Raw genomic sequence first — 57,671 nt, forward strand, 5'->3', positions numbered from 1 at the left:
CATACCTAACTAATCCTTGTCTTGACGAACTATTCAGGTGTCTGGATACTTCAGACGGGGTCAGGTCTAAAACCTTAGCGATTTCTCCGGTTGTCTGGGGTCCTTCTCGCAAGAGGGAAATAATTTGGCTGTCTACCAATTTCTCGATCACTGTTTCCTTAAACAATTTAGTAAACTCGTCACTGCTGAAAAAATTATAATACACTTCCTCTGATTGGACGGGTATTCTCATTCTTTCTCTTTCCACCAGTCTAATGTAGGGGACGATATCGGCAACTGCTTGGATTCTGGACTTTAGGACCAAGTCGTCGATTCCTTCCCCTTTGCCGAGAGATCCTAACTCCTTCACCTGTTTGCCAAAATCAGTCATAATTTCAGCAAACAAGTTCCCATCAGCTGAAGACATCGTTTCGATCCTTAATCTGTCCGGGTTCAGGCCGATGTGCTCCATTATTTTCTTACATAGGAGTACCATGTTCAGCGCATGATAATTTCCTTGGGTACCATAATTACAATCATTGTACTTACAACCGCCCAGAAACACTCCATCCATTCCATTTGAAAAAGCCCTTAAGACAAATGACAGGTCAACTCTGCCAGTACACATAACACGAATAACCCTGCTCTCAGGTGTATATTGTAGTCTGGACACGCCAGCTAGGTCTGCAGCCCCGTATGCTCACGATTGGCAGACAAACCCTAATATTTTTGGTTTAAATTTAAGTCTGGTACTCATGCTTTTCTCACCGCCTTACTTCGTAATCCTGTCTTTGTGCATAGCGAACATCTACAAGCCTGCAACCGCTGCATCGATTTGGCTCAATATCTGCTCATCGGTAAAGTTCTTAAGTTGAATAGCCCCTGTCGGACATACTGTGTTACAAAGACCATCCCCCTTGCATAGAGGAGGATTAACCCCAGCTTTTCTGCCTTGTGGTGTCATCATGAACTCGATGGCACCATACGAACACGCCGTGATACATGCCCCGCAGGAAATGCAGTCATTCCCATTCACCTCTGCAACAGCGCCTGAGGCTACCACTGAATCACGTGAGAGCAGAGTTAAGGCCCGGCCTGCGGCTGCATAAGACTGACTAATCGTTTCCGCTATATGCTTGGGATAGTGAGCCATTCCGCAAAGATAAACGCCATCGACAGCAAACTCAACAGGCCTTAGTTTGACATGAGCCTCTTTGAAAAAACCATCTTGATTGGTAGTTACCTTGAATAGGTCAACAGCCTCCTGACTTCCCGCTGACGGAATAACAGCGACAGCTAAAGCGAGTTTATCAGCATCAATTTCAAGCTTCTTACCTAAAATAAGATCAGTCACACTAATTCTTAAGACATTCCGACCATCCTCGTCAACAGCTTCTTCCACCTGAGGTTGATCCTGCGCCTCATAGCGGATGAACCTTACGTCCTTACCAGCCGCTTCTCGGTAATAATCCTCTTTTAACCCATAGGTCCTCATATCCCTAAACAGAATGTAGATATCCATCTGGGGGTTTAGCTCTTTTAGTTTCAGGGCGTTTTTGATAGACTCGCTGCAACATATTCTACTACAGTAGTTTCTGTCTTCATTTCTGCAACCTACGCATTGAATCATCACTAGACTCCGAGTGTTAAGCAGGCTTTCTTCTTTTTTGACGATTTGCTCTTCTAACTCCAAGTGGGTTATTACCCTGTCATCTTTTCCATAAAGGTACTCGATGGGTTGGTATTCTTCAGCACCTGTAGCAAGAATGGTTGCCCCATGCTTTATCTCGGTGACTCTTCCTTGAGCTTTCACCTTGGTAATGAAATTTCCCACAAAACCGCCTGTCTCAGTGATGGCTGCCTCGGTATAGACACGGATTAAGGGGTGCTGATAAACTTGGCGAATCACATCGTGCAAATATTCTTGAACATCCAACCCTTCCAAGGTGTAATGAATTCTGCGCGCCATTCCCCCCAGGTCGGTATCCTTTTCCACCAGGTAAACTTCATGTCCTTGGTTAGCCACGCTCAGAGCACTGGTCAGGCCGGCTACGCCTCCTCCGACCACTAAGGCCGTCTTATTGACGTTCAGCGCAAATTCCTGCAAAGGTTTCAAATGGCTAGACCGGGCTACCGACATCCGGATTAGATCCTTTGCCTTATGGGTGGCCTCTTCCTTTTCCTTCGAGTGGACCCAGGAGCAATGTTCTCTAATATTAGCCATATCTAAATAATATTGATTAATTCCCGCCTCCCGAAGGGTGTCCCTGAATAACGGTTCAAGGGTCCTGATGGAGCATGCAGCGATAACCAATCGATTGAGTCCTTTTTCCTTGGCCATGTCTGCAATTTCTTTGGCAGAATTTGTGGCACATGAAAATAACTGTTCCTGGGCGTAGACAACATTAGGTAAGGTTAAGGCATATTCAACGGCGGAAGGTACATTTACTACCCTTGAGATATTAGCCCCGCAATGACATACAAAGACGCCTACCTTTGGTTCCTCTTGGGATACATCCCTTTCCGGCGGATAGATCCTTTCTTTGGACAGCTTCCCTCTTCTGTAGTCAAGAAGTTCACCACATTGCGAGCCAGCTCCGCTGGCGGTATAAACCGACTCAGGAATATCTGCAGGACCCTGGAAGGATCCGCTGACAAAGACCCCAGGCTTAGTGGCCTCCATAGGATTGGAAAGACCTGTTTTACAGAATCCGTGGGAATTGAGCTCGATGCCGAACTTATCGGCCAGAGCCTGATAATTAGCAGGGGGATTCAAGCCTATGGATAATACCACCATGTCGAATTCTTCTTCTTTTACTCCATCATCCGGTGTTGAATATCTAATCGTTACATTGTTGCTTTTCGGGATCTCTTTTCCTATGGATACGTAGCTTCTAATAAATCGAACCCCGGGAAGTTGCTCTGCTTTTTGGAAATATCGCTCTAAATCCTTGTTATGTGTTCGAACATCGTTATGGAATATGGTACACTCGGCCTCTGCGTCATGCTCTTTGGTGAGAATCACCTGTTTCTGGGCGTAGGAGCAACATACGGCTGAACAATAGCTATTCCCGCCTGCCGGGTTAACTTGTCTGGACCCGACACATTGAATCCACGCTATTTTATGAGGATGCTTTTTGTCGGAAGCTCGCAGTATCTCCCCTTCATATGCCCCGGAAGGACTTAATATCCGTTCATAATCAAGACTGGTTACTACGTTCTTAAACTTCCCGTAGCCATAGTCATTCCGGAGCTTGGGGTCAAATGGCTCAAACCCCAATGCTAGAATGATGGCCCCTACATTTACTTCTACCTTCTCCGCCGTTTGATTAAAATCTATGGCGTCAGCCTTACAGATTGCTTGGCAAATAGTACATTTCTTTTCTTTAAGGTAAAGGCAACTTTCATCAATATAAGTGGCAAGCGGAATTGCTTGAGTAAAATATATATGAATCGCTTTATTCTGAGATATTTCCTGATTAAATTGATCAGGGTATTTAACCGGGCAGTATTCTACACAGGCTTTACACCCCGTGCATTTGCTCTCGTCAACGTATTTGGGCTTTTTAATCAAGGTTACTTTGAAGTTCCCTGCTTCCCCGTCTACACTGTCAACTTCAGTATAGGTTAGGACCTCAATATTCGGCTGCCGGTCGACCTCGACCAGTTTGGGGTTGAGTATTCAACTGGAGCAGTCATTGGTTGGAAAGGTCTTGTCAAGCTGGGCCATATGACCACCAATACTCGGCGCTTTGTCAACCAAGTAAACCTTATAACCGGCAGCAGCAAGATCAAGGGAGGCTTGAATACCGCTGATCCCTCCACCAATAACCATTACGTCTCCAAAATTATTGTTTCCACCACGATTACAAAGTTGTTGAATTTGTTCTTTTAGCAATAGTTCTTGTTCCACTTTCTATCACCTCTTTAGGTTTTATGTGCGCATACTGTCCAAGTACCGGATCAGCCAGCCGCACCTAGTTTGCAGAGCAGTCAAGCCGCTCCGGGTGTGAATACACCAACAGGCGATTTCCACGTGCATGACCAATTAGAGCAATGCCTAGATCGCAAGCAAGTGAAACGGCGATCCCCGTCGGCGAATGACGCGAAACAACAACCGGGACCTGCATCTTTGCGGCCTTAAGCAACATCTCCGACGAAACTCGACCAGTGGTCAGCAACAATCGGTCTCGGGTTGATAGTGCCCTCTCTAGACATTCGCCATGGATCTTGTCCAAAGTGTTATGTCGTCCGATATCCTCGGCCACTACCAGCAGATTCCCAGTATCGGACAAAGCTGAAGTGTGTACACCACCACTAAGTCGGTACAGATCCATCTTCTCTTGAAGTTGCCCCATTAGAGACAACACTTCCGTAGCCTTCACAACAAGACCCGATTCAACCTTCTGTCCGTACGTTTTGAAAACTGAACCTCCACCGCACCCTGAGGTGAGTGTCCGTTCGAGCCACTGTCAATATCCTCAATAAGGCAGGGGTGGATTTCGGGATACTGGGTACCAAGGATTCGGCAATTCAAACTCGGGGTCAATCAGCCTCACATCAACCAGTGATTCCACTTCACACATCTTCATCATCACCACTTCGCTGATACCTGAGATGATTCCCTCTCCGTACAGGAATCCAAGGACAAGACACTCCACTCCATCTTAGTTGGAGTACACTGGATGGTGACCAATTCCTGGTGATTCACATAGATTGTGAGTCCCGTCTCGCTTGGCACGTGAACTGAGATCCTGCTCCAACCCTCTTCCGAAAAGCGATCACCGACTATTTCCACGGCCACATTTTTCATATATGATACGCCAATTTCCTTTTTCATGCTTAGCTTCTCCGTCCTCTAAATGATTTCCTGGAGAATCTCCGTGATGTCCTTAACCTGTATGACGTCATCATAATTCAGGACTAACCTGCTATCTTCAAAATTGGTGATGCAATAGGGGCAGGAAGTAACCATCACCTCAGCACCAACTCCAATAGCTTGATCCAATCTAAGATTGGCGAATCTGTCGGACTTTTGAGTTTCCATCCAAATCCTGCCCCCGCCCATTCCGCAACACATACTATCTTCCCGCGACTCCTCCATCTCGTTTAATATCAAACCAGGTATCTTTTTTAAGACCCCTCGCGGTTCGTCATAGATGCCATTATGCCGACCTAAATAACATGGGTCATGATACGTAACTTTCTTCTCATACTCCTTGCTGATCTGGAGTCTTCCCCCATTTATAAGCTCGAACAAATACTGGGATATATGAATCACCTCAAAGTTCACATTGAATTCTGGATACTCATTCTTGAAAGTGTGATAGCAATGAGGGGAAGAAACAAGAATCTTTTTGACACCGTTATCGGAGCTACCTTCTTCAATCTTGAGTCATAGCTTAAGTAGCAACCCGGAAAATACAAGATTTCCATCCCTTCGGTGAATGTTTTTACCGAAAGACCCTCTGCCCATTCTGCCCTCTTGCTTCGCGCTTCACCAAAGGGGTTTCCTTCTGCAAAAAGGCCTGCACTTGCGGCGCGGACAGGCTTGACGGCCTCTGGGAAAACACCATATCCCGTGGCAAATCTGCGCAAGGCAATCATGTTATTGACCTGCTTTACGTCCCTGGGACATCTCTGCTGGCATTTTTCACAGGTAGTACAACGCCAGATCTCTTCATTTTCTATTTCAGTCAAACCGAAGGTTGCCTCTCGGATCAGCTTACGCATACTGAAGGTTCTGACCTTGTTCCAGGGACAAACAGTATCGCATTTTCCGCATTGATAGCAGAATTTGACGGCATCTGCACCACTCTCTTTGATTTCATCGATTGCCTCTTTGAAGGGAGCTACTGTCTCCACTATTTATAATCCCTCCTTTCCCATTAACGCTTTAGCCCTTCCGGGACATTCGGACAAAGTTATCCAATAGTCTCTGGGCTCCATATTTGTCTAGCAATGATTTCAATCCCATTTCCAGCGCGATCTGCTTCTCTTTTTCTTTAACTTCCTCATTGACTTCTTCTTCGTATTCTTCATAAACCAGAGCTCCAACAGTGCATACCTTTACACACTTAGGCTCATGACCTAGCTCATCCTCACACATATCACATTTCAATGGAAGACCAGAATCAGGTTCCCTAAATAGATCTCTTGACGGGCAGGAAGCTCCGCAGAAGCTGCACTCGCTGTATTCTTTTCCGTTGATCGTAAAAATCTGTCTGCCAACACATTCAGATTTGGTATATTCAGTAGCACGTATCGGCACATACTCATCATTCAGTACATCCATAACCAACCGAATCCGAGACCTAGCAGGATTGATGCTGCTGTATTTCGGCTTGGCGTGAAATGCAGAACAGGCCAACTCACAGGCACGACATGCAATGCATTTGTCTAGATTAACTTTAATTAATTTAACTTTTTTCTTTTCACCCTTCACGGATCTCACCTCCGTCGCTTGTCAAGATCCCCCTCTGGATGAAGTCTTCACTCACGTAATCCAAGCCTAATTTGTTCAAGGTCTCTTTGGTTGGAATTCCTTCGTTTGTCCAGCCCTTGAAAGCATAATACCCATCGAGATATGCTTGTTCCTTCTCATGTTCTCTAATCTTCCAGTGGTCGGCAGGCGGAGCCTCATCAATTCTTCTTAAGCCTCTTCGGTTATTAATGGCTCTAACCAAAGTTCGGTTCCTAGCAGCTATTTTCCATAGTTTGTCCGTATCCAGCTCAAATCCACTGGCATAGGAGATGAATTCCGGCAAATTATACATATGATACGCAGGCCTGCAACCAAATTGGCCTCTAAAGGAGGACAACCAAGCGCAAGTCCCGATGGAGTCATCAACATAATGCATCATTTCGTTCCAATCAGTAATGTTAACAGACTCTTCTATTGAAGGATCTACACGCGGCTCCCATTCTAAGAACCATTTCTTGAACCTCTCCGGAGCAGCTTCCCAGCCTTCTACAAGTTTTTTTCTCTTTTCTAAATCAGGCTCTGGTGCCTGGGGATACGACCCTTCAATCTGGGTGATAGACATCTTCTCACCGGTGGCATACATTAGATAATAGGGGAAATTTACTTTTCCCAACTTAAGAGGCACCTGCTCCACTTTTTTAGTGGTATTATGGTCATATTTTTCCGCACCCCGGCCAATCTTACGAGCCGCCCAATAAACGCCATCGGCTAAAGCATCACCAACAAACCCTTCACGCCGAACCGTGATATCAAGCAGATAGAAGAATCTTTCCGCGTTATCAGCTGGGAAGTCTGGCAGGTCCTCGTTAGTTAGAACGCCGGCTTCGTAAAGTTCAACAGCGAAGGCCAGAAGCTGGGGTGTTGCAAATCCATCCATTCCATACTGTGTGGTTCTGGCCAGCATCTCATAACTAAAACTAAAATCTTCCACATAGGCCGCCATCATATAGATAAGCCTGTTGAAGCATTTTGTGAAGAATTTCCTCCCATCTTCCAGTTCAAGCATTTGCTTACACATCTTCGGACAGTTGTAGCAACCAACCCAGCGCAAGCGCGCTTTATCAGTAGTCGTTACATCATTCTTGTAAACATCTTCAGTAAAATAACCTCTCCGTCGCTCCCGGGCATTGCCCCAAGCGAAATTTTCCATGTGCCAGGCATCATTAGAAGGATCCAAACGCATCGGATCTCCATTCTCCGGATCATCAGCAATCGACTTATACTTGGGTTCGCACAGCCCCCAAAGTTCAATCGGATGGGCAACATTGATGTCCTTTGTGCCACGTATAGCTATCGCCTTTAACCTTTTATCCCCCATAACCACACCTGCCATACGGGCTGCAGCAGAGCTGGCGTGTTCGATGCTCGCACCATAAACTCTGTTCTCACCAGCTAAGCCGATAGCAGCCACTTGGGCACTGGCATCCAACTCAGCTTGAAGGATTCCTTGTGTTTCCATAGCACCTTTACCCTGCAGATGGGAGGCATCACGAATTTCCACTTTGTCATTATTTATCCACAAATAAACCAGATTAGGGGACTTACCCCGAATGATTATTCTGTCGTAACCGGCATATTTCATTTCCGTTCCAAAATATCCACCCAACATTGAATTAACAAAAAGGTTTGTCTGTGGACTAATAGTATTGACAATGCAACGATTGGCACCGGGAACCGGTGTGCAATTTAAAAGACCGCTGCTGAATATTATTAGATTATCGGGAGAAAAGGGTTCAGTTTCCGGAGGAACCCTATCCCATATTATCTTCGCGGCAGTACCCTGCCCCCCCAGATGCAGTTCTGTTAATCGGGGGTCAGTTTCTACCCTCTCAATGCTTCCTCGAGATAAATCAATTTCCAAATTATACCCTGTCTCTGCGCACCTCATTTTTCAACCCCTCTATTTAAATATGTTTTTATTTTTCTTCCATCCGCTCGAAGGTTAACCCCACCCAAAATCCGGACCCTATTATCAGCTGAGTTTAAAATTAGAATACACCTATAGGTTCTGGAGCTAAGTAATTACCTCTATTGTTTGGTGTAGCACGTGCACTCAGAATTTTTGTTATATGTTTTCGATACATTTAACTATCTGCAAGATTCAGTCGAATATTATACTGTTCTGCAGATTTTCCTGAGAATTTTGCAATCGCCTCCTTCTTTTTTGTTTTTTTATAATATTTAGATAATTCACTTAACGCAAAGTCTATTGCAAGTGTAATGCCAATTTTTCACACCTCTCGCCCCATTCTATTATCGACTAGTCGGAATCTAGAGTCGAATTGTCAAAAATCAATGCCCAACGGTTTAAGATCCGTTATTTTTAAAATAATTAAAATAAGAGAATGATAGATAACACTGCAAAATTGCAGTGTTATCTATCATTCTCTATAAATAGACTATTGGATCACAGCTTGAACTAAGTCATATCTGCATCGAAATAATGCAAGTATGACTTAGTTTTCCTAGGAAATTAAATTAAATTTCAATCATGGTTACGGAAATATTCTAACGTTAAGCAGGTGACTCTGCATCGGTCCGCCGAAAACGAGCCATTCTTCTGACTACTGTAGACTGATTAACTCCTAATGCAGCGGCGGCCTTATAAGTGCTTCCAAATTTCTCTAAGGCCTTGTCAATAAGTTGACGCTCTACTTCCTCTACAGCCTCTTTCAGTGGCATTAAGGAATTGACTGATACTCTTACCGATTTTCTGGCACTGGATTTAAAAGAAATTGGCAACTGAGATACCTGTATCAAATCTCCTACCGAAACAACCATTAAACGCTCAACCATATTCTCCAGCTCCCGAACATTACCCGGCCAGTCATATTTCAGAAAAGCCTCAATTACCTCAGGAGAGAATTCTCGCTTAAAGCCGTACTTCTTACTAAATTTATCTCGGAAATGATTAAGAAGAGGAATGATATCCTCATGCCGTTGTCGCAAAGGCGGAATCAAAATCGGAACCACATTCAATCGAAAGTACAGATCCTCTCTAAATTGGCCCGCCCTGATCATCTCTTCAAGGTCTTTATGGGTTGCCGCCAAGATTCTAACATTAATTTGACGCGGCATTGCCCCGCCAATAGGAACTAGCTCCCGTTCTTGCAGAACTCTTAAAAGCTTGGGCTGAAGATTAAGGGGAAAATCACCAATTTCATCGAGTAAAAGCGTTCCATTATGAGCCAGCTCAAACATACCGATCTTACCTTCTCGACGGGCCCCCGTAAACGCTCCCTGCTCATATCCGAAAAGTTCTGATTCTAATAATTGCTCTGGAATGGCCCCGCAATTAAGTTTTATAAAAGGGCCTTCGGCTCGGTTGCTCTGAGTATGAAGGAGTTTCCCTATACCTTCCTTGCCAACACCTGATTCTCCAAATAAAAGTACGGTAGAGTCAACCTTAGCTACCCGCCTAATTAATTCGAATACCCGTACCATCTCAGGACCAGTACCAATCATCCCCCCAGTTTCCAGACGATTTCGCGATTCAGATAGCTCCTGACAATTTTCGCTTATTCGATTGTCATCAATCAACTCCTGTTGCATTTGATTAAGAAAGGTCATATCTCTCAAGTTTATTACAACCCTTAAGAGTTTTCCGTCCTCATCAAAGACAGGATTACCGGAGACAAGCAGACTGTGATTATTTTTATTGTCTATAATGGTAACGGGTTGCTTACGTTGCAAAACTAAGTCAAACAACGGATGACCATAGACAGCCTCTTCAATTTCTTGGATTCCTCTTCCAATCAATTCCTGCGCATTGACCAGACTAAATTTTTGAAATATTCGATTAACTCTACAGACAATGCCAGCCGAATCAGTGACGCATAAACCATCTGTGAAGGAGTGTATAATTGAATTAAGTTCACAGTTGAGTTCCTTAACTGCGGCCAATTCTTGCGATAAGGATTTAACTTCGGATATATCTTGAAATACCCCAACAGCTCCTGTTATCTGCCCTTCTTGTATTACTGGAGCCCTATTCATAATATATGTCCTCTGACCTACTCGAAACTCTTGGGAATACTCCGATTTTCCCGTTTCCAGTGTCTCCATTAGACCAATCGGCACTACATCTAAGACATGGCGGCCGATAGCTTCACGTGAAACTCTGGTAAATAGTTGGACTGCCCTATTATTAAATGAAGTTATCCTGCCATCGCTATTGATAACTACAATTCCATTATGCGCAGAGTTTAGTATGGCTTCAAGTTCTTTAACTTGGAATTCGGCTTCTTGATATAAAGCAACAGCCAGATCAACTCGGCTTAAAACTCCAACAACCTGCCCATCCTCTTCAACCACTACTGCCATATCAAATTGGCAAGCCCAGGCCTCTTCTAAACGTAGAGAAGGCTTTATAATCACAGGGTTGCGCTCCAATGCTTCCAGACAACTCAACTCTGCAGGCGAACGATCATTATGGATCATTCTCTCGATAAGCGCCTTCATTGTGACTATTCCCAGTAACTCCCCTGCTTTATCCACTACAGGACAACCGGAAGAGTTAATTTCGCTAAGCCTTTGCAATGCCTCTAAACAAGAATTAGTGTCGCTCAGACAAACCGATAGAGAGGTCATAACCTCTTCTGCCCATCTCATGACAGCATCCCAGTTTCCAATATCTCTATTAGTGTTGCGGAAAACAAAGCCTTTCACCCTTTCATACCCCTTTTGGGACAACCTGAAATGAAAACCGGTGAATATCCTGTCTTTTTACGACAACCCTTATGAACCGAATTAGTCATAAAAGCTATTAGGGTTTCCTTAATTATATCTATGCTAAGATTATCAGTCAATTAACAACAAAGAAAGCAGCAATTTCCACGTGTATATTGGAAAAACATCCCATTATTACGATATCACCCACTATATGACTTATATCAAAGTATATTTTGAACAATCTTCTGCAAATTCCGCAACGCAAGTTTTTTTCGAAGCTTTGGAATCACATTTCCAAAAAATATTTTCTTGACAAGCGAGGACATTACATGTGATGATATTTTTATAAAATATTATCTGAATATTTTAATTGTTAGAATTATCAAATCAACAGTCAATTCCAGACGATTGCGCGAATACACCGGCTAATGGATGATTAAAACCTTCTACAAAATTAGACTTCCCGATATGCCAAGAAAAGAGGGATTAGCTTGAAACTTCGTGTTCTACTGGTCGATGACGAGTGCTCCGCGCGTAAAGAACTTCGCTATTTACTTGAGCTCTTTGAGGATGTTCAGGTTGTTGGGGAAGCCGCAAATGCTTTGAATGCTCTAGAGTTAATCTACAACCTGGATTACTCTCTAATCTTCTTAGACATTACTATGCTAGGTCTAAATGGGACTGATCTGACTGATCTATTGCGAGAAAAGCTCGATTCACCCACAATCATCTTGACTACCGCTCAAGAAGAGTACGCATCCGCATTTGCCTTTGCCGTAAATGCGGTAGACTATCTTCTAAAACCCATTCACCCTGTGCGCCTAGAAGAAGCGTTAATGAAAGTACGCCAGTTAAAAGACAACCTAAATGCATCAAAGAATACTCCACTGCTCTCCGATAAGGGTGAAAATGTTAATCCTTTGGAAGTTGTACCTGTTGAACAAAGGGATAAAATAATTCTATTACAGCCGAATGATATCATCTTTATCTATACCGATAAAGAAAATGTCTACATTAAAACTCAAAAGAATGCTTATCTGACTCGCTTTACTTTACGCGAGTTGGAATTACGTTTAAACTCTACTCTTTTTTTTCGCTCTCATCGTTGTTATTTAGTTAACATTCAACGCATGCTGGAACTGATCCCTTATTTTAATGGTACTTATAACATTGTGGTCGATGACGATGTACGCAGCAAAATTCCAATGAGCCGGACCAAAACCCGAATTTTCAAAGAGATGTTAGGTCTTTAGATTCTTATTTTTAATGCCCTTAACATTCCACAGGGAATAGTTAAGGGCACTTTTTGACGCGAACACCAATAAATTAGACTTTATTTTATTTAAATATGCAAATATAATCAATTTATACACTAATCTAAAAATTAAGGAGCAGCGTCTTATGAAATTAATTAAATTAGCTAGACCCAGTCTGGTGCAGTTTGACCCTGATCAGCCCTTAGCCAAGACAGTGGATAGTATGATTGCTCATGAACTCATTTCTGCTCCCGTAGTGCAAAATAAAAAAATAGTTGGCATTCTCAATTTAGCATCAGCCCAAAAAAAGATTCACAAGGGTGCAGCCCTTATCAAGGATGCTATGCAAACGGACATCATTATTTATAAAGAAGGCATGGAACTAGAAGATGCTTTACTGGAGAATAATTCTTGGTTCCCAGCAGAAGATGCTCAGGGCAACTTTGTTGGATTAATTATGACCAAGACACTAATTAGTTACTTAAATAATAAGCTGGTCAATCAAAGTCAACACAGCCAAGAACTATTTGAACAAGCTTCAGTGACACAATTAAACCTGGAATTAGACACCATTATCGAATCCTCTTTTGACGGAATAGCAATTTGCGATCACGAAGGGCGAGGTATGAGATTTAATCAGGCCCATGCGCGCTTAACCGGCTTGGACGCCTCACACTTTATCGGCCAGCATATTAACGACTTATTCGAAAAAGGCATTTTTGAGTATGAGTCCATAACCGCCAAAGCCCTTCGTGAAGGACGAACCATCACCAGTGTGCAGAATATTAGTCCTACGGGTAAGCAAGTACTGGTTACCAGCTATCCTATTTTTGACAATGAGGGGAAGGTTTCGAGAGTTGTAAGCAATATCCAAGATATTTCTGAACTGCATAAACTTAGCGACCTCGTTCAACTGGAGTTGAGCATAGAGTCTTCGATGGATGAGTCTGCCACCTCCGCCTCTAAGTATTCCTATCAAGAAAGACAATACATTCTGCCGCACCCACTAATAGACCCGGCAGTCTCACGATTAGGTGAAGAACTAAGCGAATCCAAATTACTGGCAACCCATCAGACCGAACTGCCGGAATTAATGATAGAGCAACTCCGAAAGGATAAAATTATAGTGAAAAGCCCTGAGATGCTGAAGCTCCTTAACTTGGCAATTCGTACTGCCCGAACAGACTCCACTGTTTTGCTTTTAGGAGAATCAGGCGTAGGAAAAGAAGTATTATCCCGAGTCATTCATAACACAAGCACCCGAGCCTCTTCCGGAAGATTTATCCAGATAAACTGTGGCGCTATTCCGGAAACCCTCTTAGAATCAGAACTATTTGGCTACGAAGCAGGAGCTTTTACCGGGGCCAACCCTCAAGGAAAGCCCGGTATGTTTGAACTTGCCAACCTTGGTACACTTTTGCTTGACGAAATCGGAGACTTGTCAGCGAATTTGCAGGTTAAACTCTTACGTGTGCTACAAGAACAAGAGGTCTATCGTCTCGGTGGCATCAGCCCAATAAAATTAAATGTCCGTATTATTGCTGCCACCAACTGCAACATCTGGGAAAGAGTGCAGGAGGGAGTGTTTCGAGAAGACCTCTTTTATCGCTTATACGTTTTACCTATCGAGGTCCCTCCCCTACGGGAGAGAAAAGATGATATTCTGCCTCTGACTATGCACTTTATCCACCTGTACAACGAAAAATATGGTATCGAAAAACATCTTGATCCCAAGGCTATTTCTATCTTAGAATCCTATGGTTGGCCTGGTAATGTGCGTGAACTGCAAAATGTAATTGAGAGACTGTTAGTCGTCATAGAGGAAGATTCAATTCAACCCATGCATGTCGTCACACAGTTGTCTAAATTTAAGAACAAGGTTATTTCTCCGATTACAGTCAATGAGATCTTACCGATTCAACAAGCTAAAGAAATGTTAGAAAAGGATCTGATCACTATGGCTTTCAATTCTTACCCCTCAATTAGAAAAGCAGCTGAGGCTTTAGGTCTTGACCACTCAAATGTAATGCGTAAGGCTACAAAATATGGAATCAAAAAGGAATACAAAATCTATTCATGATCCAAAAGATCTTTAGTCAGAGGTGGTGATAATTGGCAGTGCAATCCTACACCAATTCAGTGCTCTGTTACACCACTCATTAATTTCTTGCTGATTCTTTGGAGGTCCTTCGGTTAAAGCTAATTATCCGTTAGCAGTCTATTCCCGCCCTTTGGGATATAATAAACGACTCTTAGCCGAACACCCCGTATATATAAGAAGATTTGGCCTATATCTTGCTTATATTGTGATATGAGATGCTTTACCCTTTAGGGAAGGTTCTTAGTTAAAAAAACTGAAGGGAGCGCACTAAAGATCATGATAAACCTTGTCTTATTAACCTAGCACTCAAGTCCGGTCGCTAATTTCTGATTATTTAGATTTCTTTTTCCGGCATTTATATGCTATTGTTAATTCAGGTTTATATCCATCATTTTACACAAAAGGAAACAAGTAGGCATCATTTCAATATTTAAAAGGAGACGGAAATATGGATATGTTGAAAAAATTGTTTTCACTTGAACGTAAAGTAGTTATTGTAACAGGTGGAGCACAAGGAATCGGAAAAATAGTTGCTGAACATATTGCAGCCGTTGGTGCTGATATTGTGATTTTTGACATGCAAGAAGAAAAAGCTAAGGCCACTGCTGATTCTATTGCAAAAGAATATAATTGTAAAACTATGGCGGTATGTGTAGACGTTACCAATCCGGAAATCATAGCTCAGGCAATTGAAAAGGCAGCTGCCGAAATGGGCGCTCTAGATTTGCTTTTTAACAATGCTGGGATTGCTCTGCCTAAAGCAGCCTTAGAGGTAAAACCCGATGATTGGCTTAAAGTTATAAGCATAAATTTAAATGGTGTTTTCTTTGTTTCGCAAGCATTTGCGAAATATTTGGTTGCTCATGATAAAAAAGGCGCAATCGTCAACACAGCTTCTATGTCAGGAACAATTATTAATTCTCCGCAAAAGACGGCATCCTATAATACGTCTAAAGCAGGTGTAGTACATTTGACGAAGTCCCTCGCAGTGGAATGGTGCAGCAAAGGAATACGGGTAAACTGCATCAGTCCCGGATATATTTTTACAGAGTTGACGTATAATGTTCCTCAAGAGTTTCAGGACAGCTGGATAAATTCAACGCCCTTTAAGCGCATGGGGACTCCGGAAGAACTAGCTGGAGCAGTCATATATCTGCTTTCAGACTCTGCATCCTATACATCAGGGTGTGATCTGATTATCGATGGATGTTTCACTTTGATATAATGATGTTACTTAAACTCTATCAGCTAAAAAGTCTCTCTATCCGCATTGTAGTAAGATTGCTTAATCCTGCTCCATTACAGATAGAGAGATATTTTTTGCAATTTTGGACTTATAAAATTGATTCGGTGTTATGTATCTCCAAATGGTGTGTTTCCGCACCAATTTAGATTGAAGATATCATGCAATTCCTCTTAGGTTGTGGTAACTTTAATTGTTTTCACATCCGTTGACAACTAAAAGATGCCACTCAAGTCATTGTATTAGTAATTCACAGAAAATTATTTATATTCTAAATTATATGGCATATTTTTTGCAATTAGATACTTTCAATCAAAGGGGGTGGACTGACAACAAGAAACTAATTACTTACGCAAAGTTTTCCAACGGTCAGACACTGCGCTAACGCTTTATAACGAAAGGAAGATGTATTATATGTTTGCGAAAAAACGAAGGATTTCTTCTAATTCGAGATTATTTACTTTAGTATTAGCCATAAGTTTAGTGTTAAGCACAGCGGGATGCGGTTCAAACCCTGCAAGTTCCGGCGGTACCACTGCTGAGACAACGAAGCGTATAGAATTAAAACTGGCCTCCTTTTTTCCTGCTACCCACCCCGTTGAAACTGAAATCACTCAGGGTTGGATAATAGCTGTGGACAAAGCTACGAATGGCCGGGTTAAAGTTACGAGTTATCCTGCTGAAACGCTTTTGAAATCTGCAGAAACCTATGAGGGTGTTGTTAAGGGTGTCTCCGATATAGGTATGTCCGCTTACGCCTACACCAGAGGACGTTTTCCGGTCGTTGAAACTTTTTTATTGCCAGGTATTCTTAATAAGAATTCCATGTCAGCCAGTTATTCGCTTATGGAAGGGATCAAAACTCTCAATCCTAAAGAATTGCAGGATACTCATCACCTCTTTAGTTGGGCCTCCGGACCAGGTAATTTGATGTCAAAGGCTCCTTATCGAGCATTGAATGATATACAAGGGCTGCAAATTGGTGCGAGTACAGGACTAGTAGGTGATGCGCTTAAATTATTAGGTGCTACACCAATCACAATGCCAATGCCCGAATGGTATGAGGCATTGCAAAAGGGCATCATGAAGGGCGGACTTTCTGCGGGAGAATTATTGAAGGGGTTCAGATTAGGGGACGTTACTGGTGACTACATTACTCAGACCCCTTTTATTTACAATCAAGCATTCTTCGTAACTATGAATTTGGATAAGTGGAATTCTATCCCCGCCGATGTTCAGAAACAAATTACCCAAGCTACTGAAGATTATTATGGCGGAGTTGTCCCTGGTATGTGGGACAAAATTAATGCTGCAGGCGTGAAATATACACAGGACAAAAAGAAGGTTGAAATAATAACCCTCTCCGAATCTGAAACCGCAAAATGGCTGGACCTTCTTAAACCAATGCACACCGATTATATTGCCGTATTAAACGGTAAGGGCTTAGAAGGAGAAAAAATCTTAACTGCTGTGATGGACATAGTTGATAAAAATAATTATAAATATTAGTACTATGATGACGAGGGCTTCAAGTGCTAAAGAAATTTCAAGGTGAATTTAGTACTTGACCCTCGTTTATTTATTTGTTTCTTTAATACTTAAGGGTGGTGACAAAATGGGAGTAATAAGCAAATCGGCTAGAAAAACTGGTTATATTCTTGATAATATTGCAAGGTGGATTGTAGTCGCTATGATGGTACTGGTCGTCGGCAATGTCATTTCACGCCAGTTTGGGACTCCGATACCAGGTGCCATTGAATGGACAGAATTTCTATCAGCAATGGTCGTAGGTCTTTCTCTGGCCTATTGTGGAACACAAGGCGGCCATATTTATTTAGAATTATTCACCGATAAACTTAACATAAAAGTACAAACTGTGCTTCATGGGCTGATCGATTTCTTGTGTTTGGTTTTTTTGAGCATATCTTTTTGGAGAATTATTATTTACGCCAACGATATGAAGCTTAGCGGACAGGTCTCCATGACCACTAAAACCCCCTATTATTTCTTTATCTATGTAGTTGCTTTTGGTTTATTGGCATATGCTCTCGTAACCTTAGGGTCTATGATTGATAACCTAAGAAAGGGAGTGCAGAGATGAGTCCAACCGTGGCAGGATTTGTTGGTGTTCTGGCATTCATAGTATTTTTGTGCTTGAAAATGCCTATCGCAATTTCCATGGGTCTCGTTGGCTTAGTCGGTTTTAGTTACTTGGTGACTCCTGCTGCCGCCTTCCGAATGATGGCCTCCGAATTTTATACCTCTTGGGCCAACTACTCTCTTAGCGTGATTCCCATGTTTGTTTTAATGGGTTACTTAGCGTATCACTCCGGAATAGGCACCCGACTTTTTAAGTTTGCCTATAATGTCGTGGGGCACTTGGGTGGTGGATTAGCTGTGGCGAGTCAAGTAGCCTGTGCTATTTTCGGGGCAGTTTGCGGTTCCAGTACGGCGACAACAGCGACGATCGGTTCCATTGCTCTTCCGGAAATGAAGAAGTACCATTACAATGATTCTCTTGCTACTGCCAGTGTAGCCGCAGGAGGTGCACTGGGTATTTTAATTCCTCCAAGTGCTATTTTTGTGATCTACGGAGTATCTACCGAACAATCAATTTCTAAGTTGTTCTTGGCTGGCATTACTCCTGGGATATTATTGATGATTGCTTATATGCTTACTATTTATGTTGTTAATAAACTAAATCCCACTCTCTGTCCACCCTCTGGAGAGGCAAGGGCATCTGGACGAGAAGTTTTAGCTTCATTGCGAGATGGTCTAATAGAAGTGATTGCGGTTTTCGTGATTTCTATCGGGGGGCTTTTTCTGGGGTATTTTACCCCAACTGAAGCAGGGGCCGTTGGGGCGGCAGGGGTGTTACTGGTTACTTTGATTGGCAGGACGATGAATTGGGAAAGATTCAACCACGCTTTAAAGGATACCACCAATACAACAGCCATGATTTTATTTATGGTAGCCGGAGCTATTATCTTCACCCGTTTTTTAGGTATTAGTCGAATTCCTTCTGAAATTGCTGAATGGGTCGGCGGTCTAGCCCTACCGCGTTTTTTTATCATGCTGATCATTCTTTTAATTTATTTGTTTTTAGGTGCTCTTATCGAGATGATTCCGCTCATCTTACTGACAGTACCAATTTTCTACCCAGTTGTCGTAGATACTCTGGGTTACGACCCCATCTGGTTTGGGGTAATCATCTGTATGACAGTGGCGATCGGGGTAATAACCCCACCTGTAGGCATCAATGCCTATGTTATTAGAGGGGTAGCTAAAGACGTACCTCTGGGAACCGTTTTCCGGGGTGTTTGGCCATTTATCCTTGCCGCCGTAATTGTGACTGTACTTCTGATTGCCTTTCCTCAAATTGTTACTATATTACCTAATTACTTAATTAATTGATTACTGCAAAATTATCGAAATGTTACCTTTAGAAAGCAATTCCGAGTAACAGTCAAGACAGTTTCCGATTTAATACTCAATTGTATGAAAAAGGCATCAACAGTCATATAAGAACTGTTGATGCCTTCTAAATCTTTTTTCCAATTTCCAATGTTCACTCCCAGAACAGTCATTCCGCAGATAATTGTCGTCCCACGGCTACTGCCACAGGTTTTACTTTTCCCATGAGTTCCGCAAAATGTTCGAAATTTAAAGATTGATCCCCATCGCTTAAAGCAAGCTCCGGTTGAGGGTGAACTTCAATCATTAAGCCATCAGCACCCGCAGCTATTCCAGCTAAAGCTACCGGGCTAACCAGTGACCATTTACCTGTACCGTGACTGGGATCTAAAAAGACAGGGAGGTGCGTTAATTCCTTTAAGGCAGGAATTGCAGTGATATCTACTGTGTTGCGGGTATATGTCTCAAACGTCCTAATCCCTCGTTCACATAAAACCACCTGATTGTTCCCTTCTGCCATGATATACTCTGCAGCATAAATCCATTCTTCTAAGGTTGAGGCCAAGCCCCGTTTTAATAAAACCGGATGCTTGGTTTTCCCAACTTCGGTTAGCAGGGTATAGTTTTGCATATTGCGGGATCCAATCTGAAACATATCAGCGACTTCCCCAACCCGCTCGATGTCACGAGCATCCATTATCTCTGTAACTACCGGCAGTCCGGTTAGTGCCTTAATTTGGGATAACATTTCCAAGCCGCCTATCCCTCTACCACGAAAAGAATAGGGAGAAGTTCTTGGTTTATAGGCTCCGCCTCTAAGCATTGTGGCTCCAAGACGTTGCACTTCTAAGGCTGTACTCAATAACTGCTCATAACTTTCAATAGCACAAGGACCAGCAATAACGACCAACTGAGGGCCCCCGATGATAACATCTCCCACTCGAACCGTAGTGGTTTCTTGTTGTTCATTCTTCCGTCGAGCGATTAGATTCACCGCACTCCCCTACTTCCTTATTAAAGTTACAGCTTAATTAATCCCTTGATTATCTAACTATCAATATCTACTACAAGATCTTTACGTAAATTTACCGCATTACGCAAAAAAATATGCCGAATTTCCTTTTGGCTACAGTCTGTATTTGCATGTAAAAGTACCCGAATGCAATATGGAAGTGCACCAGGTACCGGAATTTCTGTCGAACACAGAAGCGGTACTAACTGCCAGCCTATTGCTCTTGCACTTGATGCAGGAAAATCAGCATTTAGATCCGGTGTAACCGTGAAAATCGCACTAACCAAGTCTTCCGTGCAAAGTGAATTCTCATTGAGAATCATTTGCAAAAGTTCCTGGGTTGCTTCCCGTATCTCCTCTGCATTATTGCGATTAACTGTTGTCGCACCTCGTATTCCTCGCACCATCTTCTCCCCCTATTCCTTGGGAGCAACGCGGTGTCCCAATCCTACAGCCACTTCGTCTAAATGTAAGAGTCCTATTCCAAAAAATACTGCGACGCTTAAATGATCATTCTGACGAGCAATTCCAATTTTCCCACCAATATTTAAGCCCATTGCTTTATTCATTATCTGACTTAAGGCTTCACGAGTTGCGCCAGCTACTGCTCCTTCATCCCCATGTGTTTCTTGAATTGCCCCTTCACGTTTTGCGGCTACTATAGCTCGTTCTACAATCTTACGAACCGAAGCGATATACTCGCCACCATAATCGACTGCGGCTGTCTTAACTCCATTTCTGAGATAGGACTCTTTTAAATGGACCTCCTCTTCCCGGCTTTCTGTCATAGCCATCTTTAACGCGGCAAGCGCAATTTTTTTGCTCTGTGTCATCTAAGCGTTCTTCCTCTCTCATCAGTACTTATTAAATATTAAACAGCAGTATAAATGGTAGAAAAAGACACCTTTCAGTGTCTTAGTTTTCTTATAAAACCATCCCACCATTCTGCACTTATGAAATTTTTAAAACTAATTGTAAAAACTTTATTATAATAACCGGGATACCCTCCATCCTGCCATACTACCCTCCTTTTCTCATCTAATAAATGAGAATATAACAAAACAAATAATTACCAATAATTATAGTACTACGAAGAGCGCTTTGCAACACTAGGGCTTCACAGTAAAGTTCATGATATTACCTTGTAATATCATGGTCTGGTTATGACGGGGTTCAAGCAAACGAGCATCTTTTTTTATGACCTGAACTCTTATGGTCTGAGCAACTCCTATCCCATCCAACTGGATTTGACCGGATTGAACCGCTATTTGTTGTTCTCCTTTTGACAAATCAGCAATTACCGTACCATTTTGAACCACACGAATTGGCGCTGCCGGTGTAGCTTTTAAAGTTATCTGCCATGTCTTAACCACTCCTTCACGCTCAGCATTGGCGAGTGCAGGCAATTCCATAGGAGGAGCTTCCACCTTGGCCGCTACTGTCATATAGAAATCAAGTGGATCCCTTACCGCACTTAACTGCATTAATAAAAGTAAAACTGATGCCAAGACCATAACCCTGATAATCCGGCGTTCTCCTCGCTGAACTATGTTCCACAACCACTCTAATAAACTTCCTCTTCGACGCACGAACATCACCTCGAAAGAGTCTATGCAGAAAGCGTATTAATCATACCATTGACTGACAACATTCCCCGCTGCTTGACCAGCTCTGTAGCCCATGGCAAAAGCAGCTTGAAGGTTATATCCACCTGTTATGCCGTCAACATCTACAACCTCACCAGCCCAATAAAGTCCTTCAACACATTTTGAGGCCATGGTTTTAGGATTTATTTCTTTCACACTAATTCCCCCTGCCGTTACAATGGCTGTCTCTATGGAGAGAGTGTCTATGATGGTGAGGGGTAATCCTTGTAATAATTTAACCAAGGACTTGCGTTCTTCACGGCTGATTTGATGAACTACTCCTTCTGGATTTATCCCACTGAGACGGATTAGAACGGGAATCAAGCTTTGGGGTAGAAGATCATCCAGGGCATTTTTAGACTGCTTATTACTATACTTTTGAAAATCCCGTTGAACCCGGAGATCTAACTGTTCTGCTGAAAGGGCTGGTTTAAGATTAATCAGGAGTTCGACTTGTTTTCCTTCACGAAGGGCATCCCCCGCTTGACGACTCAACGTCAAAATAATGGGACCGGATACTCCAAAGTGTGTAAACAGCATTTCCCCAAACTCAACAGTCTGCTTCTTGCCCCCAATCCATAATGATGCTTCAACATTTCTCAGGGCAAGTCCCTGAAGCTCTTTTACCCAGTCTTCAGCTGTCTTGAGAGGAACCAACGCAGGTCGAGGGGTAATCACACTGTGACCCAGCTTTCGAGCAAACCGGAATCCGTCCCCGTTTGACCCAGTAGCGGGATAAGAGGATCCGCCGGTACAAATGACCACCCTAGGAGCCAGATACTTTTGTCCATTCCCTCGCACCCCTGTTACCTGTCCATTCTCAACCAAAACTTCTTCCACTGCAATTCCCGATTTTATAGTGACTCCTTTATTCTTGAGAAACGTCACTAAGGCATCAACAATTTTTTCCGCATCATCGGAGACAGGAAAAACTCGTCCTCCTCGTTCAACTTTTGTCTCAACTCCATAACTGGCGAAAAATTCTCTCAAGGCCACATTATCAAAATCCCGCAAAATGCCGTGTAAAAAGCGTCCATTTCCAGGATAATGGCTAATAAAATCAGACACATTTTCAACATTAGTTATGTTACAGCGCCCCTTACCTGAAATTGCAATTTTCCGGCCTAAACGTTCCTTCTTTTCAAGTAAAAGGACCTTTGCACCTCCTCTTGCAGCTTGTCCGGCAGCCATCATACCTGCAGCCCCGCCACCTACTACTATAACTTGATACTCGTTCATCCTAATTCCTTTCTTTCATTGACTCGGCTTCATATTAGCAGCTTGATTGAGTCAATTGTTATGTTATCGGCATTCTAATCCTTTACGGATTCAGGGTAGACATCCGTTAGCTTGTTTTTTGCCCCAGAAACTATTCTGTGCTAAGATTGAGATTAGCTTACATATAAGATTAGTTTGGGAGGAATGTTTAATGAGTCTTGACCAACGTTCTATCATTTTAGCACAAATTTCTGCTGCAGTTGCCTGTAATGCCTTGGCAGCACTCCGTCTAGCAATTACCGAGGGAACAAATGCAGGTTTATCTAAAGCAGAAATCCAAGAAATTATAAGCTTAGCTAAAGATATTCAACAACAACCTATTTCTCATGTAACCCATCTAACCGACCAAGTTTTGCGTGAACCCAAGAAAAAAGCACACGAGCATAGCGCTCATTGCGGGTGTGGCGGACACCATGCTTAACGTACAACTAGAGGGAGAAGAATCCTCTGTTGGCAGGATCACTGGTGGCACAGACTAAGCATAATTCTCCTTTATCAAAAATTCGTTTTCCACATTGGTTACAATACTTGGGACAGCCTTCGTGGACTAATATTTTTCCAGTAATTAACCGATGTGATAAGGGCTTAAAACTAAATGTCAGAGCTTTTGACCGACAGGTTTCCACACAACGGTGACATTGAACGCACTTCTGTGGTTCAAAAATAAGCCGCATGGATGTGATCTGCTCCTCTTTTGTCTGATCTCCCTCACCAGTGTCTGAGTTCCTTTCTTCTCGCTTTTGCAAGGCTCCTTGGGGACAAATTGCCGCACAAACACCACAACTGGTACATGAATCAGCAACTACAGCTAAAGCATGAAAAGGGATCTTTTCCTCTGCCGAAACCTCAAAGGCTTCGAGAAGCCACTGACGAGTTTTTGGAATTTGATACGATTCATCCGCCGCCATGCTTGGCAACCAGTCCTCTATTTTCTCTCGACTTTTTTGCCGCCAGCCCAATTTAGAATCCTTTTCAGTAACGGTCCTGCGTCCGCCAACTTCTGTAAGCACCGGTTTCTCAGCAAGCCCTTGATCTGGTCGTACTTTAATATGGACAGCAGGATGGTCCGGCCAGTCGGCATGAACCTGTTTAAAGATCTCAACACTGGATGCACAGGCCTGTCGATCCTCACAGTCTGAGCAAACTCCCGTTATAATAGTTGCTGTTTTTTCCTTAGCCAGCAACATCAGAGTCATCCAACTGTCTCGATCCAGTATCCCTAAGCACGGAATCTCAAAACCCTGAGGGACCGCCCTTGGGCAGTTTAAAACGATTCTTTCTGACTCTGACAGGTAATTATGGAGCTTGTCAATTGAATGATCTACAAAACCACCACTCGGGCAAACAGCCATACAAACCCCGCATTCTGTGCATTGTTTAGTATCCAGCTCTCGATACTCTGAGATAGCCTGATGCGGACAACTCTCTATACATAATTTACACGAACGAGCATAAGGTCTTTTAGTATTTAGACAATTCCCATTGTGGTATACCATTTGACATGTCATAGTTACATCCTCGCTAATAATTACTTCTTGTCCATGACTATTCGCTTTCTATCTCAGATTTCCTTCCTACATAGTATGATTACCTTTCGCTATCTCCCTCATTCTTAATAGTTAACTTTCTTAGCCAAAAGAGGCAGGAAACACTTCAGCTGTGTTTCCGCCTCTTTTATTTACTCTCTAAGATTATAGCCTTGGCAAGTTGGTTCTCTACCCCAACTAAGTGATCTAGCATAAGTTTCTGAGCTTTCTCTGCATCGTGATTTTTGATGGCTTCGTAGATAAAAAGATGCTCTCTATAAAGTTTTTCAGGAGTATCTTTATGTTCATAAAGTTTACTGCGACTGCTTTTCAAAGTCTTTCTCATTGTATCCGAAAGAGTGTTCATTAGACGAAACAAAATCTTGTTATGCGTCGCTCTGGCAATTGCATAATGGAAGTTATGATCCGCCTCTTCCCCTAAATGATACAATTCCAGATCTCTGCGCATGACTTCCAGGGCTTCAAACATTTCACAAATCTCATTTTCATCTGCTCTCTCAGCCGCCAATCCCGCAGCTTGTACCTCGAGAATTTTGCGTGCTTCGTAAAGTTCCAGATCAGTATCTTTTTCGATGAAAAGCATCCAGGCTAGGGGTGTAACTACTGATTCTATATTAACCTGCCTGATGTAAGTCCCTTCACCAGAACGAACTTCAATTAATCCCATCATCTCAAGGGCACTGATGGCTTCCCGTATAGACGCACGACTTACTTGAAACCGTTCAACTAATTCCCGCTCAGAAGGCAACCGGTCGCCAGGTTTTAGCTGCCCTTGAGCAACTAGTTGACCGATCTGATCAACAATTTGCTCATAGATTTTTCGGGTTCTAATGGGTTTTAGTATCACCCTATTCACTCCTCGCACACCAGTTGTATACCTATAACCGTTCTTAGTGTATCATAGCTAACCCCTATATGAAACATGGGAACACTTTATTATTATAAAGTGTTCCCATGTTTTACAACAATTAAGGTCGTGAGTATTCTCGCTTATAAAGAACGAATTTCGTTCTTTTTACCAGCTCTGTAGGATTCAGCCAATATCTGGATTGTATGCAGGACCTCTTCTTCAATTCCTGCATTTTCCGCCCCGCTTTTCAGCTGTAACCTGCAAGCCGGGCAACCAGTTGCGACTGTATCCGTGTGTGTCAATTCAATGTCGGCTGTTTTCCGATCCGAAATCTGTACAGAAAGATCAGGGTGAACGAGACTAAAGGATCCAGCCATCCCGCAACAACGACCAGGCTCTTTCATTTCAATCACCGTCACTCCGGGAATACTCTTTAATATTTCTCGCGGTTCTTTATTAATCCCTTGACCACGATTTAAATGACAAGGATCATGATAAGTGACTTTCCGGTCCACTCGGCCTAACCCTTGTTTTTTGAAAGGGACTTTATGAATCAAAAATTCGGAAATATCATATGATTTGCCAGCCCACTTATCAGCCAATGCTTTAAATTCCGGGTCATTCTCTAGCAATTCACCAAAAACATGCTTCCAAGCAGTCCCTCCAGAAGAACAGGCAACAACTAATGCGTCCGCACCAAGCTTCTCAAATGCTCTTAAATTGCGTTTTGCCAAAGCACTGGCAGATGCTACATCCCCATTAACTGAGGCGGGTATACCACAGCAACCCTGACCCTTTGGAATGACCACTTCAATGTCGTTTTCTTTGAGAACCTCAACCACTGCTTTTCCAATATCTGTATAGAAATAGTTTATCATACATCCTGTGAAGAAGGCCACTCTCATCTTTGGATTTTTGACCTTAACCACTTCCGGAAACTCAGAACGTAGAGTTTTGCTGGCAAGCATAGGAAATACTTTGTCTGTCCCTATGCCAATATCAAAGCGCATCCGGGCAATACGATCACTTTTGTGGGGTACATGCTTTAGGGCTACGCCCTGAAAAAGGCTTCCTGTCTTCATCCCAAAATCAAACATTCGTTGCATCTTGAGCGCAGTAAAGGCAATCTTTTTGACCGGGTGCAATCCTTTTTTGCGAACAGCTTCTGCCCTCGCAGCCAAGATTATCTTATCAAATTGAACTCCACAGGGACAGTTAGTGTTGCAAGCCATACAGGTTGTACACAGGGAAAAGCGATCAGCCAGCCTCTCGGTCATTTCAATTTCTCCAGAAAGGAGGTATTCCACTAAACTTATCTTTCCCCTTGCAACTCCAACCTCTTGGCGTGTTTCCTTGTAGATAGGACAAACCGCCATACAGTTTCCACATTTCATGCATTTATGGAGTTCTTCGGTAATCGAATCCAGCGAATTATATACGGACACGATTAGTCCCTCCTTACTATCTTCCCAGGGTTCAACAAATAGTTGGGATCCAGGGCTTCTTTTATTCTCCTTAATGCAGCGACACCAGCTTCTCCAAACTCCCAATCTAGATATTTCATTTTTGCAATCCCGATCCCATGTTCACCTGAAAGAGTCCCTCCCAAAGATATGGCGGTCTGGAAGATTTCATCGACTGCTAGGTGAACCCGCTTCATTTCGTCCTGATCTCGTTCATCTGTCAAAATCGTAGGATGCAGGTTCCCGTCTCCAGCATGCCCAAATGTGGCAATATTGAGATTATGCTTATCGGCAATTCTACGAATTGCTTTAAGCATATCGGGAATTTTACTTCTGGGTACGGTTGCATCTTCAAGGACTGTTGTCGGTCTTTTTTGAGCAAGGGCGGGAAGTGCACTCCGGCGAGCTAACCACAAAAGATCGCGTTCTTTATCATCTTTAGCAATTTTAACTTCGACAGCCTGCTCGTCCTTTAAAATTTGCTCTACCAAAACAGCTTCCCTTTCGACCACTTCTTTATATCCGTCGACTTCAATCAAGAGGACCGCTTCAGCATCTAATGGAAGTCCAGCATGGACAAAATGTTCAACGGTTTGAATCGTTACATTATCCATAATTTCTAGGGTTGCTGGAATAATCTTATTACGGATTATCGAAGCAATAGCTTTTCCTGCCTTATCGACGTCATCAAAAACGGCCAAAATACTCTTGCGAGCCTCGGGAGATGGTATTAATTTCACGATGATTTCCGTAACAATTCCCAGCGTTCCTTCAGCCCCGGTAAAGAGGGCTACCAGATCGTATCCTGTAACATTTTTAACCGTTTTTCCGCCCCACCGGATGACCTCGCCATTGGCCAAAACTATTTGCAATCCCATAATATAATGCTTGGTTACCCCATATTTTAGACCACGCAATCCACCCGAGCATTCCGAAAGTGAGCCACCCATCGTTGCGGTAGTGACTGTTCCAGGGTCCGGCGGATATAACAAACCGAGTTTTAGCACCTCATCATTAAGCGCCTGGATGATCACCCCTGGTTGAACCGTCGCCGTCAAGTTATCCTGGTCTATTTCCAGGATCTTATTTAGATTAAGCATAGAGAGAACAATTCCACCCTTTGTGGGAATAGTCCCTCCACTAAGATTAGTACCAGAACCGCGTGGATAGATCGGAATATTGTGGCGTACAGCTATTTTTACGACCTCTGCCACTTGTTCAGTAGAAAGGGGTGAAACCACAACATCTGGCTTATGATGTTTCATCGCGGCGGTCGCATCATAAGCATAGGTCAGTAAGTCTTCCTGCTCAGTGAGAACGTTCTCCGCACCCAGCACTTGAATGAGTTCTTGTAAGACTTCACGAGCTAACATCCATCTACCCCCTATATTGTGAAAATTTTAATTTTGTCTGACTGTCAGACCATCTAACCATATATTAATGCAATTATCATTAAATTTCAATATGTAAATTAAATTCTCTTCAAATAATAAGGGGAAGGGCTTTAAAAACTGCCGCTTCCCCTTATTAGAGTTAATTTTTTAGTTTAAGCTTCATGTGTTCACTGGATAAATGTTTCGATGGTTGGCATCATACCCGGAACCACATACGCCTGTAGGTAGGTCATAATGCAAACAAGAAGTAAAAGAAAGAGTGAATGTTTAAGTGTAAAGCGGAAAAGGTCAGACTCTTTCCCCACAATCAGTTGCTGCTGCCGCTACAGCAATTGATTGTGGGGAAATCATTTTTCCCACTACTCCACCAGAGCTGTTGGATGCAATGGTCAGAACAGGGTTGACACCGACTTGTTGGCCTGTGACATTTTGAAGTTGGCCAAATAAAGCGTTTGCCGAGGTGTCTGAGCCGGTTAAGAAAACTCCCAACCAACCAAGTACAGGTGCGAAGAAGGGAAATAAATGACCAGTTTGGGCAAACAAAAGACCTAGTGTATATGAAAGTCCGGAATAGTTTGCAATATAGGCGAAACCCAGTACTGAAGCAATCGTAATAGTTGGATAGATGAGAGTTTTCAATGTAGCCCCTGCCACTTTAGCTCCTCTGGCAGGGTTAATTCGAAGAATAAACATAGTTATAATTGCTGTGATTAGGATTGCAGTCCCCGCAGCAGTGAAGAATTCCCACTTGTAATAAGCTGAATAAACTGTTGGTTTAGTAACAATTGGCATAGTTTTCATAACTAATCCATCCAACCCCGGCCAATGCGGAATGTTTATAAACCATTGAAGTTGATTTGTAATGAAATCCTTAAAGCTAGATGTTCCCCAAATCCCCACAATAATGGTAAGTATTACAAATGGAGACCAAGCTTTAAGGATTTGACCACCGGAATATTTTTTGTACTGTTCGATTTTTTCCCCTTTCTCATTCGGAAAGCGCCAAATATTTTTAGGTTTCCAGAATTTGAGTAAAATAGCAGTAGCGATGAGGGAAAACAGTGAGGATATAATATCCGGAAGCATAGGTCCGAGATAGTTTGATGACCACCACTGTGCAACGGCGAAGGTGGTTCCTGAAACGGCAATGGCAGGAAGAACCTCTTTAGCCCCTTTCCAGCCGGCCATGAGAATAATTAAATATAATGGAATGAACACCGAAAGGAAGGGAAGTTGACGTCCGACTGCTGCCGAGATAAGGTTGGCATCAACACCTGTTACTGCACCAGCGGCAATAATTGGCGCGCCAATCCCTCCGAAGGCAACCGGGGCAGTGTTTGCAATTAAGCAAAGACCTGCCGCATAGAGAGGTTCAAAACCCAGTCCAATTAAGATGGCACCCGTAATTGCAACGGGTGTACCAAATCCGGCAGCCCCCTCTAAAAACGCACCGAATGAAAAAGCAATGAGGAGGGCCTGAAGACGACGATCATTGGACAAAGAAGCAATTGAACTTTTAATTATATCAAATTGTCCAGCTTCAACGGTAAGGTTATATAGAAAAACTGCTGTTACAATAATCCAAGCAATAGGAAACAATCCATTCAGAATTCCAAGAGCACTTGCTGATAGCGCAATACCTATTGGCATCTTGTAAACAAGCACTACTATAATAATAGTAAATAAAAGCGTGGATACCCCAGCGATATGGCCCTTCATACGTTTAATGGCTAAAGCCCATAATAGATAAAAAATCGGTAACGAAACCACAAGTGCCGTTAACCCAACGCTACCTCCAAGTGCAGAATAGTTCTGTGTCCATTCCAAGTCAAATACCACCTTTCGTTTGTTATGTAGCCTTTAATATTTCTCCATTTTTCCCGTTTGACTTCTCCTTTCCCATATTAATTCCTTGCGTGGCCTGACTGCCCTACCATCACACCATTGAATACTATAACTCTGCTTTAGTGATATTTCAAGTCCAATTCATTACTCCTTTGAAAATTGTTTACTATTTTCTCTTTAACTATGCATGATTGTCTCAAAATCAAAAGAGCAAGAAAAGCTCTCCATGGCATTCCTTGCTCTTTGTATATGGTATTTAGTTTCAAAATTAATAACTGTCAGCGTAAATATTTTTGTTCAAGCAATCTTAATTCTTGTTGAAATGATTGACTAAGTCGAAAGAGTAAACGCTCCATATCCAATCTGTGAAGAGATATGTTTTCAGGACTTAAAAATTCAATTTTGCGGAACTCTGGTTTAATCAAGAGAGGGAGCAAATCATCGATATTCTCAATACGCAAGGTTAGAATGATCGGAGCATAGGCAACCTCATGGTGTCGCCGCCCATTCTCTTCTGATACTGTATAAACATCTAAACTTAGATCAACATCCTCGATAATGATTCCTTGAAGCGGCACATTGCGAAGTAAAGCAACTTGTTGTTCTCGCATTGTTTCAGCCATTATTTCCTTACTCTTCCCTCCAAAGAAAAATCGTCCATTTTTTGATTCACCGCGAAAATCCACTCTAATCCGTACGCGAATGTGTTCTGTCAGGAGCTCATTCCCAATCCGAATTTTCATTACTGGTTCTCTCCGTTTCCCCATCTTACTACATTCTGTCTTTTTATTTCATATAAATTAAATATTCTCCATAGATTTGATTTTCTCCTGCAAGCCTTGCTTTAGGGTTGGAATTTGTGGACATACTAAGAAAACTTCAACGGGTATATATGCGTTTAAAAGGAGGATAAATTACATGCTAAAAACAGCCGTTGCTATTTTCAAAGGTCCTCAACAAACCAAGGAGGCAATTGAAGAAATTCAAGGGGAATCCTTGGCGAATAGTAAAGTATCCGTGGTGGTTCTAAGTGAATACCTCCACCAAGGTCAATACCGCGAAGAAATTGCTAACGAATTAGCCTATTATCCCAGCGAACCCTTTTTCGACAAGTATCATACTTGGCTGGTTCAAGCTCCACCGTTTCTCGTACCCAATTTAGGGGAAGTGGTTGTCGCCGGACCTCTAGCCAGTCAGCTCATGCATCAACCTCAAGGTCGCGGGCTTGCTGAGGTACTGCTTAGCTATGGTCTTTCAGAAATTCGCGCGCGCCATTATGAACATGAAGTGCGCACGGGGCATTGGTTTGTTCTAATCCAAACAGAACACGAAAAAATCAGTGCGGTTACTAATACCTTGCGTGGCTATGGTGGAAGAGATATTGAGAAATGGAATAAGGAACTGGATCATCCTACATACCCTAAATCATAAGCCTGCTTTACTTCGCAATTCCTGGATTTCCTCTTTGGTAAGAGCTCTGTAAGCACCGGAACGAAGAGTATTCCCTTGGCTAAGTGAACCGAAGCGAACCCGCTCAAGCTTAAGGACAGGATATCCGACAGCTGCAAACATCCGACGAACTTGGCGATTTCGCCCTTCATGAATTGTCACTTCCAGGATTTCTAAACGACTCGATTTAGACTTCTCGGTACTCTTTTTGGGAACAACGCACACACGCTCTACAATCGCTGGTGCGGTGTTCCCATCTTCCAGCAGTACACCTTGGCGCAAATTGTCAAGAGCGCTAATACCAACCGGACCTTGTACCCAGACACGGTAAGTCTTCTCTACTCCATATGAAGGATGCATCAAGCGATGGGCCAATTCACCATCATTAGTGAGCAGTAAGGCCCCAGACGTGTCATAATCTAACCTTCCAACCGGGTAAACTCGTACTGGAACTCCCTTCATTAAATCAGTAACAGTGGGTCGCCCTTGTGGGTCATATACACTGGTAATTACACTAACAGGTTTATTAAGAAGATAATAGTGCGGTTTTTCAGAGCGTTGGACTGGCTTTCCATCGACTTCAATATAGTCATCTGTTTCCACTTTATGCCCTAAGGCAGAGATCTTTACTCCATTTACACTTACCCGACCTTCTAGAATAAGTTGCTCAGCATGTCGCCGTGAAGCCACCCCAGCTTGCGCTAACACTTTTTGCAAACGTTCTTTACTCTCTTTATCTTGAGCCATATTCTCCCCTTCCTAACTGTCCGTTGCTAGTATTTAATTCCTTTGTGTCACCAGAATTGTCTAAATTACTTAAATCATATACGCCGGGTCCAACCTCAGGATAACTATTCTGAACTTTTCCCCAAAACTGTTCGCTCTGTGTGCTATGAGGAAGATGTACAAGGTAATCCCCCTGTAACCGTTGAAGAACTTCGAAGGCAATTTCAGTATCGGCTGGGTCTAAACGAAATCCAACCCTCTGTGCATAATAAAACGTCATCGGCGGCGAATCGCTTAATACCAGGATGCTTGATGGTACAGTATGCTCTTTAATCCACTCAGCTTGACTGAGATATTCCCGATTCCATTGATACTTTGGAGCCAAGTCAGTATAGGACCCTTTGTTGATTAACACTAGGAAGACAATACCAATCGCTGTTCCTGGCAGGGAGGATATCCAGTCAAGGGCATAAGCACTTAATAAGGAGGCTAAAGGTAAAATAGGCACTAAGTAATAATCTAAAGGAATACGGGCACAAACTATTCCAATATATAAAACACTAATTCCACACCAAGCCAATAGGGCCATACGCGCCTGAGAGCGAGAAAAAAGGATGCGGAGCATCCCAGCTCCGGATAAAAAAAGGACTATCTCAGTAAATCCATGTTGAATATTCTTTTTCAATATCTCCCAATCTAAGCTTGTTGCATTGACAACTTGTCCAGTTAATATTCCTGATACAAATTGACTGGAAGAAGCAACGTTAAAATGTACCCATAAATAATATACCAATGGCGGAATAAGCACAATCATGCTGTAACGGATAAGTTTCTCTATCCGGCGATCAGTAAGCGGCCAAAAACCCAGCAGAATGGCAACTGGAAACAACATAAGCTGAGGAAGCTTAGCTAGTATTGCCCCAGCCATCACCAGGCCTGCTTGCCAAACCCCGCTCACCTTTTGATCATTCCTCCAACTCCAGATCATTGCTAATGCCCAAATGCTCCAGGCTTGGGCCATAGGTTCAGGCATAACAACTCGTCCATAATAGATTGACATAGGGATTAAGGAATATATTGCAGCCGCAAAAAGCCCAACCCTGTCGGAGAATATATTTCGCCCCAAATTATAAATTCCTGCCACTGTAACCAAGGATAAGGAGACCGACCACAAACGTCCCCAAACATCCGCCCAACCGAAGATACTCCAACTCCAAGCCAAAAGATAAGGCAAAAAGGGAAATTCCAACTCAACACTTTGGGGTATCACTCCGTCGTAATTAAGTTGGGGTATGAAAACATTCGGAAAATCCATTAAATGACCTATCATATGGGTTGCCATACTTGCCGTATCTGCCTGCCTCCAGGCCTGATCATCTAACAACGGATTCGTAATTCCGCGTAAACGGAACACTAAGGCAATAAGCAAAATCATTGCCAAGAGTATACGGTTTATTCCTCGGCCCATTTCACGGTACTCCACTTGTTGCGTTTCAACTGATATATGAGTTGTAAATATCCCCAAATCGTTGCTCCAATTTTCATTTTACTGGCACCTTTTTTTAGTTCATAGTGAAGTTTTAAGGGAACTTCGGTGACACGCTCTGCGAAAGGAGCAACTTTTAGCAATAGTTCAACCATCCCAGAAAAATTCTGACTCTTAATGATATTTGGTCCGTATTGTCGGGTTCCCTCGACCAGCAGTCTGAGTCGATATGCTCGATATCCACATGAATAATCTCGAACTCCCTTGATTGGTGCAAAAAATCGCATGACCCTTCCGGCTCCCCAAGACAGTCCTCTACGTCCAAACGAAAGTCCGTGCTGCTCTCCGCCTTGAACATATCGTGAAGCAATCACTAGATCTGCGCCTGAACAAATCTCATCATACAATACGGGAATACAGTCTGCAGGTTGAGTATTATCTGCATCCATGGTGATAACAATATCAGGAGAATCTTGTTTTTCAGGAGGGTGCTTGTCCTGTGAATTGACTTGATAATTATGATTTAAAACATATTGAAAACCACTGTTTATGGCTGCCCCTAACCCTTGGTTTTTCTCATGATTAACTCCGTGCACGTTGTCATGTGTTTGGGCGTAATTCTGAATAACATCGAAAGTACTATCAGTACTTCCATCATTGACAACAACGATTTGATGAGGAATAGCCGCACAATTGTGATCTATATCTGCTAGCAATTCCGGAAGTGCTTGGTCCTCATTATACGCGGGTAAAACAATATATAGCATACTAACAATGCCCCCTTTCGGTTCATTGTTAGTATGCACAAAGTAGGGGTCAATAAAACACTTTAGTAACTATCCAGACTGAGACAATCAATCCAATGATATCCGCCAGTAATCCTAATTTAAGTGCATAACGATACTTTTTGATTCCTACCGAGCCAAAGTAGACTGTTAGTACAAAGAATGTGGTATCTGTACTCCCTTGTAAAGTTGACGCTAAACGCCCGATGTAGGAATCCGGTCCATATTCATTGATTAGTTGCGTTGCTACTCCTAAGGCTCCCGATCCACTTAGAGGACGCATAATTGCTAAAGGAATGATGGCAGCGAAATCAGCCTCCAGTCCTAATAGGGCAAAAAGCGGGTGCAGCCAATGCGACAGTATATTAAGAGCACCGGAGTCTACAAACACCCTAATTGAGACAAGCATCCCAATTAAGAACGGCAGTATCCGTACACCCGTCTTAAAACCCTCCTCCGCCCCCTCTACAAACGACTCATAGACAGGAACCTTACGCAGGTAGGCTGTCACCGGAATAAGTAATAAGAGAAGGGGGATTGCCCAACGGGATATTTCTGCAATTACGTTCATGTCTTCCTCCTGTGACGTATAAAGTAATCCACTGAAATCGCCATGAACATAGCACATCCGGTCGCGACTATAGTCGTCCCAATAATTTCAGTAGGATTGGCTGAATTTGCTTTTAATCGCACTCCAATAATCGTTGCCGGGATTAGAGTAATACATGAAGTATTTAACGCTAAAAATGTAATCATGGCAGGGCTTGCCACATCAGGTGTAGGATTTTCCTTTTGGAGTTCTTGCATAGCCTTAAGTCCAAAGGGTGTTGCTGCATTACCTAACCCCAATATGTTAGCGCTTAAATTCATAATAATAGCACCCAAGGCTGGACTATCAGGTTTTAGAGATGGAAACAGCCGCCGAATTGCTGGCCCAAAAATACGCGCAATCCCTTTAACTAGACCAGCTTCCTCTGCCAAGCGCATAAGACCCAACCATAGACTCATTACGCCGATTAGTTCAATTGCAACCTCCACTCCGAGTTCTGCAGCCTTCATCGCAGATATTGTAACATTTTCAATGTGACCATTAAACGCAGAGACGATTATTCCGACCGCCAACATTAAAAGCCAGATGAGATTAACCATTTCCCACCCCCTGACTAAAATGTATGAAAGGGACAAACAAAAAAGAACGAGATATCCCGTTCTTTCTGCTTGATCAATATTCTTAGGTTGCAACCTGTTTAGTCGCGGGCAATAATAATCTCGTCTGTAGTTCTCTTTTTCTTTTGAAACATACCTGTAATTCGCTCTAATAGATCTGGAACAGTATCAATCAAACGGTCAACTACTACATTACTATCGACAGGAAGAAGCCGAATGTTTCCGTTTCCGACAACCAAAAAGCCTACTGGTTGCACTGATACTCCTGCTCCGGCACCACCGCCAAACGGCAGAGCCGGACCTTGACCCGGCGTGCCTCCTCCGGAATTCCCTCCCTCTTTGTCATCCGGTGGAGCAAATTCACTGCCGCCTGCCGCAAAACCGCATGAAACCTTGGAAATCGGAATAATCACCGAACCGTCCGGGCTCTCAACCGGGTCGCCAACTATGGTATTAACGTCGACTATTTGTTGGATACTCTCCATCGCGGTTTTCATTAATGATTCAATCGGATGATTCCCCATGTATTGTCTTCCCCCTTATACCCCGCTTAAACGTTCGTAATAATCTCAGTCCTACGAAAATAATATGGCCTATTCTCAGATGGAATATGCATTGAATATCACAAAAGAAACCCTCTTTTTTAAACTGGGGAATTACTACTATTGCTGGAGATTGCACTTCCATCGTCACCTGTCTGTAAAGGTAGGAGAAAGCGAACCCAAACATCGTCCAAATAGATCCTGCTGCGATAGCAGTATGACATGCATCTTTGTAGCCAATTTCTACTCGCCAATTGATCGCCTTACAATGAATCCCTCTATAAAACTGTCTCTTAATGCGATTTATGTGCTTTAACAGCATGGGAATGTTCTGCCACAGCCGACTCAAAAAGCCGCGCCGTACATAGCGAACGCGTGCAGTAGTTTTAGTCTTACGAGTTCCTCCTTTTGATTGTGCAACCTGTTCGAATTCAATCTGTGGACCTTTTTCCCACTCTAATTGAAGGGTTGGAATCTGATAGTTTGCCCGCCATAATCCTTTAAAAGCACGAAAATCAATATCAATATGATCTTCTTCTTCGATACGACGGTATCGAAAATCTACTTGTACTTTTAAGACAAAGCTGATTAGCAGTAAGATAACCATAGCGAGCAATAACGCTAAAACTCGCACCTAAACCCCTCCGTACTCCATTCATCATCCTAGATACTGAGCTAAAGAAAACTTGGCTGGCTCCAAGACTTCAGTCGTGGGCGATCGCCTCATTTGCACTGATATGCGCTGACCATGACTTGAACAAAACAGGACGTTCGAGATTAGAATCCGCCATGAATGGCAAGGCACCGTGATGACCGCTTGCCCCTTTTGCCATGGATGGCGAGAAGGGACCTTCAGAAAGTATGTAAGGGAAGTTGTACTTTCTGTCTAGTGCTAAAAAGATAAGATTCCCCAGTTGATGCCTAATTATGCAATAAGCAAGAAATCTTTCTTTCTCGCTATTCACGAGAGGGAATTATCCCCTGTATATTACCCGTATTTTAACTCAAACCTACAGAAACTAAACTGTTGAGTGCAATATTGCAATGATATTCCACTACATTTGCAGTTATCCTTCTAAAGCTATACCATCAGTCATCAACTAATTGAGCATCTCCTGTGCCTCTCCTTTGTCAAATTTTGTGTTTAAACAAATTTGACAATTCATGCACCATTCTATACATTGACCCAATAATATGTACTAAGGGGGGATATGTATGTCCGTTCAAATAAAATCTCAAGGCGAATTGTCAATGAGCAAAAATGTTGACAAGATCGGCTTTTTAACTCGGGGAACAGATAACTCTGAATTGGATAAAGTAATTGAAATCGCAGGTTACTCCCATGATTCAACTCAGGATATTTTCTATTCCATCATGAATCCTTGGCAGAGAAGTATTGGCTACTGCCGGCTTTTTGACGAAGCGGCAGCGCCGCTGGGAATGATCATAGACTGTGAACCCATTCATTTCGAATACAATGAGAAAAAATGGATGATTGGATTTTGGAAAGGTCAGTATGACTTAGTCACCGGGGGAGAAATAGGAGTTTATACCGGGGCACTGGATTTAAAGATACCTGGCTTCTTTACAGGTACTTTTTATAATTGTGCAGGCGATGCCGACTTGTTGCAGATGTCCTTTGTCTTAAGGAAGAATGGAAATGTACTATTCACGCGAGAAGGAGAACATTGGTGGTTAACTGGTTTCAAGCTTGGCGAATTCTCCGAACCCCCAGAGTTAACAATGGATGTCAACATCACCTTGAAAGACAGGCTTATGCGCGATGCCTTTATCGGCGGTATGCGGAAAACGGGATATTCAGTTGATGAATTTTCAATTGATGGAAACTCAGTAAGTTTTAGATTTGCTACCCCGCATTCAACCCAACCTATTACTCGCACCAACTCAACTGATAGAATTATACAAAGGAAAAACGAACTGCTTTGCGTTAAATATCAAGACATTACGAAAGAGTTTGACAGCCTCCAGGCTAAAGTAAAAGCTATTGAGGATCAGGCCCCTGAACTATATCAAAAAATTCTTAAGATAGGGAAAGCAAAACCATTACTCGAAATCTATGAAACAGTTTTAGTTGTTATTATAGTTGCAGTCGGAACCTATCTGGCATCTCGAATAATCCTCGATGAAGGTAATTGATACTTTTTACAGTGTCATTGGCAGATAGCTACAACTTCAGTCTCATAAAAGATGAAGTTGTAGCCTATGCAACCAAACCAAGGCCTCTGGTACAAGAAAAGATTCTTTTGCCTTTTTCTTAACATAATAAAAGCAATCTCCAAGTAAATGGAGATTGCTTTTATTATGTTTATCAGCTACTCTTGAGCGCTGGCCACCTCATCATCACTAAACGATCCTGCTTCTAAGTCTGGCATATCCTCGAGGGAACGCAAGCCAAAATGAAGTAAAAACTGCTCTGTCGTGGCATATAGAATGGGTCGCCCCGGTCCATCCTTGCGACCTACATCTTTCACCAGACCTTTCTCAACTAGCGTTGCTAGGGCGCGATCAGATTGAACTCCTCTGATGAAGTCCACCTCTCCTCTCGTCACCGGTTGCTTGTAAGCAATGATAGAGAGCACTTCGAGCGCTGCATTGGAGAGAGCTTGTGCAGGTTGTTTATACAAAATTTCTATATAGCGCGCAACCTTGGGCTTCGTACCTAGTTTAAAGCCTCCATTAATCTCTAAAAGGGTTAATCCGCAGGAGTCTACAGCGTACCGAGTACGAAGCTCATAAATAAGCTCTTTGATCATCGCTAAGTCTAACTCCAGAATCTCCCCGAGCAACTCTGGTGTCAGGGGATCCTTGGCAACAAATAAAAGAGCTTCTAAGGCAGCCGTTTCCGGTTCCCTAAATAGCAATTCTATCTACTCCTCTTCCATGAATTCCCAGGCCTTTTCAGTTGGATATAGCATAATTTCGCTAAGCAGTGTTACTTGCTCAGCGCGCACCTTTCCAGATTTCAAAAGTTCTAACAACGCCAAGAAAGATACAATCATTTCCATACGCGTTCCTATTCTCATGAGCTGGTTAAAACGAAGCCCCTTCGGATGAAGCAAAACACGACGCAAAACATCTGCAAGCATAATGTCAATTGCAATTTCGTCCGGTTCAACGTATCTGATTTCTTCCCCTTTTTCGGCACGTTCAATTACTCTGCAAAACGCTTGCCATAAATCATCAAAATCTATCCCCTTAAGAGGATCTTCCGGTTTGACATCCGTCAATAACCCCTCGACATTGATTTCGCGATAATAGGATCGCCCTGATGAGGTTTCCAAGTTCTCAAGTACTTTAGCCGCTTGTTTAAATGCCCTGTAGGCCAGTAAGCGTTCAACCAGTTCCTGTCGTAAATCTTCCTCCTCGACCGGACTTTGCTCACTTTTTGGGGATTTTGGTAAAAGCTCACGTGATTTAATATAGAGTAACTGGGCTGCAAGCACCAGAAATTCCGTGGTTACTTCCATGTCCATAGATTCCATTCGACGTACAACTTCCACGAATTGGTCAGCAACTCGCGCAATCGGGATATCATAGATATCCACTTTTTCTTGTTGAATAAGAGTTAACAACAAATCAAGCGGGCCCTGGTAGGCAGGAAGTTCGACCTGATGACCAGTGTTTTCACGTTCCATTACAGTCCCATGACGCAACGAACTTCTTTCATTGTCTCTGAGGTGGTTACCCGCGCACGCTGGGCACCTTCTTCTAAGACCTTTTCCACTCGACCGGGCTCTTCCCAATAAGCACGCCTTTCTCTAAAAGGACTTATTAACTTCTCTAAATTCTCTGCCAGATGCCGTTTACACGCCACACAGCCCACTTTTCCTGCGCGACATTTTTCTTCTACCTCGGCAACTTCCGGAGTGTAGATTTTATGGAATTTATCCACGACACAAACTTCAGGGTGACCCGGATCATCTTTACGCAGCCGAGCTGGATCTGTTACCATTTGTTGCACTCTCGTCTTAATCTCCTCAGACGAGGCCGTAAGGGATATGGCATTATGATAACTTTTACTCATCTTCCGCCCGTCAACCCCAGGCAAGAGAGGTACTTTGCCCACAAGATCTTTAGGTTCGGGAAACACAGGTCCATAAAGATGATTAAAACGTCGAGCGATCTCCCGGCAAAGCTCGACATGAGGGATTTGATCTTCTCCGACCGGCACCACATTTGCTTTATAAACTAAAATATCTGCGGCCATTAAGAGAGGATACCCTAAGAATCCGTAAGTTCCAAGATCTTTTCCCTGTTGGCTTAATTGTTGAATTTGATCCTTGTAGGTGGGTACCCGTTCCAGCCAAGATAAGGGTGTAAACATAGATAATAGCAAATGAAGCTCAGCGTGTTCTTTGACCTCAGACTGTAAAAAGACAGCACTCTTTTGAGGGTCAATTCCCACACTGAGCCAATCTAAGGCTATCTCCCTCCTTAAGCTGATAAAGTCTAATCTGTCTTCATACCCAGTTGTCAAGGCATGCAAATCTACGATCGAAAAATAGCTCTCATAATCCTCCTGTAAGGTCACCCAGTTCTGAATCACACTCAGGTGCCCAATATGTAATGCCCCTGTCGGACGCATTCCACTAAATATTCTTCCCTTCATATTTACACCCCTTTTGTAAATCTCTGGTCACTCTTGACCAACGACCTCTGATTCTGTCTATTACCTTCACCCTATAAATGGTGTTAATAGTAAGGTAATGATTTTCTGATAAACCAGCAATATTCCAAATACTGCAGGAGAAAGCACTTTTCCGAGAATATCTGTAAAGAGAAGTACGATTAGAATAATCATCCCATACTGTTCAACCATGTTCAACTGGGAAGCAAACCGTTCAGGCAACAACCCACCAAGTACGCCAAAACCATCGAGAGGAGGAATCGGCAGAAGATTAAAAACTCCTAAACCAAGATTCATATAGACAATAGACTCGAAAACAAGATAGATGATATCGTACCACTCTGAACCTTGAATCCAAAGCATGGTCACAAACCATAACAGCATTGCCACAAAGGCCACGATCAAATTCATGACTGAACCTGCCAACGATACCATAATTTGCCCGCGCCTCTTGTCCCCCCGGTAATAATGAGGATTAGTCATAACGGGCTTTGCCCAACCAAATCGATATAAGAGCGCCATAAGGGTTCCAAAAAGATCTAAGTGTACGAAAGGGTTTAAGGTTAAACGCCCCTGACTTCGCGGTGTCGGGTCCCCTAAACGGTCGGCCACCCAAGCATGAGCAAACTCATGAAAGGCAAACCCTATCATCAAAGCAGGAATATTCGCGATAATAGTGACTAAATTGAAATCGAACAAATTCATACCTCCTTCTAACGCTGGGTATTAACCCACTGACGAGCCATTCCCTGCTCTTCTTCTGAGGTGCTAATTCTGCCCTCGAGCCAAGCCATTCGTACTCGATCTAGAATTTCTCCGATTTCTGGACCTTGCTTCAAACCCATCTGTAAGAGAGCCTTTCCATCAAGGGACATGTTAATTCTTTGACCAGCCTCAAGACATTCCATTATTCGCACTTTAAATCGTTCATCCCGCGCTAAAACAATCACAACTTCCTTGGGGGCCTTGTTTAACAAACGGTCCATTTCGCTTATAGTTAAGCGCTCCATTAATGATTCACGCAATTGTACATAGGCAATTGTTTCATCCCGAAGGGATCTATTTAAAATTACTCGTTCAAGCAAGGTGCCAATTTCGGCAGATTCCATTTGGGATACAGAGACTAGCCAACGCATGTTAATTGACCAATCCTTGCTGTTCTCCGCATTAACTAAGTTGAAATTCCAAGCAAGCTCCTTGCCAAACCAGGCTTTAAATAAGCCGCTCTCCACTAAGATCTGACCCATCGCCAGATAGTTAACCTCTCTAAAGATGAGTAGTACCTCTTCCGTAAAACGTTCCACACTGAGTTTAGAAAGGACACCTGTCTCTATGGCAGTATGTAACGCATCTAGAGTTTCTTTAGCAAAATCAAAATGATAGCGTTCAGCAAAACGTATTGCTCGAAGCATTCGAGTCGGGTCATCTATAAAACTGATATTATGCAAGAAGCGAATTTTCCTTTGATGCAAATCTTGCTTACCGCCATAATAATCAACAAGTTCTCCGAAGCGCTCAGTATTCAGACAAATCGCCATCGAATTAATCGTAAAATCCCGTCGAAACAGATCATCCCGCAAACAAGATTCTTCCACTTGAGGAAGTGCTCCCGGAAAAGAATAATGTTCCCATCTCGTACTGGCTATGTCAAGATGACTTCCATCAGGAAAAATAATCTGAGCAGTTCCAAACTTTATATGCTGCGTCAGCTTTCCATCCGGGATACGCCGCATCAGTGCCTGGGCAAATTGACCGCCGCTGCCTTCAACTACAAAATCTAAATCTTGGGTAGGTACGGAGAGCAATAAATCTCTGACAAATCCTCCCACGATATAAACTGAACACTCTTCTTCCTCGGCAGTTTCGCTCACCGCTTCAAGGAGATTTTGAACTTCCTTAGGCAGGCCTTCTATCAAATCCAAGATATCCTGACGCATGGCAATACTGCGTTCTCGTGCGAGCTGCGTTTCGATAGGAACTGATCCGCCGTGAACCAGACGTAAAACGTCTGACCTGGAAACGATGCCAACGAGATTCCCATCTTCCACAACAGGCAGACGTCCGATATCGTGTTGAACCATCAGGCGCTGCACTTCATCCCAAGGCACATCAGCCTCTACGGTAGCTACCTTTGTGGTCATAAAACCTTTTACCGGTGCATGTTGCAGGCCATGTTTAATTGCTTTATCGACATCACGTCGAGAAATAATCCCAACTAAATTCTTATCTTCTGTGACAGGTACTCCTGTATGCCCGTAACGCAATAAAATTTGTTCCACTTCACCCAGCCGTGTCTCAGGAGAGACAGTTTTAACTGGGAAGCTCATGATATCTCTAACAAGATGAGGACGTTTAGCGCGACTCTGAATAGCCGAACGCAATTGCTTCAATATGTCGGGGAGTTCAGCATCCTTAATGGTTGCAGAAGCAGCTCTTTCATGTCCTGCACCGCCAAATAACTGAACTAATCCATTGACAGGTAATCCTCTGCCCCTGGAACGGCCTACTATGTACACCCGGTTCTCCATCTTAACCAACAAAAACCAAGTTTCGGCACCTTCAAGTTCACCCACTCGGTGAGCTAATAAGGCAAGACCGCCTACATAGTCCTTAATCTCAGCATACGAGATATATACGGCTAATCCATCAAAAAACTCTGTTTGTCCTTGATCTAACAATTGTTGTAAGAGTTCTTTCTGCTCCTCAGCAAGCGGTCGACGCAAATTTTTAGCGATTACTCCCAGGTTTGCCCCTTGCTCTAATAAATAAGCCACAGCGTGAACATCACGAACTGTGGTATTATCAAACAGTAAGCTTCCTGTATCGTCATAGATCCCAATGGCAATTAAGGTTGCTTCAAAACTGCTTAAGGGCAATCCAAGTCCAGCTAGTTTTTCAACTAAAAGAGTAGCGCACGCCCCGACAGGCTCTATAACCATACCCTGTTTGAGCTCACCCGCATAAGGATGGTGATCATAGATTGCCACCTCAATCCCAGGTAGTCTAGCCACTTTTTCCCCTAAGAATCCTACTCTATGAAGTTCATGAGTATCTACTAAGATAACCCGAGAAACCTCTTCCAGATCGATATCCTGAGCTTTACGAAACCTCAATTGATCTCTTGACAACGCCAAAAAGTCTTGAACAAAGACATTCGGTTTCCCGTCCATGACCAAAACGCTGTTTGGATAAATTTTCTGGGCAGCCACCATAGATGCTAAGGCATCAAAATCGATTTGGCGATGAGCCAAAATGATATCCATTCTACATCCTCAATCTCCTATCCTTATGATTATCTTTGAATTATACCATCTTTAGCCTATTCACAGCAACTTGTTGGTTACAGTCAGAACTAAGTTAAGCAAGCTTGCAGATATTGATTTTAATAAAGAAAACTTGGCTAACGCCAAGCCTTCAGACAATAGCAACTATTCAATTCTGATAAGCCACTAAAGTATACTGTTTGATGGCCGCTCCAATAGCAGGATTCCAGCCGCAGTGGAAATTTCCAAGTCGATTTTGCTCTTAGCTTCTGCATAGTTCAGACTAACCCAGTCTTTGTTCTCTAACAGTAATCCCGATCCCATGAAATTTGTACTAGTGGCCACTCCGTTTAAACGAATCTTTAAGCCGGTTGCTTCGGGGACAACCAAAGTAAGCTTAGAGGCGCCACTCTCAATTTCCCCATCGGTGGCACTTCCCAAGTCACCAAATTGAAGTTTCAATTCGCCGGCTCCAGTACTAATTTTGAATCTATCCACGATGAGTTGGCTTAAATCAATATCTCCGTTGATTGCTCCGGCTTCAATATCAACTTCATAGTGTACTTTCGGCGAAAGATTTAGCGAGATATCTTTAAAGTTACCTGGCCCTATTCCTGGTGTTGATGAGGAAAGCTTAGCATTTATGGTATCTCCTGATTGCTCAATGACTATGGGCGATCCGTTTATTGTCGGGGCTGAACCTCTGCGTTCCCACCTGTAACTCCCCGTCATAAGTTGCCCTTGGCTTTGGTTGTTCTCTAATGCCTTTACCTGAAATTGAGCTCCCCCTAATTCAAAATTTAACTGTGCTTTTTTGACCTCTGAAGGTAATGGAACGTCTATTGTTCCTGATCCTCCTATCCTGGCAGGTACCTCAATTGCTTCAGTTCCTCTTAGATTACTATAAAAATTATTTGACATTCTCCAAGGTACGGGCTTATCCCCCACAACTAGGGAATACCCGACCATACTCAAGAGAAAGATTAACAAAATCGCACTGAGGGGAATCCTCCGGTTAAACAACAACCCAATTCCGGCTAAAATAAGAATTAAAGGCCATAAATCAAGGACGTGCACCCATAAATTCCAAGATAGGAACCCATAATTGAGCAGGAAGAAGATAATTCCCATTGTAATTAGAAGCAGTCCTCGACTTACGCTATCAAAGACTCTTTTCATTTTCTTCCCCCCCGCACAATAATAGCGAGCCCAATAAAGATAAGAAATACAGGCCACATTTTACTCATATCGAACCAGAATGGGAACCAGCGTTCAAGTAAAAATACCAATCCTAAAACAACCAAAACACCGCCTGCAATTTTAGTGCGATTTTCATGACTCTGCTGATTCTGGTGATTTTCTGGTCTCCCAAATTCCTTAGTCGCCTCGTCTAAATCATCGACCAATTCCTTAACGCCATCCCCAGCATCATGTTTATAATTCCTTAGGTATCCACCATGCTCTGTCGGATTAACTGGAATAATCACCCAGGCAACTAAATACGCCAGAAAACCAACTCCCCCTGCAAACAAGGCAATTAAAGCAATGAGCCGCACTAAGGTGACATCGACTCTAAAATAGTCTGCAAGTCCCCCACAAACCCCTCCAATCATCTTATCTCTTACCGATCGATAAACTCTTTCAGGCATTTTTTGTTTCCTCCTATTTATCACTAAATTTCTCTACACTCTTATTACGTTTGAAAGGAATGAAATGTTTCATCCCAAAACAAAAAAAGAAGCATCAAGCCAATGATGCTTCTTTTATCATTCGAAATCTTTGTCAGATTAGATGTTTTCATTAATCTCTTCCGTTGCTTTTTCAATCTCCTCAGAAGACATTCCACTTTTACCTAAATTAAATTTAATCGCATCAGCCCAAAACGCACATTTTGCACTCATCTTTTTAAATGCCTTAGCATTAACTTTACTCTCTTTTGCCCTGGCATCCGCATTAGATTGTACAATTGAACAAATATAAAGAGCCTTTACACGATCATCATTATTAAGGTCATTGAATTTCAGATTTAGTTCCTCAATTAGGGTACGATAATATTCTGAAAACTCATCAAAAGGGATTTCCGTTTCCATGTGCAAGTATTCTTTCAACTTCTCAAGCAACTTATCCAATGTTCACCCTCCAAAAATTCAACCTACTAAATTAATCTTATATAGTATATAACCGTTTAAGTTAAATGACAAGGGTTACACATATTGAGCTAATAACTTAAGTCTGCTGAAAAAATACAGAGGTAGTTTTCCCCTCTTCTATAAGCCGTTTAACCACGGAATGTGACTTCAGTGGGTCAACTCTCCAATAACTAATATCATTTTCGATAAGAAAATTACCCGGTAAAGTCTGGGATATAATCTCAGGGTTTTCAAAACGATTCATAATATTTGCCAGTGTCCATAATTCACTTACCGAAAGATCTGTTTCCATCGATTTATTCAGCTGAGAAATAAGCCCGGGTAATTTCGGTAAGGTCTTAACTTGCAACAGCTCTTTTTGCATTGCTTTAAGAACTGCTTGTTGCCGAGATGTCCTTGATATATCTGCCAAAGCATCTTGACGAAACCTGGCATATTGCAAAGCCTGTGTCCCATTTAAGCGTTGCGTTCCTTTTTTTAAGTTGATAATTCCATCTTCTGCGTCCCCGGTAACATAATACATATCTTTTTCAATTGTTAGAGTTACTCCTCCTAATGTATCGATCATTGTCTTAAACCCTTTGAAATTCGTCAGAACATAGCCGTCTATTGGCTGGCCTGTTAGTTCTTGAACTAAGGCCTTAGTAGTTTTAAGTCCTTTTCCCAGGCGAGCTGCAGCATTGATCTTTTCCTTTCCATAGCCGGGAATATTAACTTGTGTGTCCCTTGGGATAGAAATGAGAGAGACTTGGCCGTTTACAGTATTGATATTGGCTACTAATAGAGTATCCGTGTTACTAAAGGATTTTTCACCCGGTCTTTGGTCCACGCCAACTAAAAGCACTGTGAAGTGCTTCTTATTAATAGCGGAGACAGTCTCTTCATCATTAAAATCATTTGAACCATTTACTGTCTGAGCTTGATCACACTTACTGGAGTCAAAGTCATTTGTATCATTTGCATTGCCGATATTTTCGGTCCCTTGCTTATTCTCAGTCTCCATGGTTTCCGTAACGATTTGATCCTCGCTTTGTGAGGTACTGTTTTCAAGTTGGCTGTATTCTGTCTCCATCTTCGCAAGAGTAATGGGGATATTTTCATTTCCCATAATAAACTGATTCACTAAAAGATCACCTATAATGAGACTAATACCTAGAAATAACCCGAGAAGCATAGGTTTTTTATAGGCCCTAATGACCCGGAAAAGCGTTTTGATATGATTCTTTTTTTCCTGCATCAGAGTCCACTCCATTCTAAAACTCTTTTCCTTAGCATCAAACAATCTCCTCCGAAATATTCTCGATAAACTACAAAAAGGCAAAAAAAGCGCCTCTTAATTAGGCCCAATTTTTGCCTCTCAACATATCGATTATATTCTTCTAAATGTAGCATCACAAATTAAAAATACATATAATACCAATACAAACCTCATAGACATAAATCCTTTGATCCCATCGACCTGCAATAACCTGATGTTCAACGAAAGGGGGAGACAGCCTTGAATCATGGATATTCTCATCATCTCTATACACCTGTAATGAGAAATCCTTGCCTCTTTCATCAAAATACCATTCGGCCTACCCCCACCTATTGTCCCGCTCAACGACCCGCTTCATCAATGCTCAATGCATATCCTGCCACTCCTGCCCTCTATACACGTCAATCTTCGTATATCGGTCAATCCCCTATGCCCTATTTACCCAATTCCTATTCTAATTATCCAACTTTACAGAGATCCCCTGTCCCTTCGTCGATTCCCTTCTCTTCATATTCTATGCCGGCCTTTTCTTATGCACCAACAGCTTCTTCTAAAGGTCTAACCATCATTCTTATCGCTACTCTTATACTAGTGGCTCTCGACCTTGTAATTGTTCGTCCACAAAAATCCAGAACAATAGTTCAAAGTTCGGATAGGGAATTTCGCCCTTAGCATATAACCCTCGGCTGATATATGAAAATTTAAATAGGTGCCATTAGCCTTACTATCTAACTAATAAAAAAGGGACGTATTACGCATTAACAACGTACATACGTCCTTTAGACTGCCAAAAGATTATGGGCTGGCCATTTTTACAGGCTTCAGCCGTTCTGGCAAAACATCATTTCTCAGCAAATCCGAGTGGGTTTCACGTTTTACAATTACATCTGCCTGACCATCCTTCACTAAAACCACTCCAGGCCGTGTAAGCCGATTGTAGTTGGAAGACATGGAATAATTATAAGCACCCGTAGATGTTACCGCCAATAGATCACCTGAGTTCACTTTAGGCAAATAAATATCCCAAATCAGCATATCCCCAGACTCACAGCATTTTCCTGTAATAGACACAGACTCAGTTGCTTCTTCATTGGAACGATTGGCAAGGATTGACTCGTAACGTGCTTGATAAAGGGAAGGCCGAGGGTTATCTGCCATCCCCCCATCTACCGCAACATATTTACGAATTCCAGGAATTTCTTTTATTGAACCAATCGTATAAAGGGTCGTTCCTGCCGTCCCCACAATCGAACGACCCGGCTCAATAACTATTTTAGGGCAAGGGAAATTCTTACATTGACAAGCTTCCTCCAGAGCAACCTTAACCGTTTCGGCATAATCCGAGATTTTGGCGGGTTCATCTCCAGAAGCGTAGTATATTCCGAATCCTCCGCCAAGATTCAATTCCTTGAGCAGGCAACTCGTCCGCACATGGGTATCTGCCATATACTTGATCATAATCTGAACTTCATGCCGGAAGGAATCTAATTCAAAGATCTGCGATCCGATATGAGCATGCAACCCTTTAACCTCAAGATTAGAGTAACAAAACGCTAAATCGAGGGCTTGGTCTGCAGTTCCGTTAGATAAGGTAAAACCAAACTTAGAATCGATCTGACCAGTCTGAATATATTCATGTGTATGTGCTTCAATTCCTGGGGTTATTCGGAGAAGAACATTTACTTGTTGATTCATCTCTTTAGCCAGATCATTTAATAGGCTCATCTCATAAAAGTTATCAATAACAATTCGACCAACTCCAACGTTAATTGCCATTAACAATTCTTCGCGTGATTTATTATTGCCATGAAAACAAATGTGTTCAGGTGCAAAATCCGCTTGAAGTGCTGTATAGAGTTCTCCCCCCGAAACGACATCTAAACCCAAGCTTTCCTCTTCAATAATTCGACACATAGCCAAGGTTAAAAATGCTTTGGATGCATAAATCACCTCTGTATTTTCCATACCTTTAACAAACGAACTATGATATTGTCTGCAAATGTCACGAATATGGGTTTCATCCATGATGTATAATGGGGTTCCAAATTGGCTGGCCAGCTCTACAGTATCGCATCCGCCAATTTCCAAATGCCCCTGCTGATTTATAACTTGTGTTCCGTGCAACCTCACACTTTTCCCTCCTCTTCTTACTCAATTATTTTCCGTCAAGAAAATTAAAACGGCAATGAAGTTCCCTGTTGCCGTACAAGATGCACAGAACGATGGCCCTCTTAATTGGCTATTTTCCAACATATTTTTGCCCCAGCTTTTTTTAAACACCTCTTACCCTCTATAAGTGAACACCCTGGGCAACCAAATCACCATACCTTGGTAAACAAAGATCGGCTCGTCATATTTATGACATCTATTCAAATTTCATTCGTATTTCTCAAATCTGTTGCAGGTCTTATTTGGGGCAGAGTATACTCACCTCTCACTCACTATGCCTTTACTATGTCAAAATAATGCCAAAACTACAATACAACGTGTTGGGGGATGGTCTCCCCAACACGTTGTATCACATTTCCAAACCCAAATGACGGTTTAACTTTGTAATCAGGCCCTTCATGCGAATGGCTAATAACAAACTTTATAACCTACGCCCCATACAGTGATAATATACTCTGGGTGAGCAGAGTCCAGCTCTACGGGACTGAAAGGTTTGGTAATATAATCATCTGCTCCCATATTGAACCCTACGCTCTTATCGACAATATCCTCTTTGGCCGATAGTAGAATAATAGGAACTTCACTTTTTTGGCGAATTCTCCGGCAGACTTCAAATCCATCGATTTCCGGAAGCATGACGTCGAGAATGATTAGATCTGGAGCTTCATGAGCAAACATTTGCAAAGCTTTTTCTCCGTTGGAAGCATAAGAAAAGTCATATCCCTCTTTTCGAATAAGACGTTCTACTATGGTACGAATACCTTCTTCATCATCTACCAACATAACTTTTAAGCGCTCCATCATTTTCACCCTCTTTTTTCTCTTCACTCAATATCCTTGATAGGAAGACCTACAATGAATGTACTTCCTCCGCCTGATCTGCTTTCCACTTTAATCCAGCCATTATGAAGTTCTACTAATTCTTTGGCTAAAGCCAGCCCTAGTCCTGTTCCTTTATATTTACGAGAGTGGAACTGTCGGCCTGGGTGAATTTCTCAAAAATATACGTTTGGTATTCTTCTTTAATCCCTATCCCATTGTCGGCTACTTTAATAAGGATCACCTTTTCCTGATCGTTAAACTGAACTAGGATCTCAACCTTTCCGCCTTTTTCTGTGAACTTTACAGCATTTCCAGCAAGGTTTTCCACAACTCTTCGTATCTTCTCCGAATCTGCCTTGGTTAATGGGACCTCTGGAGCAACCCGGACATGAAATGTCAATTCTTTGCTTTTAGCCAAAGGAGCGATAACACTCTCTACGGAGGTTATAATGTCGGTCATATCCACCACTTCTGTAACAAGCTGATCTTTCCCTGCCTCGATTTTGGCGAGATCCAGAATATTGTTGATGAGCCTCAGTAAAATTTGACTGTTGAGGAGGACTGCTGTTAGATAGTATTGTTGTTCCTTTTCTTCCAATGGAATATCTACTAACATAAGCTCGGCAAACGCTATTATAGAGGTCAAAGGAGTCCATGGCTCATAACCGCTAAAAATTCAGTTTTATAAAGATTAGTTTCTTTTAATCTGATATTCACTTGTTCTAGTTCCTGTTTGTGTCGTTGCAAAATCAAGTTGCCTTTTTCCAATTCATCGGTTCGCTGTTCAACTTTTAACTCTAAATTAGTATACAAATCCTTTAGCTGACCAATCATAGTCTGAAAATGATTGGTCAGCCTCTTTATTTCACCTTTTGCTTTCAAATCACTCAGATTTACATTCCATTTACCCACACCTACTTGAGCAACAGCATGCTCCAGTTCGCCAAGAGAACTCGTCACCATTTTGGTTACTAAAAAATAAATATCTATGGGCATTGTCAAACTTAGAGCTCCTGCAAAATCTCTGATTTCCAGACCTTCTTTGGCAAATCCGCAGAACTCATTTGGAAATGAACCTGCTCTAGAATTAATTCGGATTCTAAACAGCGATCATACCCAGACATCTCTGTCTCTGCTGTCCATTAAAGAAGGTTTAGGATCGGTAAGGGATTTTGCTGAGCAATTAGAAGTGAATAGGGAAGATGCTATGGCAAGGTGCTCACGGAATATACACGATTGTTCATTGGTCCAACTAAATTGCCAGTTCCTCCTTGGGAATCTGTTTATGTAAGCAAAGAGAGATTGTTATTTCAGGAAAGTTCCTTAAAAGTACGCCAACGCCAATGCTACTTAAACTATAACTTTCTTCCTGCTAAGTATCGTTCTGAGGCTGATGACCACATTGCTCTGGAACTAGATTTCATGTACAACCTTAGTAGTCTTGCCTAAACCACCTTCCAGGAAGGGAATCTCAGTAAAGTTAGTGAAATTTTGGAGAATCAAAAAATTTTAGAAGAGCATTTACTGGTTTGGGTTCCTCAGTTTGTTGCTGTTTTGAAAGAGGCCACTTCTCATTCTTTATACAAGGGAATTGCTTTCATATTAGGACAATTTCTGAAAACCGATCTGCTCATGAGTGATGAAATACTGGCTGCCTTGTGATTTTTCCTCTTCTATAAATATGAATCCTGCTTTCCTGTATATATTTCTGGAAAGCAGGATTCTATTATTTAAACTGGATTGTCAATAAAAAAATTGAAATGTCTTATTTACTTGTGTTTAAGCTCCCCGTTGTTCAACCTTTTGTTCTAATCCACTAATAGCAGTATCAGCAGCACCAGCAACCGACCACTTTCCACACCGATCTCCCCATCTGGCCAAGCTCCTGCCATCCTGTGTGATCTCTACTACTTCACATCGGTTCGCACACCCTGTGCAATCAAAGCTTTTAGCTTGAAAATGCGTTTCACCTAGGTCTAAGCCACGAAATCGGGTCCGATTACCCGGGCGTGATCCAACTTTTTCTTGGGCCAGATAAGCCGCTCCTAAAGCACCCATGACATCATAATTCTCAGGTACAATAATCGGTTGCCCTAACTCTTCTTCAAAGGCTTTACATATTCCCGGGTTGGCCGCCACACCCCCTTGAAAAAAGATGGGGCCCTTAATGTCTTTGTTTTTGCCCACATTGTTTAAATAGTTCCGCACCATGGCCTGACAAAGTCCTGCCAAAATATCCGGCAATGAGTGCCCTAACTGCTGTTTGTGAATCATATCAGATTCTGCAAAAACCGAGCATCGTCCGGCAATTCGTACCGGATTTTTTGCTTCAATGGCCAGAGGACCAAATTCTTCAATCTTAATTCCCAATCTAGAAGCCTGCTGGTCAAGAAATGAACCTGTCCCTGCCGCGCAAACCGTATTCATGGCAAAATCAGAAACGACCCCATCTCGGAGAATAATTATCTTTGAATCCTGTCCGCCTATTTCAAGGATAGTTTGTACTTGAGGATTTACTCTTGAAGCAGCTACGGCATGGGCTGTGATTTCGTTCTTTACCACATCCGCTCCTAATAAAGTCGCCGCAAGCTGACGAGCACTGCCCGTAGCTCCGACTCCCATAATTTCAGCTGACTTCCCTATTTTAGATCTTAGAAGTTTAATCCCCTCTTGAATAATTTGCATAGGACGTCCTTGTGTTCTTAGATAAAGTGCTTCTTTCACAGTATTGTCCGGTCTCAGTAAGACCATATTTGTACTTACCGACCCAACATCAACGCCAAGAAAGTATTTATCATCCACCAACACCTAACACTCCTTCTCTTGTTTGTATGCTCTCTCGCAGAAGGCGCGGTCTTTCAAGCAGGTCGACATACGCTTCCAAGCGAGTTTGTATCCCTGCATGGCCAGTATGCTCATCCACAATAAGCGTCATAATCGGTATCTTATAAGTTTCTTGAACCTTAGGTAAGACACTGGCTGCCACAATTTCCGGCATGCAGGATAAAGGGAAAATTTGAATGATTCCATCATATCCTTCCCGTGCAAATTTCACGGCAGCCCCAACTGTTTCCAGACCATGCCCCCCTACAAAGTGGGGCAAAAAGGGTTTGGCATGTCTGGGATAGGATCTGATCGATCGATAGCCCGGAGCGATTCCTCGAAAGATATGACTTCCGACCCACCCTGAAAGATAAATAGAACGATCAACTTCCACCCCTAGACGTCCCAGTTCCTCCTCTATTCCCACTGAACTAAAGGGATCAAGAATTGTATAAATCTCGCCAACAATCCCTATACGAAGGGGTTTATTACTCCCTTCATTCATGCTGTTTAGCCCTTCTTGACGTTCTCGAATAGTCTCTTGAACCCAACGAACCGCATCCTGAACCCCTTTTTCCGTCATAGTCTGGGCAAGCCTTTGCTTGGCACTTTCATATAATTTTTCTGTATACAAAGGGTGTGAGAGCCTTGGTCGAGCTGCATGTATCAAATCTTCAACTCTATCTAAAGCTACACTTTTCAAATAGGCGAATCGCATAGCCTTTAGAATCTTTGCCCAGGAATTTTTCCTTCCAGCTAAAAAGCGAATACGCTTGGCCAACCCTGCCAAACTTCCATCAGGAGGCTCCAGAGTAACTACTTCGTAGTTATACCCTGCGTCCCAAAGGATTTGTCGTTCCACTTCACCATAATAACCAAACCGGCAAGGGCCGATTCCACCAGTAATTACAATCGTATCTGCCCCTGCATTCGCAGCTTCCAGATAATTTCCGAGATTTAATTTCAATGGTAAACAGGCCGATTCCGGTGATAATTTCGTTCCTAAATTTAAAGTTCGTTTACTGTTAAACGGCGGGACCACCACATCAACATTGAGAGATTCAAAGAGCGTTTGAATCACGATCCAGGCATTCCCCATATGTGGAAACGTAACCTTCATGGCCCCTCCTCCTTTCGATCATATCCAAAAAGGCTTCAAGCCGAGTAACGAGACCCGCCTCTCCACTGTGTTCATCCAGGGTAACCACCATATAGGGCTTATGTTGTTCTCTGGCTCTTCGAGACACTAGTTCTTGTACCATCGAGTCCGTCCCGCACCCAAAGCAAGTAAGATAAATAATACCGTCAACCCTTTGATCCTCAGCAAATTTATTACCGGCGCCGAAGATTTGCTTAGAGTGACTCCAAAATAACTTTTTCCGCAATCCGGATAAGTTAGTCTCGACTTCTTCTTGATTGACGTTTTGGACCAAATCCACCTTCGCTTTCTCGCGAAGCTTTCTGAGAAGATTTAAGTTAGCATAAGATTCATGTATTAGGTAAGAATGTCCAACTAAAGCAATTCTCAGACGATCCTCATTCTGATCAACTATCGGAAGCTCATCTGTAGGTTTTAATGCCGTCGATGACATTTTTGCAAACATCTGCTCTTTCCATGTCACTGGGGTGGGGACCTTATCACTTTCCCTTAAGTCCTTTGCAGCTCGTTCAATCTCACGAATACCGTCCTCAAAATTCCACCCCGCTCCCATTGTGTCTTGATATCTTTTCTGCCACTCTATGCCTTCGTTAAAGGCCATACGGACATCCGGGCTGCCCTTGCCCAGTTTTAGTCCCAAACCCTCCAGATCCTTTAACACCTGACGTCTGCCCATTCGCCAATTCATGGTAACAGTTAACACAGGCATTCCCTGAGGAACTGCCGTAAGCAGACTTTCTGGAATACCCAGGAATTTTGGACAAGTGTATGTATCTGTTTCGACACTAACTATACGAGGCAGAAAAATCCAATCAACATCCTTTAAGGCCTGAATATGGCCTGCTAGAAGTTTAAGCGGTAAACACGTTTCGTCACTGGCTTTCTTTAAGCCCTGTTCCATAATTTGCCGATGAGTGGCCGGCGATGTTACCAACTCAATACCTAGACTATGGAAAAAACCGGCCCAAAAAGGGAAGTGGTCAAAATAGTAGAGAGCACGAGGAAACCCAATTCTCACTTATGCTGCATCCTTTCAGATCCTATTTGCCGCCGCCCCGCGGCTGACGATCATTGTCTTGTGGTTTTAAGATGCTTGGGCGTTTATTTGCAATCGGAACGGGAGAACGAACTAAAATTGCCTTCATTGCCTTTGCATCAAAAGGCAGAAGGGGCCAGAGGTAAGGCACACCAAAGGATTTTGTCCGCCATAAAAGGAAGAATACCGCTGCTGCCCCGATCCAAAACCCAATAAAATTAAAAAGTCCAGTCATTATGATGAGGAACAACCGTGCTAAACGGTTGGCTAACCCTAATTCATAGCTGGGCGTTGCAAATGTCCCCACTGAGACAATCGCAATATACATGACAACCTCCGGGGTAAACAGACCTACTTTCACGGCGATATCCCCGAGCATAAAAGCCGCGATCAGACCTAAGGCGGTTCCAAGGGGACCGGGAGTATGAATTGTTCCTAAACGCAAGAGATCCACGCCAAACTCAGCCAATATTACCTGTACCAGTAAAGGAACTGTTGTTTGCTCCGTGAGACCGATAAACTGAATCGATTCCGGCAGTAACTGCGGATTCAGAGCCGCACCTAACCAAAGGGGGAGAAGAAAAAGGGCTGCAAAAATCCCTCCAAATCGTATCCAACGCAGATATGCCCCTACAATCGGTTCTTGCCGATACTCTTCCGCATGCTGAACATGACTCCAGAAGGTCGACGGTGCGATCATAATGGATGGAGAGGTATCAACTATAATGACGACATACCCTTCCAATAAATGAATAGCCGCTACATCCGGTCGTTCAGTATATCGGACACGAGGATAAGGGTTCCAGAATTTACTTCCGAGAATAAACTCTTCGACACTTTTTTCTGCCATAGGAATGCCGTCAATTTTTATTGCCTGGATGTCTTCTTGAATCTTTTTTACCATATCTAAGTTGGTAATATCTTCAATGTAGGCAATGCAAACATCAGTCTTTGATCGGCCGCCCACTTGAACTAACTTCATACGCAGTTTTGGATCTCGCAAACGTCGGCGTATTAAAGTTGTATTCATGACGAGGGTCTCTGTAAATCCGTCACGACTTCCCCGTGTCACCCGCTCGATATCAGGCTCCTGAGGCGCACGGGCAGGATAGGACCGTGCATCCACAATAATGGCTTTATCCTGTCCATCGACAAAGATGGCCATGGGCCCCGATAAAACGAAATAGAATACTTTGTCCATAGTTTGAACTTCAGAGACTTGTAAATTAACGATACGTCCCTTAACAAGTTTATCTAAGGCATTGACAATGAGGTCGGATCGTTCTAAGTCAATCAAGGCATCCAGTATATAACTTGCGACTTGCGAGTTTACCATCCCATTAACGGAATAGATAGCAACTCTTTTGCCGCCAATAGACATTTCACGAAGCACGATATCAAAACTATCAGGCACTCCCAATTCCCGATTTAGATACTCGATATTTTCTTGATAATTCTTACTTACGGGAATATTTTTCTCGCTTGAATTGTCATCCATACTTTGCAGCTCCCTCTTATTCCTGGCTCTCGTTTCGCATGGCTTTATCCCTTTGCTTTAAAAGCAACTGACATCAGATAGCCAAAAAAGACAGCTGCCGCAATCCCTACCGCTGCCGCTTCAACCCCACCGGAAAAGGCTCCCATAATCCCTCGTTTTTCAACCGCCTCCATGGCCCCTTTCGCTAAAGAATAACCAAAACCGGACAGGGGAATTGAAGCACCAGCTCCACCTATTTTCACCAAAGGTTCGTATATCCCCAACGCCCCAAGAATTGCTCCGCCAGACACAAAAGAAACTAACACGTGGGCAGGCGTAAATGTGGGCTTTGTTAAGTCCATAAGAAGCTGTCCTATCATACAAATTATCCCTCCGACAATAAAAGCCGGAACAATCATCTCAAACATATTCTTACGATCCTTTCTGTTACCCTTCAATAACCACTGCGTGTCCAATACCGGGAATGGATTCTCCCTGTAAGGCAGAGGTTGGACTATGCAAGGCACC

56 protein-coding genes and 3 pseudogenes (1 of these 59 running past the window's edge) are annotated in these 57,671 nt (G+C 42.7%); 12 read left to right on the plus strand and 47 right to left on the minus strand.

The annotated features are described in order from the left end of the window. The 9 genes and pseudogenes from LJE72_RS12740 to LJE72_RS12780 all read right to left on the minus strand — a co-directional run. On the minus strand, positions 1–736 hold a 736-nt coding region (locus tag LJE72_RS12740), incomplete at its 3' end, for a hydrogenase iron-sulfur subunit (protein ID WP_229247974.1). Between the two features lie 51 nt (positions 737–787). After that, complete coding sequence (locus LJE72_RS12745; RefSeq protein ID WP_282437903.1) at positions 788–3,877, minus strand: CoB--CoM heterodisulfide reductase iron-sulfur subunit A family protein; 3,090 nt, start codon at positions 3,875–3,877, stop codon at positions 788–790. 79 nt (positions 3,878–3,956) lie between these two features. Beyond that, positions 3,957–4,385 (minus strand): annotated as a pseudogene (locus LJE72_RS12750) (formate dehydrogenase accessory sulfurtransferase FdhD); the annotation flags it as partial. Positions 4,386–4,573: 188 nt separating this feature from the next. After that, a complete protein-coding gene (locus tag LJE72_RS12755) occupies positions 4,574–4,792 on the minus strand; it encodes a hypothetical protein (RefSeq protein WP_229247975.1) in 219 nt (72 codons plus the stop codon). Between the two features lie 45 nt (positions 4,793–4,837). Further along, a complete protein-coding gene (locus LJE72_RS12760) occupies positions 4,838–5,260 on the minus strand; it encodes a (Fe-S)-binding protein (RefSeq protein ID WP_229247976.1) in 423 nt (140 codons plus the stop codon). Positions 5,261–5,268: 8 nt separating this feature from the next. Further along, the gene (locus tag LJE72_RS12765; protein WP_229247977.1) at positions 5,269–5,844 is read right to left on the minus strand and encodes a 4Fe-4S dicluster domain-containing protein; all 576 of its coding nucleotides are present in this window, start codon (positions 5,842–5,844) and stop codon (positions 5,269–5,271) included. Positions 5,845–5,875: 31 nt separating this feature from the next. Continuing rightward, positions 5,876–6,424, minus strand: coding sequence for a 4Fe-4S dicluster domain-containing protein (locus LJE72_RS12770; RefSeq protein ID WP_229247979.1), 549 nt, complete (start codon positions 6,422–6,424; stop codon positions 5,876–5,878). Next, positions 6,414–8,351, minus strand: coding sequence for an aldehyde ferredoxin oxidoreductase N-terminal domain-containing protein (locus tag LJE72_RS12775; RefSeq protein ID WP_229247980.1), 1,938 nt, complete (start codon positions 8,349–8,351; stop codon positions 6,414–6,416). The genes LJE72_RS12770 and LJE72_RS12775 overlap by 11 nt, the downstream gene beginning before the upstream one ends. A gap of 626 nt (positions 8,352–8,977) precedes the next feature. Continuing rightward, positions 8,978–11,131 (minus strand): sigma-54-dependent Fis family transcriptional regulator, encoded by a 2,154-nt coding sequence (locus tag LJE72_RS12780; RefSeq protein ID WP_229247981.1) that lies wholly within the window; start codon positions 11,129–11,131, stop codon positions 8,978–8,980. A gap of 494 nt (positions 11,132–11,625) precedes the next feature. Between LJE72_RS12780 and LJE72_RS12785 the strand changes: the two genes are divergently transcribed. The 6 genes from LJE72_RS12785 to LJE72_RS12810 all read left to right on the plus strand — a co-directional run bounded on the left by LJE72_RS12785 (position 11,626) and on the right by LJE72_RS12810 (position 19,148). After that, on the plus strand, positions 11,626–12,387 hold the full coding sequence (locus tag LJE72_RS12785; protein ID WP_229247982.1) for a LytR/AlgR family response regulator transcription factor: 762 nt from the start codon (positions 11,626–11,628) through the stop codon (positions 12,385–12,387). Positions 12,388–12,535: 148 nt separating this feature from the next. After that, positions 12,536–14,470 carry a sigma 54-interacting transcriptional regulator gene (locus LJE72_RS12790; RefSeq protein ID WP_229247983.1) on the plus strand — a complete coding sequence of 645 codons (1,935 nt, stop codon included), beginning with the start codon at positions 12,536–12,538 and terminating at the stop codon, positions 14,468–14,470. Between the two features lie 469 nt (positions 14,471–14,939). Then, positions 14,940–15,716: a glucose 1-dehydrogenase gene (locus LJE72_RS12795; RefSeq protein WP_229247984.1), complete on the plus strand. Its 777-nt coding sequence runs from the start codon at positions 14,940–14,942 to the stop codon at positions 15,714–15,716. A 432-nt stretch (positions 15,717–16,148) separates the two neighbouring features. Continuing rightward, positions 16,149–17,243 (plus strand): TRAP transporter substrate-binding protein, encoded by a 1,095-nt coding sequence (locus tag LJE72_RS12800; protein WP_229247985.1) that lies wholly within the window; start codon positions 16,149–16,151, stop codon positions 17,241–17,243. Between the two features lie 106 nt (positions 17,244–17,349). Then, positions 17,350–17,835, plus strand: coding sequence for a TRAP transporter small permease (locus tag LJE72_RS12805; RefSeq protein WP_229247986.1), 486 nt, complete (start codon positions 17,350–17,352; stop codon positions 17,833–17,835). Continuing rightward, positions 17,832–19,148, plus strand: coding sequence for a TRAP transporter large permease (locus LJE72_RS12810; protein WP_229247988.1), 1,317 nt, complete (start codon positions 17,832–17,834; stop codon positions 19,146–19,148). Before LJE72_RS12805 ends, LJE72_RS12810 begins: the two co-directional genes overlap by 4 nt. Positions 19,149–19,317: 169 nt before the next feature. On the opposite strand, the gene aroF is transcribed toward LJE72_RS12810, so the two are convergent. From aroF to LJE72_RS12835, 5 genes are all read right to left on the minus strand, one after another. Then, the gene (aroF, locus tag LJE72_RS12815; protein WP_229247990.1) at positions 19,318–20,142 is read right to left on the minus strand and encodes a 3-deoxy-7-phosphoheptulonate synthase; all 825 of its coding nucleotides are present in this window, start codon (positions 20,140–20,142) and stop codon (positions 19,318–19,320) included. Positions 20,143–20,195: 53 nt separating this feature from the next. After that, positions 20,196–20,567, minus strand: a complete 372-nt coding sequence (aroH, locus tag LJE72_RS12820) for a chorismate mutase (RefSeq protein ID WP_229247992.1) — start codon at positions 20,565–20,567, stop codon at positions 20,196–20,198. Positions 20,568–20,576: 9 nt separating this feature from the next. Next, a complete protein-coding gene (locus LJE72_RS12825) occupies positions 20,577–20,993 on the minus strand; it encodes a HutP family protein (protein ID WP_073030252.1) in 417 nt (138 codons plus the stop codon). A 276-nt stretch (positions 20,994–21,269) separates the two neighbouring features. Further along, on the minus strand, positions 21,270–21,749 hold the full coding sequence (locus LJE72_RS12830) for a hypothetical protein (RefSeq protein ID WP_229247994.1): 480 nt from the start codon (positions 21,747–21,749) through the stop codon (positions 21,270–21,272). Between the two features lie 36 nt (positions 21,750–21,785). Further along, a complete protein-coding gene (locus LJE72_RS12835) occupies positions 21,786–23,045 on the minus strand; it encodes a BaiN/RdsA family NAD(P)/FAD-dependent oxidoreductase (RefSeq protein WP_229247995.1) in 1,260 nt (419 codons plus the stop codon). Between the two features lie 190 nt (positions 23,046–23,235). On the opposite strand from LJE72_RS12835, the gene LJE72_RS12840 reads away from it, so the two are divergent. Next, positions 23,236–23,505, plus strand: a complete 270-nt coding sequence (locus tag LJE72_RS12840; RefSeq protein WP_073030255.1) for a hypothetical protein — start codon at positions 23,236–23,238, stop codon at positions 23,503–23,505. A 7-nt stretch (positions 23,506–23,512) separates the two neighbouring features. On the opposite strand, the gene LJE72_RS12845 is transcribed toward LJE72_RS12840, so the two are convergent. The 6 genes and pseudogenes from LJE72_RS12845 to LJE72_RS12870 all read right to left on the minus strand — a co-directional run bounded on the left by LJE72_RS12845 (position 23,513) and on the right by LJE72_RS12870 (position 30,926). Further along, positions 23,513–24,592, minus strand: coding sequence for a 4Fe-4S dicluster domain-containing protein (locus tag LJE72_RS12845; RefSeq protein WP_229247996.1), 1,080 nt, complete (start codon positions 24,590–24,592; stop codon positions 23,513–23,515). A 166-nt stretch (positions 24,593–24,758) separates the two neighbouring features. Further along, a complete protein-coding gene (locus tag LJE72_RS12850; protein WP_229247997.1) occupies positions 24,759–25,478 on the minus strand; it encodes a FadR/GntR family transcriptional regulator in 720 nt (239 codons plus the stop codon). Between the two features lie 143 nt (positions 25,479–25,621). Further along, positions 25,622–26,926, minus strand: a complete 1,305-nt coding sequence (locus tag LJE72_RS12855; RefSeq protein WP_229247998.1) for a (Fe-S)-binding protein — start codon at positions 26,924–26,926, stop codon at positions 25,622–25,624. A gap of 2 nt (positions 26,927–26,928) precedes the next feature. Continuing rightward, complete coding sequence (locus tag LJE72_RS12860) at positions 26,929–28,317, minus strand: FAD-binding oxidoreductase (protein ID WP_073030259.1); 1,389 nt, start codon at positions 28,315–28,317, stop codon at positions 26,929–26,931. 188 nt (positions 28,318–28,505) lie between these two features. Further along, positions 28,506–30,165: pseudogene (locus tag LJE72_RS12865) on the minus strand (L-lactate permease). A 296-nt stretch (positions 30,166–30,461) separates the two neighbouring features. Beyond that, positions 30,462–30,926: a hypothetical protein gene (locus LJE72_RS12870; RefSeq protein WP_229247999.1), complete on the minus strand. Its 465-nt coding sequence runs from the start codon at positions 30,924–30,926 to the stop codon at positions 30,462–30,464. Between the two features lie 175 nt (positions 30,927–31,101). Here LJE72_RS12870 and LJE72_RS12875 point away from each other — a divergent pair, with 175 nt between their 5' ends. Beyond that, the gene (locus tag LJE72_RS12875) at positions 31,102–31,614 is read left to right on the plus strand and encodes a hypothetical protein (RefSeq protein ID WP_229248000.1); all 513 of its coding nucleotides are present in this window, start codon (positions 31,102–31,104) and stop codon (positions 31,612–31,614) included. On the opposite strand, the gene LJE72_RS12880 is transcribed toward LJE72_RS12875, so the two are convergent. The 7 genes from LJE72_RS12880 to LJE72_RS12910 form a co-directional block, all read right to left on the minus strand. After that, a complete protein-coding gene (locus LJE72_RS12880) occupies positions 31,609–32,379 on the minus strand; it encodes a pseudouridine synthase (RefSeq protein WP_229248001.1) in 771 nt (256 codons plus the stop codon). The genes LJE72_RS12875 and LJE72_RS12880 overlap by 6 nt on opposite strands. Then, positions 32,366–33,826: an ArnT family glycosyltransferase gene (locus tag LJE72_RS12885; RefSeq protein WP_229248002.1), complete on the minus strand. Its 1,461-nt coding sequence runs from the start codon at positions 33,824–33,826 to the stop codon at positions 32,366–32,368. The genes LJE72_RS12880 and LJE72_RS12885 overlap by 14 nt, the downstream gene beginning before the upstream one ends. Beyond that, entirely contained in the window at positions 33,811–34,611 is an 801-nt protein-coding gene (locus LJE72_RS12890) for a glycosyltransferase family 2 protein (protein WP_229248003.1), read from the minus strand. The genes LJE72_RS12885 and LJE72_RS12890 overlap by 16 nt, the downstream gene beginning before the upstream one ends. A gap of 49 nt (positions 34,612–34,660) precedes the next feature. Beyond that, complete coding sequence (locus LJE72_RS12895) at positions 34,661–35,200, minus strand: spore maturation protein (RefSeq protein ID WP_229248004.1); 540 nt, start codon at positions 35,198–35,200, stop codon at positions 34,661–34,663. After that, complete coding sequence (locus LJE72_RS12900; protein ID WP_229248005.1) at positions 35,197–35,778, minus strand: nucleoside recognition domain-containing protein; 582 nt, start codon at positions 35,776–35,778, stop codon at positions 35,197–35,199. Before LJE72_RS12900 ends, LJE72_RS12895 begins: the two co-directional genes overlap by 4 nt. Before the next feature lie 98 nt (positions 35,779–35,876). Then, the gene (ytfJ, locus tag LJE72_RS12905; protein WP_073030267.1) at positions 35,877–36,320 is read right to left on the minus strand and encodes a GerW family sporulation protein; all 444 of its coding nucleotides are present in this window, start codon (positions 36,318–36,320) and stop codon (positions 35,877–35,879) included. Then, positions 36,301–36,972, minus strand: coding sequence for a DUF2953 domain-containing protein (locus LJE72_RS12910; RefSeq protein ID WP_229248006.1), 672 nt, complete (start codon positions 36,970–36,972; stop codon positions 36,301–36,303). Before LJE72_RS12910 ends, ytfJ begins: the two co-directional genes overlap by 20 nt. 581 nt (positions 36,973–37,553) lie before the next feature. Between LJE72_RS12910 and LJE72_RS12915 the strand changes: the two genes are divergently transcribed. After that, positions 37,554–38,495 (plus strand): DUF4474 domain-containing protein, encoded by a 942-nt coding sequence (locus LJE72_RS12915; RefSeq protein ID WP_229248007.1) that lies wholly within the window; start codon positions 37,554–37,556, stop codon positions 38,493–38,495. 176 nt (positions 38,496–38,671) lie between these two features. Here LJE72_RS12915 and scpB read toward each other — a convergent pair whose 3' ends face one another. The 9 genes from scpB to LJE72_RS12960 form a co-directional block, all read right to left on the minus strand. Further along, positions 38,672–39,220 (minus strand): SMC-Scp complex subunit ScpB, encoded by a 549-nt coding sequence (scpB, locus tag LJE72_RS12920; protein WP_229248008.1) that lies wholly within the window; start codon positions 39,218–39,220, stop codon positions 38,672–38,674. Positions 39,221–39,226: 6 nt separating this feature from the next. After that, positions 39,227–39,994 carry a segregation and condensation protein A gene (locus tag LJE72_RS12925; RefSeq protein WP_229248009.1) on the minus strand — a complete coding sequence of 256 codons (768 nt, stop codon included), beginning with the start codon at positions 39,992–39,994 and terminating at the stop codon, positions 39,227–39,229. Further along, entirely contained in the window at positions 39,994–40,968 is a 975-nt protein-coding gene (trpS, locus tag LJE72_RS12930; protein WP_229248010.1) for a tryptophan--tRNA ligase, read from the minus strand. Before trpS ends, LJE72_RS12925 begins: the two co-directional genes overlap by 1 nt. 66 nt (positions 40,969–41,034) lie before the next feature. Then, entirely contained in the window at positions 41,035–41,691 is a 657-nt protein-coding gene (locus tag LJE72_RS12935; protein ID WP_229248011.1) for a site-2 protease family protein, read from the minus strand. An 8-nt stretch (positions 41,692–41,699) separates the two neighbouring features. Further along, the gene (locus tag LJE72_RS12940) at positions 41,700–44,249 is read right to left on the minus strand and encodes a CBS domain-containing protein (RefSeq protein WP_229248012.1); all 2,550 of its coding nucleotides are present in this window, start codon (positions 44,247–44,249) and stop codon (positions 41,700–41,702) included. A 186-nt stretch (positions 44,250–44,435) separates the two neighbouring features. Beyond that, positions 44,436–45,428, minus strand: coding sequence for a LiaF transmembrane domain-containing protein (locus LJE72_RS12945; RefSeq protein ID WP_229248013.1), 993 nt, complete (start codon positions 45,426–45,428; stop codon positions 44,436–44,438). Then, positions 45,425–45,898: a PspC domain-containing protein gene (locus LJE72_RS12950; RefSeq protein ID WP_229248014.1), complete on the minus strand. Its 474-nt coding sequence runs from the start codon at positions 45,896–45,898 to the stop codon at positions 45,425–45,427. Before LJE72_RS12950 ends, LJE72_RS12945 begins: the two co-directional genes overlap by 4 nt. Before the next feature lie 138 nt (positions 45,899–46,036). Beyond that, the gene (locus LJE72_RS12955) at positions 46,037–46,378 is read right to left on the minus strand and encodes a hypothetical protein (protein WP_229248015.1); all 342 of its coding nucleotides are present in this window, start codon (positions 46,376–46,378) and stop codon (positions 46,037–46,039) included. Between the two features lie 97 nt (positions 46,379–46,475). After that, on the minus strand, positions 46,476–47,636 hold the full coding sequence (locus LJE72_RS12960) for an LCP family protein (RefSeq protein WP_229248016.1): 1,161 nt from the start codon (positions 47,634–47,636) through the stop codon (positions 46,476–46,478). A gap of 261 nt (positions 47,637–47,897) precedes the next feature. On the opposite strand from LJE72_RS12960, the gene LJE72_RS12965 reads away from it, so the two are divergent. Next, complete coding sequence (locus tag LJE72_RS12965) at positions 47,898–48,329, plus strand: hypothetical protein (protein WP_229248017.1); 432 nt, start codon at positions 47,898–47,900, stop codon at positions 48,327–48,329. A gap of 123 nt (positions 48,330–48,452) precedes the next feature. Here LJE72_RS12965 and lysA read toward each other — a convergent pair whose 3' ends face one another. From lysA to LJE72_RS12990, 5 genes and pseudogenes are all read right to left on the minus strand, one after another. Further along, positions 48,453–49,787, minus strand: a complete 1,335-nt coding sequence (gene lysA, locus LJE72_RS12970) for a diaminopimelate decarboxylase (RefSeq protein WP_229248018.1) — start codon at positions 49,785–49,787, stop codon at positions 48,453–48,455. Positions 49,788–50,297: 510 nt separating this feature from the next. Next, positions 50,298–50,630 (minus strand): annotated as a pseudogene (locus LJE72_RS12975) (response regulator); the annotation flags it as partial. A 20-nt stretch (positions 50,631–50,650) separates the two neighbouring features. After that, positions 50,651–50,818 carry a sensor histidine kinase gene (locus tag LJE72_RS12980; protein WP_312038933.1) on the minus strand — a complete coding sequence of 56 codons (168 nt, stop codon included), beginning with the start codon at positions 50,816–50,818 and terminating at the stop codon, positions 50,651–50,653. Beyond that, a complete protein-coding gene (locus LJE72_RS12985) occupies positions 50,767–51,294 on the minus strand; it encodes a sensor histidine kinase (RefSeq protein ID WP_229248020.1) in 528 nt (175 codons plus the stop codon). The genes LJE72_RS12980 and LJE72_RS12985 overlap by 52 nt, the downstream gene beginning before the upstream one ends. Continuing rightward, entirely contained in the window at positions 51,291–51,650 is a 360-nt protein-coding gene (locus LJE72_RS12990; RefSeq protein ID WP_229248021.1) for a hypothetical protein, read from the minus strand. The genes LJE72_RS12985 and LJE72_RS12990 overlap by 4 nt, the downstream gene beginning before the upstream one ends. Positions 51,651–51,863: 213 nt before the next feature. On the opposite strand from LJE72_RS12990, the gene LJE72_RS26760 reads away from it, so the two are divergent. Both LJE72_RS26760 and LJE72_RS12995 read left to right on the plus strand, forming a co-directional pair. Beyond that, positions 51,864–52,097, plus strand: coding sequence for a molecular chaperone TorD family protein (locus LJE72_RS26760; protein WP_396391001.1), 234 nt, complete (start codon positions 51,864–51,866; stop codon positions 52,095–52,097). Positions 52,098–52,139: 42 nt separating this feature from the next. Continuing rightward, a complete protein-coding gene (locus LJE72_RS12995; RefSeq protein ID WP_229248023.1) occupies positions 52,140–52,310 on the plus strand; it encodes a hypothetical protein in 171 nt (56 codons plus the stop codon). A gap of 117 nt (positions 52,311–52,427) precedes the next feature. Here LJE72_RS12995 and LJE72_RS13000 read toward each other — a convergent pair whose 3' ends face one another. The 6 genes in view from LJE72_RS13000 to spoVAD are tightly spaced (at most 44 nt apart) and all read right to left on the minus strand, a layout consistent with a single transcriptional unit that may run on beyond the window. Further along, positions 52,428–53,456, minus strand: coding sequence for an acyl-CoA dehydratase activase (locus tag LJE72_RS13000; protein ID WP_396391004.1), 1,029 nt, complete (start codon positions 53,454–53,456; stop codon positions 52,428–52,430). Further along, entirely contained in the window at positions 53,443–54,591 is a 1,149-nt protein-coding gene (locus LJE72_RS13005; protein ID WP_229248027.1) for a CoA protein activase, read from the minus strand. The genes LJE72_RS13000 and LJE72_RS13005 overlap by 14 nt, the downstream gene beginning before the upstream one ends. Continuing rightward, the gene (locus LJE72_RS13010; protein WP_229248028.1) at positions 54,533–55,648 is read right to left on the minus strand and encodes an acyl-CoA dehydratase activase-related protein; all 1,116 of its coding nucleotides are present in this window, start codon (positions 55,646–55,648) and stop codon (positions 54,533–54,535) included. Before LJE72_RS13010 ends, LJE72_RS13005 begins: the two co-directional genes overlap by 59 nt. A gap of 22 nt (positions 55,649–55,670) precedes the next feature. Further along, the gene (locus tag LJE72_RS13015) at positions 55,671–57,164 is read right to left on the minus strand and encodes a spore germination protein (protein WP_229248030.1); all 1,494 of its coding nucleotides are present in this window, start codon (positions 57,162–57,164) and stop codon (positions 55,671–55,673) included. A 44-nt stretch (positions 57,165–57,208) separates the two neighbouring features. Next, positions 57,209–57,571 carry a stage V sporulation protein AE gene (spoVAE, locus tag LJE72_RS13020; RefSeq protein ID WP_229248032.1) on the minus strand — a complete coding sequence of 121 codons (363 nt, stop codon included), beginning with the start codon at positions 57,569–57,571 and terminating at the stop codon, positions 57,209–57,211. Positions 57,572–57,590: 19 nt separating this feature from the next. Continuing rightward, on the minus strand, positions 57,591–57,671 hold the 3' end of the coding sequence (spoVAD, locus tag LJE72_RS13025) for a stage V sporulation protein AD (RefSeq protein WP_229248033.1). It continues 927 nt past the right edge of the window; the window shows 81 of its 1,008 coding nt (coding positions 928–1,008); its start codon lies off the right edge, out of view; it ends in the stop codon at positions 57,591–57,593.

Source organism: Desulfosporosinus shakirovi (genome assembly GCF_020595055.1).
GTDB lineage: Bacteria > Bacillota > Desulfitobacteriia > Desulfitobacteriales > Desulfitobacteriaceae > Desulfosporosinus > Desulfosporosinus shakirovi.

Excerpts from the sequence above, each read along its gene's own strand:
- LJE72_RS12795 (WP_229247984.1), top strand. The coding sequence starts at position 14,940 with ATGGATATGTTGAAAAAATTGTTTTCACTTGAACGTAAAGTAGTTATT.
- LJE72_RS12800 (WP_229247985.1), top strand. The coding sequence starts at position 16,149 with ATGTTTGCGAAAAAACGAAGGATTTCTTCTAATTCGAGATTATTTACT.
- LJE72_RS12775 (WP_229247980.1), bottom strand. The coding sequence starts at position 8,351 with ATGAGGTGCGCAGAGACAGGGTATAATTTGGAAATTGATTTATCTCGA.
- LJE72_RS12915 (WP_229248007.1), top strand. The coding sequence starts at position 37,554 with ATGTCCGTTCAAATAAAATCTCAAGGCGAATTGTCAATGAGCAAAAAT.
- LJE72_RS12900 (WP_229248005.1), bottom strand. The coding sequence starts at position 35,778 with ATGGTTAATCTCATCTGGCTTTTAATGTTGGCGGTCGGAATAATCGTC.
- spoVAE (WP_229248032.1), bottom strand. The coding sequence starts at position 57,571 with ATGTTTGAGATGATTGTTCCGGCTTTTATTGTCGGAGGGATAATTTGT.
- LJE72_RS12945 (WP_229248013.1), bottom strand. The coding sequence starts at position 45,428 with ATGAAAAGAGTCTTTGATAGCGTAAGTCGAGGACTGCTTCTAATTACA.
- LJE72_RS12755 (WP_229247975.1), bottom strand. The coding sequence starts at position 4,792 with ATGAAAAATGTGGCCGTGGAAATAGTCGGTGATCGCTTTTCGGAAGAG.
- LJE72_RS12810 (WP_229247988.1), top strand. The coding sequence starts at position 17,832 with ATGAGTCCAACCGTGGCAGGATTTGTTGGTGTTCTGGCATTCATAGTA.
- LJE72_RS12835 (WP_229247995.1), bottom strand. The coding sequence starts at position 23,045 with ATGAACGAGTATCAAGTTATAGTAGTAGGTGGCGGGGCTGCAGGTATG.
- LJE72_RS12870 (WP_229247999.1), bottom strand. The coding sequence starts at position 30,926 with ATGAAAATTCGGATTGGGAATGAGCTCCTGACAGAACACATTCGCGTA.
- LJE72_RS12880 (WP_229248001.1), bottom strand. The coding sequence starts at position 32,379 with ATGGCTCAAGATAAAGAGAGTAAAGAACGTTTGCAAAAAGTGTTAGCG.
- LJE72_RS12890 (WP_229248003.1), bottom strand. The coding sequence starts at position 34,611 with ATGCTATATATTGTTTTACCCGCGTATAATGAGGACCAAGCACTTCCG.
- LJE72_RS12860 (WP_073030259.1), bottom strand. The coding sequence starts at position 28,317 with ATGTTAGCTCGTGAAGTCTTACAAGAACTCATTCAAGTGCTGGGTGCG.
- LJE72_RS12925 (WP_229248009.1), bottom strand. The coding sequence starts at position 39,994 with ATGGAACGTGAAAACACTGGTCATCAGGTCGAACTTCCTGCCTACCAG.
- LJE72_RS12960 (WP_229248016.1), bottom strand. The coding sequence starts at position 47,636 with ATGCAGGAAAAAAAGAATCATATCAAAACGCTTTTCCGGGTCATTAGG.
- trpS (WP_229248010.1), bottom strand. The coding sequence starts at position 40,968 with ATGAAGGGAAGAATATTTAGTGGAATGCGTCCGACAGGGGCATTACAT.
- LJE72_RS12895 (WP_229248004.1), bottom strand. The coding sequence starts at position 35,200 with ATGAACGTAATTGCAGAAATATCCCGTTGGGCAATCCCCCTTCTCTTA.
- LJE72_RS13005 (WP_229248027.1), bottom strand. The coding sequence starts at position 54,591 with ATGAAGGTTACGTTTCCACATATGGGGAATGCCTGGATCGTGATTCAA.
- LJE72_RS12875 (WP_229248000.1), top strand. The coding sequence starts at position 31,102 with ATGCTAAAAACAGCCGTTGCTATTTTCAAAGGTCCTCAACAAACCAAG.
- LJE72_RS12790 (WP_229247983.1), top strand. The coding sequence starts at position 12,536 with ATGAAATTAATTAAATTAGCTAGACCCAGTCTGGTGCAGTTTGACCCT.
- LJE72_RS12950 (WP_229248014.1), bottom strand. The coding sequence starts at position 45,898 with ATGCCTGAAAGAGTTTATCGATCGGTAAGAGATAAGATGATTGGAGGG.
- LJE72_RS12805 (WP_229247986.1), top strand. The coding sequence starts at position 17,350 with ATGGGAGTAATAAGCAAATCGGCTAGAAAAACTGGTTATATTCTTGAT.
- ytfJ (WP_073030267.1), bottom strand. The coding sequence starts at position 36,320 with ATGGGGAATCATCCGATTGAATCATTAATGAAAACCGCGATGGAGAGT.
- aroH (WP_229247992.1), bottom strand. The coding sequence starts at position 20,567 with ATGGTGCGAGGAATACGAGGTGCGACAACAGTTAATCGCAATAATGCA.
- LJE72_RS13015 (WP_229248030.1), bottom strand. The coding sequence starts at position 57,164 with ATGGATGACAATTCAAGCGAGAAAAATATTCCCGTAAGTAAGAATTAT.
- LJE72_RS12935 (WP_229248011.1), bottom strand. The coding sequence starts at position 41,691 with ATGAATTTGTTCGATTTCAATTTAGTCACTATTATCGCGAATATTCCT.
- LJE72_RS12940 (WP_229248012.1), bottom strand. The coding sequence starts at position 44,249 with ATGGATATCATTTTGGCTCATCGCCAAATCGATTTTGATGCCTTAGCA.
- LJE72_RS12825 (WP_073030252.1), bottom strand. The coding sequence starts at position 20,993 with ATGACACAGAGCAAAAAAATTGCGCTTGCCGCGTTAAAGATGGCTATG.
- LJE72_RS12885 (WP_229248002.1), bottom strand. The coding sequence starts at position 33,826 with ATGGGCCGAGGAATAAACCGTATACTCTTGGCAATGATTTTGCTTATT.
- LJE72_RS12845 (WP_229247996.1), bottom strand. The coding sequence starts at position 24,592 with ATGACATGTCAAATGGTATACCACAATGGGAATTGTCTAAATACTAAA.
- LJE72_RS12840 (WP_073030255.1), top strand. The coding sequence starts at position 23,236 with ATGAGTCTTGACCAACGTTCTATCATTTTAGCACAAATTTCTGCTGCA.